35 protein-coding genes are annotated in these 41,486 nt (G+C 48.0%); 10 read left to right on the top strand and 25 right to left on the bottom strand.

Annotated elements, in window-relative coordinates:
- Positions 1–60: 60 nt before the first annotated feature.
- From sctV to KDK14_RS02180, 3 genes are read right to left on the bottom strand one after another with little or no spacing between them, the layout of a single operon-like run.
- Positions 61–2,142 (bottom strand): type III secretion system export apparatus subunit SctV, encoded by a 2,082-nt coding sequence (gene sctV / locus KDK14_RS02190; RefSeq protein ID WP_257263383.1) that lies wholly within the window; start codon positions 2,140–2,142, stop codon positions 61–63.
- Positions 2,143–2,185: 43 nt separating this feature from the next.
- A complete protein-coding gene (locus KDK14_RS02185) occupies positions 2,186–2,479 on the bottom strand; it encodes a hypothetical protein (protein ID WP_257263382.1) in 294 nt (97 codons plus the stop codon).
- 12 nt (positions 2,480–2,491) lie between these two features.
- The gene (locus KDK14_RS02180; protein ID WP_257263381.1) at positions 2,492–2,887 is read right to left on the bottom strand and encodes a hypothetical protein; all 396 of its coding nucleotides are present in this window, start codon (positions 2,885–2,887) and stop codon (positions 2,492–2,494) included.
- Positions 2,888–3,124: 237 nt separating this feature from the next.
- Here KDK14_RS02180 and sctC point away from each other — a divergent pair, with 237 nt between their 5' ends.
- Together sctC and yvcK are read left to right on the top strand one after the other, a co-directional pair.
- The gene (gene sctC / locus KDK14_RS02175) at positions 3,125–5,329 is read left to right on the top strand and encodes a type III secretion system outer membrane ring subunit SctC (RefSeq protein WP_257263380.1); all 2,205 of its coding nucleotides are present in this window, start codon (positions 3,125–3,127) and stop codon (positions 5,327–5,329) included.
- A gap of 25 nt (positions 5,330–5,354) precedes the next feature.
- Positions 5,355–6,323 carry a uridine diphosphate-N-acetylglucosamine-binding protein YvcK gene (gene yvcK / locus KDK14_RS02170; protein ID WP_257263379.1) on the top strand — a complete coding sequence of 323 codons (969 nt, stop codon included), beginning with the start codon at positions 5,355–5,357 and terminating at the stop codon, positions 6,321–6,323.
- A 25-nt stretch (positions 6,324–6,348) separates the two neighbouring features.
- Here yvcK and KDK14_RS02165 read toward each other — a convergent pair whose 3' ends face one another.
- From KDK14_RS02165 to KDK14_RS02110, 12 genes are all read right to left on the bottom strand, one after another.
- On the bottom strand, positions 6,349–6,990 hold the full coding sequence (locus KDK14_RS02165; RefSeq protein ID WP_257263378.1) for a sugar transferase: 642 nt from the start codon (positions 6,988–6,990) through the stop codon (positions 6,349–6,351).
- 31 nt (positions 6,991–7,021) lie between these two features.
- Positions 7,022–8,218, bottom strand: coding sequence for a glycosyltransferase family 2 protein (locus KDK14_RS02160; protein WP_257263377.1), 1,197 nt, complete (start codon positions 8,216–8,218; stop codon positions 7,022–7,024).
- Entirely contained in the window at positions 8,215–9,309 is a 1,095-nt protein-coding gene (locus tag KDK14_RS02155; protein WP_257263376.1) for a glycosyltransferase, read from the bottom strand. Before KDK14_RS02155 ends, KDK14_RS02160 begins: the two co-directional genes overlap by 4 nt.
- The gene (locus tag KDK14_RS02150) at positions 9,306–10,799 is read right to left on the bottom strand and encodes a Wzz/FepE/Etk N-terminal domain-containing protein (RefSeq protein WP_257263375.1); all 1,494 of its coding nucleotides are present in this window, start codon (positions 10,797–10,799) and stop codon (positions 9,306–9,308) included. The genes KDK14_RS02155 and KDK14_RS02150 overlap by 4 nt, the downstream gene beginning before the upstream one ends.
- Position 10,800: 1 nt before the next feature.
- On the bottom strand, positions 10,801–11,313 hold the full coding sequence (locus tag KDK14_RS02145; protein WP_257263374.1) for a hypothetical protein: 513 nt from the start codon (positions 11,311–11,313) through the stop codon (positions 10,801–10,803).
- A 167-nt stretch (positions 11,314–11,480) separates the two neighbouring features.
- Positions 11,481–12,605, bottom strand: coding sequence for a glycosyltransferase (locus tag KDK14_RS02140; RefSeq protein WP_257263373.1), 1,125 nt, complete (start codon positions 12,603–12,605; stop codon positions 11,481–11,483).
- Between the two features lie 32 nt (positions 12,606–12,637).
- Complete coding sequence (locus tag KDK14_RS02135; protein ID WP_257263372.1) at positions 12,638–13,360, bottom strand: hypothetical protein; 723 nt, start codon at positions 13,358–13,360, stop codon at positions 12,638–12,640.
- Between the two features lie 17 nt (positions 13,361–13,377).
- On the bottom strand, positions 13,378–13,884 hold the full coding sequence (locus tag KDK14_RS02130; protein ID WP_257263371.1) for a GNAT family N-acetyltransferase: 507 nt from the start codon (positions 13,882–13,884) through the stop codon (positions 13,378–13,380).
- Between the two features lie 67 nt (positions 13,885–13,951).
- Positions 13,952–15,346 (bottom strand): O-antigen ligase family protein, encoded by a 1,395-nt coding sequence (locus KDK14_RS02125; protein WP_257263370.1) that lies wholly within the window; start codon positions 15,344–15,346, stop codon positions 13,952–13,954.
- Between the two features lie 11 nt (positions 15,347–15,357).
- A complete protein-coding gene (locus tag KDK14_RS02120; RefSeq protein ID WP_257263369.1) occupies positions 15,358–16,788 on the bottom strand; it encodes a lipopolysaccharide biosynthesis protein in 1,431 nt (476 codons plus the stop codon).
- A gap of 5 nt (positions 16,789–16,793) precedes the next feature.
- Complete coding sequence (locus KDK14_RS02115; RefSeq protein ID WP_257263368.1) at positions 16,794–17,894, bottom strand: glycosyltransferase family 4 protein; 1,101 nt, start codon at positions 17,892–17,894, stop codon at positions 16,794–16,796.
- On the bottom strand, positions 17,887–19,974 hold the full coding sequence (locus KDK14_RS02110) for a bifunctional diguanylate cyclase/phosphodiesterase (protein ID WP_257263367.1): 2,088 nt from the start codon (positions 19,972–19,974) through the stop codon (positions 17,887–17,889). The genes KDK14_RS02115 and KDK14_RS02110 overlap by 8 nt, the downstream gene beginning before the upstream one ends.
- 324 nt (positions 19,975–20,298) lie before the next feature.
- Between KDK14_RS02110 and KDK14_RS02105 the strand changes: the two genes are divergently transcribed.
- The 4 genes from KDK14_RS02105 (at position 20,299) to KDK14_RS02090 (ending at position 24,737) form a co-directional block, all read left to right on the top strand.
- Positions 20,299–20,631, top strand: a complete 333-nt coding sequence (locus tag KDK14_RS02105) for an STAS domain-containing protein (protein ID WP_257263366.1) — start codon at positions 20,299–20,301, stop codon at positions 20,629–20,631.
- Between the two features lie 97 nt (positions 20,632–20,728).
- A complete protein-coding gene (locus KDK14_RS02100; RefSeq protein WP_257263365.1) occupies positions 20,729–21,169 on the top strand; it encodes a hypothetical protein in 441 nt (146 codons plus the stop codon).
- Positions 21,166–24,033 carry an SLBB domain-containing protein gene (locus tag KDK14_RS02095; RefSeq protein ID WP_257263364.1) on the top strand — a complete coding sequence of 956 codons (2,868 nt, stop codon included), beginning with the start codon at positions 21,166–21,168 and terminating at the stop codon, positions 24,031–24,033. Before KDK14_RS02100 ends, KDK14_RS02095 begins: the two co-directional genes overlap by 4 nt.
- Complete coding sequence (locus KDK14_RS02090) at positions 24,030–24,737, top strand: CpsD/CapB family tyrosine-protein kinase (protein ID WP_257263363.1); 708 nt, start codon at positions 24,030–24,032, stop codon at positions 24,735–24,737. The genes KDK14_RS02095 and KDK14_RS02090 overlap by 4 nt, the downstream gene beginning before the upstream one ends.
- A gap of 46 nt (positions 24,738–24,783) precedes the next feature.
- Here the strand turns inward: KDK14_RS02090 and KDK14_RS02085 are convergent, their stop codons facing one another.
- From KDK14_RS02085 to KDK14_RS02065, 5 genes are all read right to left on the bottom strand, one after another.
- Positions 24,784–25,452, bottom strand: coding sequence for a vancomycin high temperature exclusion protein (locus tag KDK14_RS02085; RefSeq protein WP_257263361.1), 669 nt, complete (start codon positions 25,450–25,452; stop codon positions 24,784–24,786).
- A gap of 81 nt (positions 25,453–25,533) precedes the next feature.
- On the bottom strand, positions 25,534–26,715 hold the full coding sequence (locus KDK14_RS02080; RefSeq protein WP_257263360.1) for a hypothetical protein: 1,182 nt from the start codon (positions 26,713–26,715) through the stop codon (positions 25,534–25,536).
- Between the two features lie 83 nt (positions 26,716–26,798).
- On the bottom strand, positions 26,799–27,896 hold the full coding sequence (gene trmA / locus KDK14_RS02075; RefSeq protein WP_257263359.1) for a tRNA (uridine(54)-C5)-methyltransferase TrmA: 1,098 nt from the start codon (positions 27,894–27,896) through the stop codon (positions 26,799–26,801).
- 487 nt (positions 27,897–28,383) lie between these two features.
- On the bottom strand, positions 28,384–29,337 hold the full coding sequence (locus KDK14_RS02070; RefSeq protein WP_257263358.1) for a GIY-YIG nuclease family protein: 954 nt from the start codon (positions 29,335–29,337) through the stop codon (positions 28,384–28,386).
- A gap of 125 nt (positions 29,338–29,462) precedes the next feature.
- On the bottom strand, positions 29,463–30,911 hold the full coding sequence (locus KDK14_RS02065; protein ID WP_257263356.1) for an SDR family NAD(P)-dependent oxidoreductase: 1,449 nt from the start codon (positions 30,909–30,911) through the stop codon (positions 29,463–29,465).
- Positions 30,912–31,123: 212 nt separating this feature from the next.
- Here KDK14_RS02065 and KDK14_RS02060 point away from each other — a divergent pair, with 212 nt between their 5' ends.
- From KDK14_RS02060 to KDK14_RS02045, 4 genes are read left to right on the top strand one after another with little or no spacing between them, the layout of a single operon-like run.
- Positions 31,124–32,134, top strand: a complete 1,011-nt coding sequence (locus tag KDK14_RS02060) for a polysaccharide deacetylase family protein (RefSeq protein ID WP_257263355.1) — start codon at positions 31,124–31,126, stop codon at positions 32,132–32,134.
- Positions 32,135–32,154: 20 nt separating this feature from the next.
- Positions 32,155–33,960, top strand: coding sequence for an HAD-IIIC family phosphatase (locus KDK14_RS02055; RefSeq protein ID WP_257263354.1), 1,806 nt, complete (start codon positions 32,155–32,157; stop codon positions 33,958–33,960).
- A 20-nt stretch (positions 33,961–33,980) separates the two neighbouring features.
- The gene (locus tag KDK14_RS02050) at positions 33,981–34,226 is read left to right on the top strand and encodes an acyl carrier protein (RefSeq protein ID WP_257263353.1); all 246 of its coding nucleotides are present in this window, start codon (positions 33,981–33,983) and stop codon (positions 34,224–34,226) included.
- Between the two features lie 35 nt (positions 34,227–34,261).
- Positions 34,262–35,179 (top strand): hypothetical protein, encoded by a 918-nt coding sequence (locus tag KDK14_RS02045; RefSeq protein WP_257263352.1) that lies wholly within the window; start codon positions 34,262–34,264, stop codon positions 35,177–35,179.
- A 15-nt stretch (positions 35,180–35,194) separates the two neighbouring features.
- Here KDK14_RS02045 and rimI read toward each other — a convergent pair whose 3' ends face one another.
- The 5 genes from rimI to nhaA all read right to left on the bottom strand — a co-directional run bounded on the left by rimI (position 35,195) and on the right by nhaA (position 41,273).
- Positions 35,195–35,656 (bottom strand): ribosomal protein S18-alanine N-acetyltransferase, encoded by a 462-nt coding sequence (gene rimI / locus KDK14_RS02040; RefSeq protein ID WP_257263351.1) that lies wholly within the window; start codon positions 35,654–35,656, stop codon positions 35,195–35,197.
- A gap of 58 nt (positions 35,657–35,714) precedes the next feature.
- On the bottom strand, positions 35,715–36,638 hold the full coding sequence (locus KDK14_RS02035) for a hypothetical protein (RefSeq protein WP_257263350.1): 924 nt from the start codon (positions 36,636–36,638) through the stop codon (positions 35,715–35,717).
- A 111-nt stretch (positions 36,639–36,749) separates the two neighbouring features.
- Positions 36,750–38,399 (bottom strand): 2-isopropylmalate synthase, encoded by a 1,650-nt coding sequence (locus tag KDK14_RS02030; protein ID WP_257263349.1) that lies wholly within the window; start codon positions 38,397–38,399, stop codon positions 36,750–36,752.
- Positions 38,400–38,849: 450 nt separating this feature from the next.
- Complete coding sequence (gene hemH, locus KDK14_RS02025; protein ID WP_257263348.1) at positions 38,850–39,872, bottom strand: ferrochelatase; 1,023 nt, start codon at positions 39,870–39,872, stop codon at positions 38,850–38,852.
- A gap of 198 nt (positions 39,873–40,070) precedes the next feature.
- Positions 40,071–41,273 carry a Na+/H+ antiporter NhaA gene (gene nhaA / locus KDK14_RS02020; protein WP_257263347.1) on the bottom strand — a complete coding sequence of 401 codons (1,203 nt, stop codon included), beginning with the start codon at positions 41,271–41,273 and terminating at the stop codon, positions 40,071–40,073.
- Positions 41,274–41,486 lie beyond the last annotated feature (213 nt).

Below are 41,486 nucleotides of genomic sequence, written 5' to 3'. Positions count from 1 at the left end.
TCGGGAAGCGGGCGGCGGGTAGCGTCTGTAGAAATGTCAAAGTTATTTCAGGACAGCTCCTTAAAGGGAAATACGGCCCAGTGGTTGAACGGTAATCTCTTCAGTTAACTCCTGGTGTGAAAGCACTGCCAGGTCATAGACTTCGAGTTCCAGAAGTTTTCGGACATAGCGGCGTATATCCATTGAAGTGATCAAAACTGGCTTATGCTCAAGATGACCTATTTTGCCGACAGAGTGTTTAACGTTTTCCACAAACTGGGCAGAGGTCGATGGATCAAGGGCCAGGTAGCTGCCTGCTGAAGTCTGGCGGATACCGGAGCGGATGGTGTCTTCGACATCCTGGTCAAGCAGGTATACTGGCAGCATGTTTCTGCCGTTGGAGTACTTGTAGCTGATGTAGCGCTTCAATGATGAGCGAACATACTCAGTTAATTGAACAACTTCTTTCTCCTTGTGCCCCCAGACAACCAGGGATTGCAGAATGGAGCGGAGGTTCCTGATCGAAATATCTTCAGATACCAGGCGCTGGAATATTTCGGTGATCTTGTTGACGGGTAACAGTCTTTGGACTTCCTTGATCAGTTCACCAAAACTGCTTTCCATTTTTTCCAGAAGGTAGCGTGTTTCCTGAATGCCTACAAAATCTTCTGCATATTTCTTCAAAACATGCGCCAGGTGATAGGTCAGGATTTTTGAGGAATCCATAAAGTTGACATTATTGCGATCAAGCTTGTCCTGCAGGCTTTCGGCGACCCACAAAGAGTCGAGGCTAGGCAGAAATGCATCGCCAACTTCATAAGGAATCTTCAGCATGTCCAGATGTTCATTACTTTCTCGCACGAACAGCGAGCCTGGTTTGAAATAGCCCGATGCAACGGGGACTTCCTGCAGAAGTATGTTGTAGGTATTTTCGTCCATGGCGTCATTAAACCGCAGGTGGATACCGGGAAAAGGAACCCCGAGATCCATATAAAGTGATTTGCGGACCTTAAGCAACTCTTCATTCAAGGAGGCGGCGTTCAGGGTTTTCTGTACAGAGTTAGGGACATCAATAATCAAGGGCAGGGTTTGGGTGAACTCTTCCTGCTGGTCCAATCTGGATTTGGCCTCACTGGGTGATTCTGTTGCTGCAGCCATGGCAGGAATTCCGCCATCTTCCTCAGCAGACCGGGCTCTTTCCACTTTCTTCATCAGAAAGTAGCCTCCACCACCAATGGCTCCAGCGAGAGCCATGAAAGTGAGTGTCGGGAAGCCGGGGATCAGGGCAAAGCCGAGTAACAGTGCTCCACCAACCATAAGGGCCTTTGGTTTATCGGTAAGCTGGGTGCCTATCTCATTACCAAGGTCCTTGGCATCTTCATTGGATACACGGGTTACTATAATACCGGCGGTAATGGATATCAGCAGAGCCGGTATCTGGGAGATAAGTCCATCCCCTACGGTCAAGATAGCGTAGAGCTGCAGAGCCTCGCCGCCGCTCATACCATTACTGGTACCAATAGCGACACCAGCGGTAATGTTGACGAAGATGATGATCAAGCCGGCAATGGCATCACCTTTTACGAACTTCATGGCTCCATCCATCGAACCGAACAGCTGGCTTTCTTTGGTGACCAGCTCACGGCGGCGCTGGGCTTCTTCCATTTCGATGGCGCCAGCACGAAGGTCAGCATCTATACTCATCTGCTTGCCAGGCATACCATCCAGAGAGAAGCGGGCGCTGACTTCTGCTACACGCTCAGAACCCTTGGTGATCACCAGGAATTGCACAATGGTGATGATAAGGAAGATAACGACACCAACGACCAGATTACCCCCTACCACAAAGTTACCGAAGGTATATACAATCTCACCGGCATCTGCCTGAAGCAGGATCAGACGGGTTGTGGTAATGGACAGAGCCAGACGGAAGAGGGTCGTTATGAGCAGTACCCCCGGAAAAGAGGAGAATTCCAGGGGTGATTTGAGGTAGATGGATGTCATCAGAAGTATGGTGGAAATCCCCATGTTCAATGCAATAAGGAAGTCCACCAGAGGGGTTGGCATGGGCAGAATAATAAGCCCGATGATGGATACCAGCAGGCCTGCCAGTACCAGATCATTTCTGCCGCCAAAATTCAGCCCGGGTAACAGTTGTGCCATGAGAAGTGCGCCGCTGCTGTGGGGCTGGCTATGGTCTTGAAGATCAGCGGCTCATTGCAGCTTTTCTCTTCTTGAGCAGGGCTCGCCCCTTGATCCATTTAATAGCCCGAGTATCACTGCCAGGCCTTGCGTATTTCAGGTAATTATCGGCTGCGCGAATGGATTCTTCAGGTCGCTCTGCCTGTAGGTAGGCATAGCTGAGCATGCGATAAATATCCGGGTTTTTTCGGTCTATTGACATCAGTGCTTCTAACAAGGCAATGGATTTTCGGGGCTGAAGGTACTCAAGATAGTAGGAAGCCTGTGATAGCATCCAGGTTTTTAATGACTTATCCATTTCACTGATCCTTTAGCTGGCAATCAATACATTTCGACACATCATTAAATATTCACTGTCTGCTTTGGCCTTTTCCAGCACCTGCAAGGCTTCTTTCATTATTTGGGCACTGCTGCTGTTTTTAGACCTTTTTGCCAAGGCAGAAATAGAGTTGATTGCATTCTTGTTGTTGCGATAATGCTCCTCCGGGCTTGCATTGATGTGATCACCGGAAAATTTGGTGCCAAATGCACGTTCCCGCTCATCATAACTATTGCCCATTTCCAGGGTCAGCCAAGTGTAATCAATAACGTTACTGCCGGAGGGTTTGAAATTTGATTTTGATTTGGGAAAGTCGGAGTGAACTGAAGAGCTGTCAATCCTTGAAATACCTGAAATACCGTTACCAAAAGAAATGGGTGCTGTCATAATATAGTCCGCCTGATAATTTGGTCCTTTCGTTCTATCGGCTTGCATATAGAGTGATTAACGGGTTTTCTCATGTTAATTATTTTTTTGACCAAATACTGGTGAAGCCAGTTTGTTTTCCGATAAACTGGTTTGCAAAGAACGTTTATTGACAGTTGTAATATTGTACCAAGGCATCTATTCATTAAGGGCTGTTGAATAAGCTGGAGCAGACATGAGCATGGAGGCACGCGTCTGATGGGCTTTATAAGAAATACCCTGATAATCCTGTCCTTTTTACTGGCGATTACCTTTCAGGCGCTGGCGAACTGGTCATCCGAAGAGCCGCAAACCAGAAAACATGTGGTACGTCCTAATGAGACTCTGGAAGTTATTGCCGGTAGCTACGGGTTTGAGGTAAACGAGCTTGCCCGCTATAACAAGCTGTTTAATGCTCAGGAATTACGGGTAGGTCAGGTTATCTATTTTCCATCCGACATTGTGCCGGAACATCCTGATTTTCCTTCCGTTGCGCAGGGGAACCCTCTGGACGCCAGAGTATTCCCCAATTCGGCTGTGGACTCCTTTTACCAGGGGAGATCACTGGATGCCAGAGCGTTTGCCAACCCAGATAGCTCATCAGTTGATGAACAAAGAACACAGTCTTTTATAAATGATGGGCGACGGTATGTGAACGAGCCCGATATATCCCGGTATGGCAGTCAAACGCATGTAGCAACATCTGATTTTGATTATAACTTTGCCAGGGAAGATGACCGCGAACTGGTAAATCAAAGTCCTCCCCACGCTTCAAAAAACCACTATATGATGCAACCGGATACACCATCCGGAAATAGAATGGTTATTTCTGCAGAGGAGGCTATCCAGGATGCGATTGACGACTTTGAAGGTACCATTGGTGATGATGAATCACCTGCCCTGGCCGCGTTTGGTGTTCGTCCATATGCGTATTTCGGCAATGGTGACAGCTTGAGGGAAGTATTGCAGAATTTCGCGGCGAGCTATTATATGCCATTCATCATAGCGGATACGGTAGTCGGGGAAATTAATGGCAAGATTGGTCCTATGACCCCTGTTGATTTTCTGGATCATCTGGCCAATATTTATGGTTTTATCTGGTATTTTGATGGGCATACCCTGTTTGTTTATGATGGCAGTGCCAACAGCCAACAGATCATTAGTTTAAACTATTTACCAATAACTCAGCTGAAGAAAACCCTGAAAAAGATTGGTATCTGGGATGGTCGCTTTTTCTGGAAGGAACAGCATAAAGAAGGTCTCGTCTTTATTTCCGGACCTCCTCGTTATATCGAGCTGGTGGCCCAGACAGCACTGTTGCTTGATGCCAAGGAAGGGGAGCGTCAAAAGAGCAAACTGACGGTTCGCACCTTTCCGCTCAGATATGCCTGGGCAACCGATAAGTCATTTTCTTTCAGAGGTCAGCAGCTGACAGTCCCGGGAGTGGCCACTATTCTGACCAGAATTATTAAAGGTGGCGGTGTAGCCCAGGTTACCAGACAGGGACTGCCCAACCCGACAATGACTCCGGCAGAGAGTGTCAGTAAATCCGGTGAACTCAGCCCAATGGATCGCTCTGAGTCATCTGCAGGAGACCCGCTGAATGCCGGTGCAGTCGCCGATGAAGTCTACATCAATGCTGATCCACGACTGAATGCGATCATTGTGCATGATCTTGAATCCAAGATGCCAATGTACGAAGAGCTGGTGGCTTCTCTTGATAAACCGACATCTCAGATAGAAATCAGTGTTTCGATTATTGATATCAATACACAGGATTTGAGAGCGCTTGGTGTCGACTGGAGTAATGCCGGTAGTTCAGATAATACCACAGTGTCCTTTAATCCCTATCCAAACGCCCCGACGCCAAATTATACAACGATTGTCTCCAGTGCGCTTGGATCCTTTAACGCGAATTTACAGCTACTGGCTGATGAAGGGAGGGTCAAAATTGTTTCCAGGCCATCTATCCTGACACTTGATAATATAGAGGCCATTCTCGATAACAGCAGTACTTTCTATGTTTCTGTGGCCAGCAATGAAGACTCTGAACTATTCCCGGTCACATCAGGAACAGTTGTCCAGGTCACTCCAAGAATTGTTCGTGAAGAGCAGGGTCGACGTATCCATATGACCGTCAATATTCAGGATGGTACAGGAAGCCAGGGCACCGAAGACGTCGGGAGTAAACTACCGGAAGTGACTAACAGCTCAATTAACACTCAGGCTATCATCAGTGAGCAGGAGAGCCTGTTAATTGGTGGTTTCTATAAAGAGCAGGATGAAGAAAAACTTACCAAAGTCCCATTGTTGGGTGATATTCCGGTTCTTGGCCAATTGTTCCGTGCAGAGTCAAAGTCGAAGATCAAGCAGGTGCGTTTATTTCTGATAACGCCACGCATCATAGGTTCAACACAAACCTGATATCATTCAAGAGAGATCATTTTAAGTGGCTGAGCAGGCAGCAGACGATGATCTTCTACTCATAAAAGAACTTGCCATGTATTCTGTACAAACCCTTTATCAGTGTCGCCGGATTGTTGCTATCGGTGGTGGGCATGGCCTCGGTCGGGTCATGGCAAGTCTGGGGTTCCTCGGTGGGCGCCTGTCAGGCGTAGTTGCCACTACGGATGATGGCGGGTCAACGGGCCGACTCAGGGATGGTAGTGGCTGTATTGCCTGGGGAGATCTCAGGAATTGCCTTAACCAGTTGTGTTCAGATACCCCAAACCTTGCGCGGATTCTGTTTGAGTATCGCTTTAAAAATAGCGGTGACATCAGTGGGCATAACCTGGGTAACCTGATTTTACTGGCAATGGATCAAATGTGTGTTCGCCCATTGGATGCCATTAACCTGATTCGCCAGATGTTACAGGTTGGTGCAGAGTTGATTCCAATGTCGGAAGAGCCTGCCCGCCTTGGTGCTATGGTGGATGGCCGGGAAGTGGTTGGTGAAACGACCATTGATGCCCTGGAGAAGTGCCCGGAGAAGTTGATGATTCTGCCCGCTATACAACCGACGGATGAAGCATTAGCCAGGATAAAAGAGTCCGATATGATTATTTTAGGGCCGGGGAGTTTCATGACCAGTATTTTACCGGCGATCTTGATGCCAGAGGTTGCAGAAAGTATTGGTAACAGCAGGGCCTTGAAAGTATTTGTGGGTAATATTAATCAGGAAATATCAGCTGTCGGAAAAATGTCCATCAGCGATAAATTGTCTTGGATGAGTGAAATGACGGGTGTATATCCAGACGTGCTACTGTGGCCTGCTGAGAACGAGCAACCTGAAAACCTTCATTGTGATATACACACTATGCCATTGGTGGATACTTTGCAGCCTGGCGTGCATAGCCGAGAGGCCTTGCGGCAAGGTCTGGATGAAATTGCCGCTGTTTTGTTTCAACATGAGAACTGATTTTTCCTCTGAGTTGGTTAACTACTCACTGCCCCCTGCCTGTTACCATGACGACAATGGTTTTGAATATTACGTAAATATCCATTTTCAGCCATTCCCATGGGCTGCTTAGAGCCAGGGCGTAAGCATGGTCATAGGCAACTTTATTTCTTACATCATTTACTGTCTCATCATAACCCATGTTGACCTGGGCAAGACCAGTAATGCCGGGAAGAACATCAAATGTTCGTTCACTGTAAAACGGAATGTTGGTTTCCAGTTTATTGTACATTCCCGGCCGTTCAGGCCTTGGACCCACAATGGTCATATCACCAACCAGTACATTCCAGAGTTGCGGCAGTTCATCAAGACGGGTTTTTCTCAGAAAGTTGCCAACTTTGGTAATTCTTGGGTCATTTTTCTGAGCCCAAACGGGGCCTGTTCCGGACTCTGCATCATTTCGCATGGTTCTGAATTTTTTCATCATGAATAAGCGAATATAGTTTTCCTTTTGATAGCCAATGCGCATCTGCTGATAAATAACGGGTCCGTGGCTATCAAGACGAATAGCCAGTGCGATAAAGGGAAACAGTGGCAGGGTGATGACCAGCCCGGCCAAGGCGATAACAATATCCATTAATCGTTTGCACACAAAGGCGAGAGGATGGACATAGGTTGACTCTTTCATGGGTACACTCCTTAAGTACATGTTTAAATTCTTATGTTTCAGTTGTTACTCTTTTCCATTGGCCTTTGGTTTGGCCTGATAGATAGTTAATTAAGCCGATAGCCATAGCCATGTGCCCGGATACCAGGTAAAAAAGTACTCTCAATTTTTTATGATCTGGTTGTGATCGATGGCAAATATAAAAGACAGTAGTTATGTAAATGCCCAGTTGAATGAAAAGAATAATCTGAAAAGTACTGTACGACAGTGACAGAAAAACTGAAGATGCCAGTACCATAAACAGGAACAGTGGCATGAATGGACGTAAAAATTTACCGGAAAAAAAATTGAAGGCTATCTTTCCAAACTTTGGATGTAATAAGCCAGCGTGACGAACGGCCTGCTGAATGTTTCCGGCAGCAATTCGCTTTCTTCGTTGGAAGTCCATTTCATTGCATGCCTGCTCAAGCTCCATGGCAATTATTCTGGGATCATAAAGACACCGGTAGCCCTTCATGGTTATTTGTATAGGCAGGGTGAAATCATCATTGATCGTATCTGCGGGGATCAAGTCAAACAGCTCACGGCGAAAGGCATAAAATGCACCATGTACTCCCAGTGTTGCACCCAGAGTACTTTCTCTTGTTTTGATGCTTCGCTGGTACTGCCAGTAGGCTTGCTCGCCAACACTGAGTGATTGTAAAAAGTGGTAGCTACCGCAAATTACCCCGGTGTTTTCATTGCTTAGGTGAGCTGCAACGATTAACAGGCTATCGTTCGATAACAGTGAAGACACATCGGAGAGGGCAACCACGCTACAACGGGAGAGGTTGATGGCCTCATTCAAAACGGCGACTTTACCGACGTTTTCAGGCTTTTCTACCACTGTCAGGTTCAGATGGTTGCATTCAGGCTCGGTCAGTGCTTCCTTTGCCAGCTGGGCAGTACCATCTGTACAGCCATCGCATACCAGTATCACTTTCAGTTTATAGTCCGGGTAATCAAGGGTAGCGATGTTTCTGATTTTTTCCTGGATAGTGCCAGCCTCATTATAGGCGGGTATGATCAGACTGATACTTGGCAGCATATGATCAAGAGGCGTGATTTGATAGTGCCGATGATAAAAGTTGGGTAGTGTGTTTTCCAGTCCCTGTGTCAGCAATTTCAAAGCAAGGGGATAACCAATATGGTGATAAACAATCACCATGCCTGCCATGAAGAAGATAATCAAGGCCAGCCACTCGATCATATTGGCCTCCCGCAATACAGGTCATCGTATTGCCTGATCATTCTCTCCAGGTTGCAATGGTTCACCACGAAATTGCGTGCCGACTCCTGTTTTTCTTTATTGATGCCTGAACAGAGCTGGGTTTTGAGGGCGGCTGCCAATGCCCGGATACTTTCAGCCTTGATCAGGATACCGCTTTGTGGGTCAACTGCTTCACGACAGCCGCCCACATCGGTCAAGACAACCACTCTCTGACAAGCCTGAGCTTCCAGTGGCGAGAGTGGGAGACCTTCTTTTTTTGAGGCGAGACAGAAAATATCAATAGCGTGGTAGAAGTCGGGCATATCATCAATGACTCCCAGAAAGTGTACCCGTTGCGCTATGTCAAGCCGTCTGGTCAGATTTCTGAGTTCATGCTCAAGTTCTCCCCCACCGGCAAGAGCAAGGTGTACACTGTCGGGTAACCGGGAAAAAGCATGAATCAAGAGATCATGGCTTTTAACCTCGGTAAAGCGTGCTGCACAACCAATAATGGCTGCATCCGGGGGCAGATTCAGTTTGTTTCTGGCTGTGGTTTGGTCTGATGGCTGGAATTTATCCGTGTCAACGCCATTAAGAATTACTGATGGTGTAAAGCACGGAATATGCTGTCGAATGCTGGCTGCAACCAGCTCTGCATCTGCGGCAACGGCAGGTTTGAGCAGGTGGAAGCAGGCAGCTACCAGCCAGCGTCGTTTTTGGTTGCCAAGATGCCAGGCGTCGTGCTCAGTGTGTATATGCCCGCATTTGGCCAGTTTGGCGGCGATTCCACCATAGATAAGTGGACCTGCATGGTGGGTATGAACCACATCAACATTCAGTTGTCGTAAAAGTCTTGCGAGCTTGGTCATCGTAGAGAGACTCAATCCGGGAGGCTTGGTCAGAAAGTGAAGCCTGTCCTTGTCCTGAAGCCGTGGCCAATGCTCAATGGCCTCCGAATGTGTTCCCTCAAGGCTGATAATATGTACATTCTCCGGGTTTTGGGCTTTTCGCTGTATGTCCAAAGCCATTGTCTCGATACCGCCCGGAGCGAGGTGCTGGACTATCTGTGCTACAACGGGAGAAGCTGTCACGATGATTTCTCCCCTTCACTGAACCAGTCTTTTTCCGGATCGTAAACCAGGGCTGGTGCTGTGGGCATTGACGGTATCCTTGCCAGAACGGGGACGCCCGCAATTCGTTCAATACTATTTTGAAGTCGTAAGGTGCTATCAGATATTTCTGAAATTGCTGCCAGACCAGTACCGATGCCCAGACCGGCAAAGACACCTGCAACAATAAATAATGAAGCGGGAAGGGCATTAGGACTGCTGGGTGTGAAAGGTTCGTCGATGATTTTAACCTGTTCTGACTCTTGGTAACCACTCAGGTCTTCCGCCACTTTTGCCATGACATAACGATTAAGAAAATCATCATACAGTTTTTGTTTAATAGTAAAATCCCGTTGCAGTTCAACCAGAGTCCGCTCGACCTCAGCAAACTGCTGCACTTTATTCTGGAGCTTGTCGGTTTGATCTTTAATATTTTTCACTTCATTTTGCAGGCTGTTCACTTTGGCTTTCGCTTCCTGAACCGCCTGAAGCTGAGAGGCCAGTATGGTGGTCTGTCCACCCTGGGAGTTATCCATTGAAACAGAGGGCGTGGATGACGCCAGGTTCCAGAGGCGTTGAACATCTTCCGTTTTTAACTGACTGCTTTCAGCAATCATTCGCTGGCGTTCAGCTTGCAGTCTGTCGAGTTCTCGAACCAGTGTCTGAACCTTGCTGTGCTTCTCTGTATAGCGGGAGCGAAGCATGCTCAGTGTGGTGCGGGTGTTAATAATTCGTTCTTCAAGTTTACCGATAACGGGGTTGGTTTGCGCCAGGTTACCATTGAACTCTTCCATTGCCGCTTTGGCGCCAACCAGTTCTGTCTCTTTTTCCATTAACAGCTGGCGCAGTTCTGCCAGTCTGGTTACGTTCGCTTTATGGAGTTCAGGAAGTTCCAATGCGAACCTTGCCTTGTAATCAGATAGTTTCAGTTCAGCGTCAGAAAGCTCCTTATGTCGACTATCTACCTGATCCTTGAGAAACTGGGTTGAGGCAACTTGCCAGGATTTTTGTGGTGCCTGGACCAGAGTAAGGAAGTGCTGGGTAACTTTGGTCAGCAGCTCTTTAATATCCGTTTTGTTCTGACTTCGATAATAGATTTTAACCAGTTCACCGCCGAAGACGATCGATAATGCACTTGATAGCTCATCAATGGCTTCATCTATTTGCTCCTCGGATGATTTATAGTCGATAAACCCAACGGCTTTGGCTACGCCCTTTAATACCTTGCGGCTCTTGAGAAGTATTTGCAGTGCTAATTGCCGTTCTTCCAGATTTGTGGATATGGTGAAGTCTTCCAGAATCGGGTTTAGCTCAGTGGTATTCTGAAGCAGTATGGTGGTGTGTGCTTCATAATATTTCGGGGCCATAAAACTGGCCAGAAAACCAATCACCGGCATGATGAGAACAGGCACACAGATGGTGTAGCGACGGCGCCAGGCTGCGCTGAGAAGTCGAAAGAGGTTCCTCAGCATTTCATTGGACACCTTCACCTCCAGAAATATCGTTTCCTACTGCTTGAATGGTGGCTGAATCAAGGGCCAGTTCAGGTTGATAGACCAGCTCTATTTTTTCACTGTATTGCTCCAGTATATTTTTCAGACTCTGCAGCCTTGCCCATGAGTCATTCAGTGTTTTGAAGGGTTGTCCGGCGGAAGAAGGCGCTACAGAAATAGTGATGTTGAGTTGCTGGCTCTTGGGTAATGAATTAAAAAACAGACCGATGACCTGTTTATGCTGATTGTTAGCCTCTAATTCCTGATCGCTGAAATTGATCGATAATTGACGACGATATACATTTTTTGAAATAGGTAATGGGTTTTCTGCTTCCTTTAGTTGAGCGATAGCATCGGCAATTTGCTGAGTTGATCTTGCTTGCTCCTGTTCCATCAGGGCCTGAAAGTTGAGTTTTGAGTTGCATCCATAAAGGAGTGACATACTGAAAATGATCAGTATGGCAAAGGTGTGGGATCCATATCGCTTAATCACGGTGACTTCCCTGTTATCAGTTTTAAATTATCATTCAGTCAACTGGTTCAGTGGAAAATTATCATTGATCGATCATTTTTGTCCTTCGGTGAACGGTTGCTTTCCTTTATTACTATTAATTGTAGCTTTTGTTGAAAGAAGAAATTAATTAAATGAGCCATGTTTTTTTAACGTAATAAATGGTTGATCAGTGCTTCTAACTGAGCGGCTCTGTGCTGCCATGATTCAGACGAGACCCTGTTCTGCCTCCTGGCTTTTTCTTCTCTGAGTTCATTGGCTCGCAAAATTACTCTGGAAAATGGCTCTCTGGGTGACTGAATTGCCAGGAGATCCTCATATTCTCTTGCTGCAGGAAAAGAAGTGGCAGCGATGGGCGTACCCGATGCAAGATATTCTCTCAGCTTCAGGGGGTTACACGCCGCTATCTGTTTGTTGTTGCGAAAGGGCAGCAGAGCCACATTCCAGTGCTGAATATACGAGGGCAGTTGATGATGGGGCCTGGCTCCCAGAAAGTGTACATTTGGCAAGGCCGCAAGGGATGAGACATCGGTTTTGATATCACCAATAAAAACAAATTGCCAGCTGGGCAGGGCAGTGGCGGATTGGGCCAGCAGGTCCGTCTCTAGCCAGCCAGAAATACTGCCGTAGAAACCGGCAATCGGGCCATTTTCCGGAAGATCATGGGGTCTGGCTGCTGGTGATGAAAATAGCGGATAATCAACACCGTGAGGCAGAATTATAGTGTCAGGATGAGCAAACTTCCTGGCCAGTGTTTTGCTGACAACAAGGATCAGGTCAACCTTTTCAGCCAGCTCCTGTTCCAATGGCTTGACCATTTTATGATCAACACCATCAAGGCCTTCAAAGTCATCACCACAATAGTAGATGGACGCTTGCTCATTGAGACTACCAACCATATCGACGGCAGTGGGTAGTGATAGCCAGAGAATAACCTTGTCAAATCTTTCCTGTGCTATTGCCCGGTTAATGTCTTTAAGCAACAGTCGTTTGTTCAGTTGACGAACCCATTTGAATCTGTGAAAAGGGAGAACTTTGGGATTGATGATAACAGGGGGCATCTGCTCTTGGGGCATTTGCGCAGACTTACCCTTAAACATCGCCATCATCTTTTGCCAGACTCGTTTTAAATCCCTTAACGAAAGCTGCGGCGATCTCATGCCAATGGAGTTTACCCAGATTACCCGATGCCTTGTCATTAAATGACTGATCAGGTGCTGGGTGCTGGAAGGTAAGCCTCCCCAGTCTTCTCCAAATACAATGAGATCAGCCACTGTCACTCTCCGATAGCAAATTTGATGCAGACTCAGTCAAGCAACCAGCTCACCTTGTATGGGGTGAAGCCAAATTTCTTTTTGAATCGTCGTAAACTGGGGCTACCACCGAAATATGCATCGTAGACATAGTATTTTGCCGACGGATAGTGTTCATAGGTGTACCTGGCAATTTCGGAAATTAACATGGGCACAATGCCATCAGATTTGTAATCATCGTGGCCAAAAAAGGTCGAAAGCAGAATCATTTCACCAGCCATCAGGCAACCGGCATAGGCGACCAGGGTGTCTTCTTTGAATATGCCAAAATAAGGGTAGTCATGGGTACTGGTTAACGTCTTGGGGTTATTAATGGGTGTAGGGTCCTGCTCAAGTAGTTCACTGGGCATGGCGCCCTGTCTTACAGGTGCCGAACGGTGGATATTGCCAATGGCATTCAGGTGGTTGTTGTAATCAATTCGAGAGAATGTATAGCCTTTTCGCTGGGCCTTTTTTATATTTCTGCGGGCTGAGCTTTCAATGTTTTTCAGGTAATGGTCGTGGTTTTCTGGCAGTGGCATCAGAGCTACACCATATTGCAAATTACGAATCAATGGGAAGCGGGGATGACGATGGGTTGCCATTTGATAAAAATCCCGCACGACATCCGCATAAAATTCATGATTTTCTGAGGTTTTTTTCAGGTCAAGGAGAATTTTCAGTTTTGGTAGCGATAGCGCGAGCCTGACATCAGCCAGAAGATTTTTAATATCCATATTTATCACTTAAGCCTTTAGCTGATGAAACTGCCACAAGCAGAACCGAATCCCAGTTTTTTAATGGATTTAAGCATGGCCTGATTGTTTTCCTGAGTATCAATATAAAAAGTATTAAATCCCCTGGATATCATATGGTTCATGGCTGCCAGAATACCGATGGTTGCCAGACCTTGCCCTCTGAATTCAGGCTGTGTCCAGATAGAACCAATAACGACGTCAGAAGCATTTACCTGATAATAACGGCAAAAACCAACATTAAGACAGCCGCAGGCTGAAAGTTGGCCAGAATTCGAAAGAAAATAAAAAATGCGATTTGGCATGATGGCCTTGATCAGTTGTTTCATGAAGCCTGTGACGCCAAAATATTGAAGCAACGGTGAGAAGTGGTATAAAGCCTTAAAAAAACTATCAATTATTATAAATTGATAGTGATGGTTTGGGTTAATTGATTGTTGTCTGGATTGTTGTCTGGATTGTTGTCTGGATGGCTGCCTGACCTGTTTGAATATGTAGTTCTTCAACTGATAAATCCTTTTTAGTCAGCAAATAATAAGTAATGATAGCAGCTCTCTATCGGAGAAATAATGGTTATTGATCCTGCTCACGGGGAAAATGGTTATCTGTGTAATTGGCAATGGCAATACTGATGGCAGTGATGATATAAACCGGCCATAAAAATCCCTGACTCAAGAAGGTCCCGGATACACAGAAGCCGACCAGCCCGGCGTAGGTTCCTGCTGCAATGGCTGAGATATGGGGATCATACTCTGGTGTCCCTTTATTGTTGTCCAGCCTTTTCAATGAGCCCATTATGGACATGAAAATGGTGAAAATCATAAAACCGAACAGGCCAAAACCGACAAAACCCGCCTCTGACATCACCTGAAACCAGGTGCTGTGAGTAACATGAGCCTTACCCTCCGCCCGGCTGTGGGTTGCATAATCCCAGTAATTATCCAGAAAGAGATCGAGGCCAACGCCCGTCATCGGGTTTCTCAGAGCCATGTTAAAAGCTGCCTCCCAGGCATGGATGCGTCCCATGGCTGACTCATCGATGCCATCCTCTGCGGCGCCCCCGGATTTACGGTCGCTAATGCCGGCTGCGGCCACCAGAATCATCAAGGCAAAACTGCCAATACTAATGAGCAGCAGCTTTGATTTGATGATCCTGAGACCAAAGATGCCAAATACGGCAACAGTCGCCAGTAAGCCTCCGCGGCTCTGTGTAGCAATGATTGATGAAACAAAGACGACAATACCGGTCAGGCCAAGGAGCGTTCTGAATTTGCCGGTGCCTTTGGTGGAGGCGTAGGCAACGGCATAGCTCATCGGAAAGCTGAGAACCAGCGACAGGTCATTAGGATCACCCAGGCTGGTACCCGGAATGGTGACACGGGTTTCCTCAACCATACCGATACCGTTGGCATTGTTATAAAGAGTGACAGCGCCCACTGCCAGCCCGGAACAGATGATCATGAAGTGAGCCAGTTTGAAGTGCCAGTGCTCGGTCATCATCCATGAGATGGCCAAAACCATGATGCCTATTTTCATATAGACACTGGTAAAGGCACCAAAAGCGACAGGAGGGTAGCTGGAAAATACGATACCAACCACAACCCAGCCGAAAAAACGGGCAAAAATGGTATGTTCATGTCGCCAGTAGACCTCAACCTTCTCGGTCAGAAAAATATGCCAGGCGAGCACAAAGTATGAGGCCAGCGCTGTCAACAGTGGAATCTTTATTGGGTCCAGTTGTGGAAATACCTCATGAAGCCTGAAAAAAGAGAAGAGAATGAATATCAGGCAAACCACAAAGGGTTTGCGCAGGATAAACAACAATACCAACGGGATCACTGCCAGAGGTAGCAGGGCGATCGGATGGGGGAATATCAGACAAGGCAGTGCTGCCAATGCACAGTAGGCGGTGACGGTAACGGTCTGGTAGCGATTAATAAACAGCCGTTCAAGGTTGGGTAGCTGCATTTTTAACCACCCTAGTGCCTCAAGTACTTGAGGGTTGTATATAGCTGACGACGAAAAAGGAGCAGCTGAGTGGCACCAAACAGTAGTGCTCCAGCCAGGATCATCAGGAACAGTTGCACTGGCGCAGGTACTTGACCGGTCAATTGATCTCGCAGTAGCAGTAAACCCGACAGCATAATCATGGCGCTGCAGAAACCGGGAAAAAGAGCACTCAGAAACGCTGATGGTTTCAGCTCAAATGCCGGGAGTATGAGTCTCAGGTGGAAAGCAAAACTGATCAGGTTAATACCGAGCCAGGCCCAGCATGCCCCGGCAACACCATATTGGATACCATAGAAAAAAGCAGGCAAGGTCAAGATGGTTAACAGCAGTGTTCTGCTGTTTTTACCGGGTTCACCAATGGCGGTTATGCTGGTAGCCATCATTTCTGACAGCATTCGCAATGGGCTGGTCAGGCAGAGGATTTGAAACGGGACAATAGCGGCAGCCCATTTGTCAGAGAGTACCAGCGTGATCAGCTCGGGGGATACGGCACACATACCAAGATACATGGGAAAAAGTACCAGGCTGGCAAGCTGAACAGATTTATGCAGATACTGACCTGCAACAGCTCGTTCGTTCTGAAGTTTGGCAAAGGATGCAAGTCCCAGATGGTTAAGAAGTTCGCCGATCTTGTCACTGGGAAGATTGGCCAGGTTTGTGGTTACCGAGAACACGCCCAGATCGGCTTTGCTGAGCAGACGGCCAATGCTGATGCTGCCAAAGACATTGACAAAATAACGCAACATATCATTGACCGTCGCTATGCCACTAAAACCTGCCATTTTGGCGAACCCGTGGAAACTCAATGTCGGCCAGACCCGGCAGGGGGCAATAAGGTTATAGCCAATGGCCAGCGCCAGGCGCATGAACAGATGCCCGAGAATCAGTGACCATACGCCGAGACCAGACGCAGCCATGGCAATGGTAACAAGACTGGTCAACATGGCGGTATAAAACTGCACTTTTTCCCGCGCTTTGAACAGCATCTTGCGGCTTGCCATGGCATAAGGCAGGGTATGGAACATCATAATAAGATGCTGGAAGGCGACCGCCCGGACCAGCGTTGTCACTCTTGGCTCATCAAAGAAATTGGCAATAACCGGAGCGATGGAAAAGAAAAAGCTGAAAAACACCAGGCAGGAAACAATGTTAATGGTGAATGCCTGCCTGAGCCGAAGTGCTGTGAGTTCTTCTGCCTGAATGATCGCCTTGCCGATGCCAAAGTCTCCCATCAGGGCAAATATACCGATAAAAGCCATGGTCATGGCCATAAGGCCATAATCTTCCGGGGTCAGGAGGCGGATCAGAATCAGTGTATTGAGCCAGGTGAAAATCTGTGCCGCAAGGCGCAGCATGGCACCCACTTTCAATCCTTTGATAACATTCTGGCCGAGTTCCATTGAGTTCATCCAACCGTTTGAGAGCGATCCTGGTTCTTTTTAGCCAGGGGATGAGCGGGTGACGCTTTGGGCAAATTGGGCCAATCGTAACCTTTTGCCTGCACGGCTTGCTGGTAAACATCAAGAATCCCGGGCAGGATCGCCTGACTTGAATATTTATTGATAACCGTAGCAATGCACGCTTCCCCGAGTTGCCACTTCACGGCCTCTGGAAGCGAGTACCAGAACTGCAGCAAATTGCTCATTCCATCAAGGTCTCCAACCGGCGATGTCCAGCCATTGAAGCCCTGCACAATGAGGTCGGGTAGCCCTCCCACAGGAAAGCTCAGGACCGGCACGCCATGAGCCATGGCTTCAAGTGCCACCATGGGTAAGCCTTCAAAACGGGATGTCATACACAACAGGCCAATGTCTCGCCAATGGGCTTCCATGGACTGAACCTGCCCCATGAACATCACGTTATTGACCTGCTGCTTTTGCAGTATTTTTTCCATTGGGCCGCTGCCGTATAGCCTGAAGGGAAGATGTGGCAGGTGTTTGGCCAGCTGCAGAAACAGATCAGGACCTTTCTCGTGACTTAACCGGCCAACAAAGGCGATGGCCTTGCCTGGAGGTGGATAATGTTCCGGAACAGTCACAAAGTTATCAATCCGATGGGGAGCACTGATCCACCGTTTGGCAATCTCCTCACTGATGGCAATATTTTCAGACATGAGGCTGGTTAGCTGATCAAGCAGTGAATATAAACGGACCATACCTTCACCCGGATCACCATTATGAAAGGTGGAAACAACAGGCGTTCTGCTGATGACTGCAGCCAGGCGGCCAAAAATACCGGCTTTGTACCCATGGCTGTGAAGTAACAGGGGTTGGGTGTCTTTCAGTGCTGAAATCAGCCCGGCCAAGTTGCCACTGAGATAGCGAAAGTGGATTGCCGAGTCTGTCAAGGCCGGTTCAAGAGGATGTTCATTCTGGTATTTTTGGAAAAACCAGACCTCGGCAGGCCAGCCACTGTTTTTCAGTGCTTTGCCAAGTTGGTAAACATGGCTCTCAATACCGCCTGCCTGTCGGGAGTCCAGAAGTATGGCAATGGGGTGGTCAGACATTATTGTCTCCCTGACGATCCTGCGTATTACCCGACAAAACACCCTGACTTGATATGAGGCTGATGAAGTCATGGGCGGACAGCGTCTTCCCGTAGAAATAGCCCTGTCCTTCCTGACAACCTTTTTTAGCCAGATAGGTTTCCTGTTCAACAGTCTCGACACCCTCCGCCAGAACTTTCAGGTCGAAGCTCTTGCCAATCTGGACAATCGCTTCAACGATGCCACAGTTTTCCCTGTTATAAGGAAGGTCTTCGACAAAGGACTTGTCAATTTTGATTTTATCGAATGGAAACTGTTTAAGGTAACCCAGAGAGGAATAACCCGTGCCAAAGTCATCAAGAGCCAGGCCCACCCCGATGCTTTTAATGTTCTGAAGCTGGATTTTGGATGCTTCCAGATCTTTGATAATGGAGGTTTCTGTCACCTCAAGTTCCAGGGCATCAGGAGGAACCTGGTATTTATTCAGGAGAAAAGCGATACGTTCAGCAATCTTGTCATCCTGCAGTTGAATGGCCGAGAGATTGACTGACATACGCAGGTTTTGAAAACCGTCAAGATGCCACTGATGTAACTGTTGGCAGGCATTTTCCAGAACCCAGTCCCCAATGGGAATAATATCAAGACTGTGTTCTGCCATGGGGATGAACATATCTGGCGAGATCAACCCTTTCTCCGGGTGATTCCAGCGCAGCAAGGCCTCTGCCCCCACCATCTGCCTTTTTTGATAGTTAAATTGTGGCTGAAAGACCAGGCTGAGTTCGCGGTTTTCAAGGGCCCGGTGGAGATCCATCTCCAGCCGTTTGCGCTGACGGATTTCGGTATCGATAGTGGCTACATAAAACTGGTAACGATTGTGGCTTCTGGATTTTGCCATGATCATGGCAAATTCAGCCTGTTGCAGTAACGTGTCGACATCTTCGCCATCATCAGGAAAGAGTGTTATTCCCACGGTAGCACTGATGGTCAGCTGCTCACTATTAATCTCAAACGGTCGGTCAAGCTGCTTGATTAAAGACTGGGCCAGTTCAGCAGCCTCATAAGGTTGCTCTATCTTTGATTGAATAATGGCAAACTGATCTTCACCTAATCGGCCAATATAGGCTTTGTTGCCGATACAGTTTCTCAGGCGATCCGAGACTTTTACCAGAATATGTTCGGCAACATTGAAGTTTACCTGGGCATTTAATGATTTAAAGTCATCCAATCCGAGGCAGAGAATAGCAATATTTTCATGCTTTTTTTTGGCCTTATGGATAAATGTATTGATTTTATTCTGTATGGTTCGGCGATTTGGTAGTCTGGTCAGGTAATCATACTGGGAAAGCCGCATAATATGGGCTTCTGCTTTTTGACGTAGACTTTGATGGTAGTTAATGGAAGTTAACAATTTATTGGCTGTTCTGACCCAAAGGCCCAATTCATTATTTTCATTACCTTCAGGCACGGGCAGTTGCTGCAGTCCCGGTTCTTCAGGATCAATACTGGATAAATGGTGTATCAAACGATTCAAGGGGCGAGTCAGTAACGTTGAGTAGATCATGTACATTAACAGTGCCATGGCTATGGCCCTGATTATCCCGGTAAATACGACAACGACCGATCTTTGAATAAACGCCTTACCTTTGTGGGCAGTATCAATTGAGAGAATCAGTTCCCCAAACTGAATTTTCCCTGGTTCGTTGCTATATAATGGCTGGCGGTATATTCGGATGGGGTCAAAAATATAGTCTGATAAAAGGCGGTACCGGGAAGCAAAAAAGGGTCTTTTCACCACGGCCAGCATTGACGAATCGTTCATTCGTATTGAGGCCACCTGCACAGATTTCATTTCCAGCAGACCATTGAGCACTTCCTGTCCCATGTCGGAATCATGGCGATAGGCTGCCCTGCTGGCGGGGTCATGGATCATTGCCAACATTTCCCTGGCTTTGCGGTCAATATCAGCGTTGGACAGGTGAGCATCCAGAAAGACCTGCACAAGGCTCAATAAGACACCTAATATACAGGCACAGAGGAGAACCGCCTTAAGCAGTTTAATGGACAGTTTTTCTGCGCAATGCATGTCTTTCTGTGTATCCATAAAAATAACTTCAAAAGTTTGCCATGTATTCAGGGTTATTTGGATACAGCATCATTTCTGAATGTATTCAGGCATATTTTCTGATTGGTGATTTTTTACTGCCTTATGGATTAACTATAGAGTTTGATCAGGTTTGTGTGCTATAAAAAAGTAGAATTTCAAATTTTTTAATTACTGAATCTATTTTATGATTTCATTTGTTTAAGTACTTAACTACTCATGTCTGTTCTTTTGTCTAATCTAATTAAATGTGTGTTGTTTAAAATTCTGTTTTACTTTTAATAGATAAACAATAAGAAGTGTTGAAGTTGGGAGTAACAGGTAATGGATTACGCGACTTATCAAGCCAGTAGCTGTGATATTATTGAATTGCAAAGCAAATTCAATGCAGAGACAGTGAATGAGGTTAGAGGTCACTTTGATCATTTAATTAAAGAGTGTGCAGGAGACGTACTTGTTGATATGAGTTCTGTTAATGAACTTGATTCTTCAGGTATCGGCGCCCTGGTTTTTCTTTATAAGCGACTAAAAACCGAGAGTAGAAATCTTGGATTGCTTGGTGTTAATGGAAAGCCTGACGAGTTATTGACAATGCTCAGGATTAACCAGACGATCAAGCAATATGAGAGTATTGAAGAGTATCTGTCGAAAAAATAAATTATTTTTATTTTTTTCTTTGTCAGGACCGGGCGGGAAATCTCCCGGGTATCTGCTTGTTTATCTTTTTTTCCCGTTACTCTCCTCATGTGTAATCTTGTGGCCACTTCATGCTGATCGCGATTATAGCCTTACAGTTGATGAAAAAAGCAATATCCGGGATATTGACCGATCGTATGTCATCAAATGGTTAGATATAAGCCAATCCAGATACCTTGAACTCAAAAAAGCCGGTGGTGAGTATTGTCTACCCGGACAGATGCGCATCATTAATGATCAGCACCAGCTGGTGATTCGTGAGATTGATGGTGATCTTCTGGGCGACGCCAGTCATCGATTAAGCAAATCATTCTCTGCCCTTGAACAGCTTCGTTTGATGATGGAAACGATGGCTCAGGATGATGGATGCCTTGCACAGTATGCTGCAGGGCTGATTCAAAAGGGCCATAAACCCTTACGGGCTGAAGACTCTGCGCTGGGACTTTCAGACTGGCCAAGACCGGTAAATTTAAGGCAGTTTATGCGGGAGCCTCAATGAAGAGTCTCAAAGGTATATGGGCCGGGTTGCACATATTGATAGTTCTCCTGTTACTGGCTGTTTCTTCTGCCGTCATGTCTGAAAATAAACCCATCGAAAAGGGCGGGGTGTTCTTGATAAGGCTGAGTGATGGTGATGGGACTCTTCCTCTGCTACAGGTTGATGAGTCCATGGCAGTTACGTTTTCTGATGAACTTGTGCTCAATTTTATGGGGATGGATGAAGAAGCTGCATTTGCTGAAATACTCAGGGAGACTGACGACTCATACAATGTAGAGGATATTAGCTATATTGCCCCGAATCGTTTGATCAACATTGCCATCCTTGGTGAGATCCAGAACCCCGGGAAGTACCCTTTTCCCGTTGACTCCTCATTAACCAGCCTTAATTCATACTACTCGTTTTTTGATGATACTGACGTGGAGGCAGACTTTACCCTGATCAGAAACAGCCAGCGTATTAAAGTGCCTGCTGGACAATCAGCACAATGGCAGCTGGAAGTCGATGATGCGGTACTGATTTCTCTTCGGGAGAAACTGCCTGAAAAAACAGTTGATCCCCCGAAGCAGGAGGCCAGTGATAAAAGAAATCTACATCAATCTGATTTAGCCAATAATCAAAGTGCTGGCCTGGAAGATCAGCCTGCGCTTGCACCAGAAAAACAGGAAGCAGCTCCAGAAGCATTACCTCCGGAAGCAGTAGCTCCAGAAGTAATACCTACAGAAGTAATACCTCCAGAAGTAGTAGCTCCAAAAGTCGCTGACTCACCAGAAGTTAAGGTTGATATGTCATCCGTCCGGATGAGAGACCCCAAGCATTATCAATTGCAGTCAGGGGATATTCTGGTCATTGGGCTGCCAGGAGAAGAGGGATTCAATACGAACTTTCTTATTGGCAGAGATGGGACAATTCACCTTCCTGAAGTGGGGCAGTTGAAAGTGGCCGGCCTTACCTTAAGGGCAGCGGATAAAGCTATTTATACCGCGCTGTCCGAGGTTTTTCTCGGGCTTGATAAGCTGACCATTCATTTGAAGGAAAAACGGTTATTGATCACTGTACTTGGCTTTGTCAAGGAGCCCGGGGAAGTAGAACTGCCCAGTACCGGTAATATCCAAATGGCGATCACCGAGGCCGGTGGCTTTGTTGATGGTGCCCAGCTGGATAAGCTGCAGCTGAGAAGAGATGGTAAAAAGATTGTGTTTAACTTTAAACGTTATCTTGATACCGGTGATCCCACGGTGCTGCCAGAAATAAAGTCTCTGGATGAAATTTTTGTGCCTACCTCGCCTGGCCTGAGCAGCGTCCACGGAGAGCCAAGGGCCGTTGATAACAAAGCGGTGGATTCTGTTTCTGACCGAACCGTGATCAAAGTCTTTGGTGAAGTCATCAAGCCCGTCAGCTTTCCTTTTCAGGAAGGCATTAATGTAGTGGATGCCCTGTTAAAAGCGGGTGGGGTTACCCGTTATGCCAATGTTGAGCAGATTAGGGTGCTGTCTGGCACAGAGCCCAAGATGTTTAACCTGAAGCAGTTCCTGGAAAGTGGCAAAGATGAAGATCTGCCACTGTTAGATTCAGGGTCAACCATCTTTGTGGCTCAGCAGGTTGATTCCGTTTCTGGTGGGGCGCGTAAAGTGTATGTGATGGGGCAGGTTCAGAAGCCGGGCGCCTTCGAAACGTCGGACAATGTTGGTTTTCTGGATGTTATTGCCAATTCAGGGGGGCCTACCCAGTATGCCGATATTCGGGCCGTCAGGGTTCTTAAAAGTGATGGTACTGTAGTTCCTTTCAACTTTCAGGATTTTACCGAGGGTCGAATCACGGGTTTACCTTCCATTGATTCCGGAGACGCGGTCTTTTTCCCTGAAAAAGGTCCTGAGGATAATAAGTCCTGGCTTAAGCTTGGCACGGATGACTCACTGAAAATACTGGGTGCCATCAAAAAGCCGGGGCGCTATGAGTGGGCACCTTCGGTAGATTTTATGGATTATCTCAGTAACGCCGGTGGCCCTACCGATAAAGCAGACCTTGCCCATGTAAAAATTATTAAGCCAGGCCCCAATGACCAGCGGAATATCATTGAGTTCAATATGCAGGAGTTTATTGAGGTGGGTGGGGCATGGTCAGATATGCCTGAACTGAGCGGTGGTACAACCATTGTGATTCCCGAGTTGCCGGAGAACCCATCCGCCAATACTTCCAGCTGGGTCAAGTTACCAAAGGAAAATGCCATCTATGTTATGGGTGCGGTCAAGTCACCGGGGCGCTACGCATTTAATAATGAAATGGGCTTTCTGGATATCGTTGGTGCTACTGCGGGACCTTCAGAAGAAGCAGACCTTAGCCAGATTCGGATCATCCATCGTAATGAGGGGGCTCCCAGAGTCACCAAACTTGACCTTGTGAAATATTTTGAAACCGGAGACGAGACGTTACTGCCAAAAGTGAAGCCCGGCGACACGATCTTTTTCCCATCCAGAAAACGCAAGTGGGTTGAGAAAAGTCCAGAGGATACGGTCAGGATTATGGGGTCCGTTTATGTGTCGGGCCGCTATGAGTTTACCAATAACATGACCATTCTGGATCTGCTGGCAGAGGCGCAGGGGCCAAAAGAGACGGCTTATATTGAGAAAATACTCATTGTCAATAGCTCCTGTTGTGAAAACAGGGCCACAACGTTTGACCTGGTGGATTTTATGAAAGATCCGGATGCTTCGCGGTTGCCGGTGTTGAGGGCTGGCGATACGGTTTTTGTGCCAGAGCTATCACAGTCGTACTGGAATGTTCTCATGCATCGGGTTGCGGATGCGGGCAGCATTTTAACGGTCATTCAATTGCTCTGGAATTTGGGCTGGATTACGCCATGATCAAGCTACCCATCAACTATCTGGAGATTGAAGAGATCTATGGCTGCAGTATTGGCAAGGGGTTGCGTTCGGTGGCTATTACGTCGGCTAACCCGGAAGAAGGTTGCAGTACCCTGGCTTATGCTTTAAGTCAGCGAAGTGAAGTCGATGGCAAGCGAACGTTGCTGGTAGAAGTGAACCTGCTGCACCCTGAACTGGGGGATATTTCCGGGCATATTCATACGGACTGGTTGCCAAATCCCCAGTCTGCTGATGGATGTATTATGCGTTCGGATGATGTGAATCTGGATATCCTGCCAGCCCCTTGTGATACCGATGTACTCAGATTCCGCAGTGCCACCAATATGGGCAAGCTGATGGAGCATTGGCTGGAAAACTATGACGCGGTGATTTTTGATACGTCCCCGGTCAATGCCAGAAATCGCAATAATATTCCCGCAGAGTCGATTTGTGCCATGGTGGATGGAACAATAATGATCGTAATGGCTGGAGTAACTCGGCAAACACAATTCAAAACTGCACTGGACAGGCTAACCCAACATGATGTCTCATTGATTGGTGTTGTATTTAATGACTATCTAAATCCCCGGCTGGCTGATGAAATTTGTCGGGAAACCCGTCGACTTGACAACTGGTTCCCGAATACCATGCAGAAAATCAGGAATTACGTTAAAAAATCTTCATTCTTTAATATTGATCTTTAGCCCGAATAGTTCATATACGTGCCGCCGTTGGTTATTTTCCTATTGATCAGGTTGGTGGCGTCACACCAATCTCAATGGTTGGGCCAAGGAATTTAGGGCCAGTATTGAGAAAATGTACCTCCAGCACAGCCAGCACTCTGGCCAGTATCTCTCTGGCTCTGTTACTGAAATCAATGTCATAGCCCTCGCCAGCATTAAAGGCGATGGCATCAATGTCGTGATTTATGGCGATGTATAGGGCGCGCTTATTGTGTGGGGCCTGGGAAATAATGGTAAAGCTATCCAAATCGAAAACATGATGTGCCCTGAGAACGGAATCAAGCGTTCTGAAACCGGCATAATCCCGATATATTCGTTCTGCAGGGACGCCTTTTTTGAGCAGGTCTCGCCTTATGGTGCTTGGTTCATCGTAAAATCGAGTGCTGTTATCGCCGCTGATGAGAATGTAATCAATTTTACCAGCCTTGTAGAGTTGGAAGGCTGCTTCCAGGCGGAGCCGGTAGTGGTCATTAAACCCGCCCAGACGAGAGTATTTACTGGTACCCAGCAACACGCCTACCTGATTATAGGGGAGCTTGCTCAGGTTAGAGTACAGGGCGTCATTGGTGGCTCTTGCCACCATGAAATTGCAAAGCGCAGTCAATGCCAGCAAGGCAATGGTAGAGAGAATGGCAAACCTGACAAAAATCAGTGAATGGGGTATTCGGACACCCATCGTAAACCTTCAACGCGAGTCACATCATTTCTGAGTAGACCACATCGTGCAGTTTCCATAAAGCCGATGAACCAAAAAAACTCACCATTTTTTATCAGAGATCCGTCTTATTTCATCAATTAGCAGCTTTACTATGGTCTTGCCAGGAGCATCCGGTATGCCCAGGCTTGCGGCAAGCGCCGGTGGTTGGTAGCCCACGATGGCAGCGTTAATCATAACGGCCAGAGGTTCCGGATTTGATGCGCGAATGGCAAGCTTTTCGGTCAGCATCAGGTTCTGATAGTTTTCATCAGCAACGTAGATAACCTGCTTGCCCCGGTAGATGGCCTGCTGGGCTACGGATGATTTATGCACAATAACAGCAGAGGCAATGGTGCTCAGTGATGCGGTGGAATAAGTGCCGTGCTCTAGCAGGTGGACATTGCCGTCCGATTGAGCCTCAATGATCCTGCGCTCAAGGCTACCATCAAACTTGGGGTGGTATGAAACCAGAAAAAGCACGTTTGGCAGCATCCTTGTGGCTGCAATAAAAGTTTGAAAAGCCTGGGAATAGCTGCTGGTGTAATCACCGGCAAATAACACGACGGGCTGCTGTGGTTCTATATTCAGGGTGTCCCGTAATAGGAAAACATCGGTCTGTTCATAGACTTTGTCCCAATCTTCCAGTGCGGGTTGTCCCGTAACGATCACTTTTGCCTTCAGGGATGCGGCGATGCTCTCAAAGCTGCGGGCCGTTGTTTTACTGGGGACATGGAACTCATCCAGGTATTTCAGCTCTTCTAAAAAAGGCTGTACATAATTGATGGAATTAACTGCCTCAAAATTGTCATAAAATGCGATGACTCTGGCACCTCTTCTCTCCCAGATATTGGCAATCTGGGCCTGTGCCCGGCTTGCCATACCGGTATAGACAATCTTGGCCGAGATGTTTTCAGCAAGGTTGTAAACCAGCTTCTGACTCAACAGATGGTCGCGATTTTCATACAGCGCCTCGTTGTGGGTCAATTTATCCATTGGAATCAGGGCAGGGTCATTTTTGAAGACTTCAGCAGCACGCCCCATAGCCAAAATCCGGTAGGGGATATTTGAGTTTTTTAGCCTTTCCTGAATACGCAAGAAAGCGTTGCTTTCGCCCTGGTCATAGGCCACGAACAGAACCGCAGTTTTTATATAGTCTGCATCGCTGCTGTAAGAAGCCGGTGCAAACAAAAGCCAGAAAACAGAAAAAATGATCGACAGGTATTTCAGTTTGTTGTTTTTCACGTGAGATTACTCCGGAGAACTTCCCTAAAACGTTTGTTTCCTAAGAATCAAAGTAGGAGTCCAGCCGGGGAGTGTAAATCTGACTATTTCCGAATCAGATGAACGCCCATTTCAGCGTGATGAGTGTATGGAAATTGGTCAAAAAGAGCGATTTTTTCAATTCTATGGGTCTGACAAATGGTTGACAGATTCTTCTTGAGCGTTTCAGGATTGCAGGATATGTACAGAACATTGTCGAAATTCTGCACCAGCTTTTCTGTTCCCTGATCAAGACCCGCCCGGGGTGGGTCAACCAGAATGGTTGAGAAATCGTAGCTATCCAGGTCAATCTCGCTCAGGCGGCGAAATGTTCGTTCCCTGTTCATGGCCCGGGTAAACTCCTCGCTGGATAGACGGGCGATGGCTACGTTCTCTACATGGTTCAGCTGAAAGTTTTTTCTGGCCGAATGTACTGAGGTTTTGGCAATTTCAGTGGCCAGTACCCTGCCAAAATGTCTGGCCAGCACGCAGGTGAAATTTCCATTCCCACAATAGAGTTCTAACAGATCCCTGTTACTGTCGGTCGTAATCGCCTGTGCGGCACCACTGGCCCAGGCAAGCATATGCTCATTAACACTGGCATTAGGTTGGGTAAAGCTGTTTTCTGTCTGGGTGTAACGGAATGGTTTGCCATCCACGGTCAATGTTTCAGTGACGTAGTCTTTGTCCAGCACCAGTTTCTGCTTACGGGCGCGGCCAATAATGCCAATGCTAAACTGTTCCTGAAGTGCTTTTGCCTCCTGTTGCCACTGATCATCCAGCTGGCGGTGGTAGATCAGTGACACCAGTGCTTCCTTCGTCTGGGTGGTGAGAAATTCAACCTGAAAAAGCCGTTTCTTCAGATGGCTGCTGGCAATGATCGCTTCCATCAAGGGCATCATTAGCCGGTTAATGGTTTCGGAGCCACTGGGAAAGGAGGTGACAGCAAAGGGCTGTCTGGTTTGTGGATCGAACATCCGGTAGTAGCAGTGGTCTCCCTCATGCCAGACATGAAACTCTGCTCTCATCCGGTAGTGGTCCACTCTGGAGCGAAAAAGCGCCAGTTCAGGAATATCAAACCCGGCGAATTTGCTGCCAATGCAGCGGGCCTTTTCTGCCAGTTGCTCTTCATACCTTTCGGGCTGGACTGTTGGTAGGGACATGGTACTGGTGATCAACTAAAAATGGCCCATATTATGGGCCGTAATAGCCTGCGCGAGAAGCGTGGTTAATTCTTTTGAGAGATGTTTAATTTGCATGAAATACTGGTTAATAAATGATCAGTATATTGCTGTGATGGTGTTTTATAGTCTGTGGAGGGTTTTCCTACAGGGATCAACAGAGTTATCCACAGATGCTGTGGTTAACTGGATTCGGTGTACCAGGGTCTATTGAGAAGATGTGCGGCCATGCATTGAACTTTCGATGTTTTTACGGATCTGCTGCATTTTTAACGCGATTTGATCACTGCGATGGCTGATCAGGATCATTCTCTGCTCAAATCTCTGCAGAACATGGCAGGCTTCCCGGAGTCTCTGGGGAAGTGCTTTGTGTAGGTGTTCAAGTGAGAGGTCTTTGGGCTTATCCATAGCCCAATTATAGATGGATGTGAGACAGGTAGGCCGACACATTCACGAGCGCATGCTGATATCAGGCAAAGGCAGCCATGCTTTGGCTATTCATGTCGATGGCTCTTATGTTGAGTTCTGCCAGCAATTGTTCAACTTGCTGGCAATCGGATGCCTGGCTATCCGTGGTCTTCTGGGCTCTCGCTTTTCGGTGTCGCTCAATAGCTTCACGGATCCGTTTTTCCCTTGAGTCAATCTCGGTAATGATCACGGGTTCAGTCTCTTCCACTGGCTCAACCACTTCGATCTCAACCGGTGCGGGAGCAGCTGGTTTGCCGTTGAGGAGTTCAACCCCATTGCTGTCTCCTGACAAGACGGCATTGGCTGCTGCCTGAATGGCTTCAAGCTGGGCCGAAATATCGTCACTGAGACAGATGCTGTTCATTGGCACCACGGCATTCACCTGAGAACCGTTTTCCGGTTTTGCCGCCAGCTCTTCGTGGCGGGCTTCTGTGTTTTCCGGCGTAGTGGCAACATCCGGTTTGGTTTGCGCTGATCTGAAGCTTTCAACAGGATGAGCCGTCAGCTGCCCGGGGCCGGGCTGTTGTGGATAGGAGGTTTTCTCCCCAGTCTGTTTTTCCGACTCTGGAGAGATCTCATCAAAGTCATCCACGTCTGCGTCGGACTCGTCAAAGATGCTGGCAAGCTCTTTTTCCAGATTGGACTTGCGAGTTCGTGTTTTGTTTTTAGGTGTAATCTTTACGGTACTGGTTTTGTAGCCCCGGAGGCTGCGAGCGCCGAGTGCTTCAATGGCTTCCTGTTCAAGCGCGTTCAGCTCATTGCGGTCTTCTATGAAATCCCACTCTTCGACGACGAAGCCATCCCTGCCGTGTACCCGGATATCCCGGTATAGGGGGTAGTCAAGATTCAGTTCGGCTGCGGCCACCATTTTTTCCCATTGGTCAACCAGATCATTGCGGGTTGACCCAACATAGACTTGAGCGGTGGTTTTGTTGGTGACGGTAAAGATAATCAACGCCAAAGACCTTGCTATGACTGAAACAGGAGCGTGATTATACCTGTCAATCTCTTGGTGTGAAGGGGGGGGATCTCGTATTTTTCTGCTTTTTCTATCAGTATCGCTGGTGGTTTTGGAACTGGTCAGTCCTGAAAAAACGTTTTGTCCTTATTTTGCTGCATGTGGTGCGCACGAAGTTCCTTCAACATAACAGGAACAGGGTCAAGTTGATCTTTTTTCATAAGGCTTGCTGTCTGGTCTGTGGTCATTTTTGGCAGCCTTGGCATAGAGATTTGCAAGCTCTTGTTATTTTTTGACATAAAGTGACATACCGTTTCCCCGGCAGCTTTGGCTACTGAATACTCGGCCAGATCTAATGGCATATCATCAATCATTACAGTGGAAGGATAAAAAATGTGAGTTAGTCCCTTTGATAGCAGCGGGGTTACTGTCTCGACAAAACCCTTTACGTAGTAATCAGAAAAACATTGATATTGTTCAACAGAAAACTGCCCTGGTGAGGCCGCGATAAAGGGGGTTGCAAAATAATAAAAGTGGCTGGGATGCAGATTCTCTTGGTGTTCCAGTACGGCTTCCCAGTCCGGGGACAGTACGTTGAAACGGAAAGTGCTTGCCTTGCCGCCATCGCTGCGAATCTCGTTAACCAGTTGTTCTGCTTCATCGCTGCCACGGTAAAAACTGATGAAGACTTCTGCTCCGCCGGCAGTCAGTAACTTTGCGGCAATTTCCCCTAATCCCCTTGAGCCGCCGATGATGATGGCTGTCTGGCCGACAAATTCGTCCGGTTTTACCCTGGCTTTGATCTGTGCACAGGAAGCCTGAGCCACAGGAGGAGGGCGTAAAAATGCCCTGATATTGCCGGTGAATCCGGCTGCTGTCAGATCAATAGAGGCCATTGAGAAGCGTTCATCATACTCCGCAGTCTGGTAAGCAAAGGTTGTTGTGCCTTTACTTTTATCAGCAGCATATAAAGAGAAAAAAGAGTAGAGAGAATTCAGTCCGGGGCAATGTCCGCCCACCAACCGGGTGCTGGCAAGCATGGCAGCGGTACAGACCGGGTCAAGATAATCGGCAACATTTGGCATTAATTGGTGCAATAGTGCATTGTCGTAAAACAGTTCCAGCTGGCCTTTCGCCTTTGCTACCTCTGCTGCCGTGAGTTCCCTGGGCGCGGCTTCAGGGGCTGAGCCGGACAAACACTTTTTTTGCTGTTGGTCCCAATGTTCCCCGGAAATAGACCTGCATTGCAGTTTGACTTTTGACAGCAGGCTGGATCGGGAGCTGATTTCGATCAGCTGCTGGCCGGATTTTTCACTGAATTTAACCAGCACATCCTCACTCAGGATAACTGGCTTTTTGAAATCAGCCTCCAGAGAAAGGATCGTTGTTGGCTTTGGGTTGGCGGCAAGAAAGCAGTCAAGGGCCCAGAGCAGTGTATGAATGCCATGCACTAAAGGTTCGCCAAACATATATCTTCGCGAGGCGACTTCATCAATATGAAGAGGATTAAAATCACCGGACAATTTGGCAAATGCCAGTTGATCACTCAGGGTAAACAGGCGAGTTATCATAAAATGATTCCAGGGCATCATCGGATTAACTGGTGTGTGCCCGATCAAAAAGTGCTGGTCAATAAAAGGTTCTGCCGTTCTTTCGCCTATATCGCCTTATAGCATTGATTCTTTAAATATTAGTCAGTTAAGTTTTTAGCAACTCTGGCGATCATTACACGTATATTTTTTCAAGCTTTTTTTAAAGCAATAGCCCTTGAAGGAAGTGGTTTATGCCGGGATGGAAAAACAACCTCTATAAATTGCTGGTTAAATCCGGTTTGACCCATCTCAGCGCTTACCTTAACCGCCATAAGCTGGTGATCCTCTGCCTGCATTCCCTGTCACTGAAAGATGAACACTTATTCTGGCCGGGCGTCTTTATTTCAAGGGATAAGCTGATCCCAATCCTGGAGTTTCTGAAACACTCTCGATACAACGTCATAAGCCTTGCAGAGGCCCAGCGACATCTGCAGGGAGAAGTGACTTATGACTATCCGGTGGTCATTACCATTGATGATGGCTGGTGGGCAAGTGTCGCTGATTTACTGCCCATTCTTGAGGACTACCAATTCCCTTCAACCACCTACGTCACCACCTATTACTGTGATCATCAAATAGCGGTAGTCAATGTACTGTTGCAATACTGGCTCTGGAAACAGCCGGTGGATACCATCAGCCTGTCTTTTAATGGCAAGGATTATCAGTTTACTGGCAGTAACAGCGAACTGGTCAAGAGTATTGAATCCTCGATCCGTGAATTTGATGACCAGACAAAAATGGCGTTTCTGGCAGAAATTGCTGACTTTCTGGGGCAGGACAGGGCCGATCTCACCGACCGGCGTTTCCATAACGCCAGCTATGATGAGCTGGCCCGGGTTGTGCAAAATCCACTGCACTCAATCCAGTTACACACGCATACCCACCGACTTCCGGAAGATACAGCAGGTATTCAGCGGGAAATAGGGATTAACCGGGAAAAACTGACGGCATCGCTGCAGCCGCCCTATGGCGTGGACCATCTTTGCTACCCCAGTGGTATCTGGCAGCCAGGACACATTCCTGAACTGGAGGCGCTGGGGGTGCGCACGGCGACAACTCTGGATGAGGGACTGAACAATCGCGGCGAGCATTTGCTGAAACTGAAAAGAAACCTGGTGATGGATAACCGCAGCCTTGACCAGCTTAAAGTCACCATGTCCGGTATTATGGATATGGCCCAACGACTTAAACAAAAAATATGATCCGCACACAGGAAGGCAACATGGATGACAATACCGATCACCGACTGTCGTATCCACTGGACTATCCATTTATTCAGCGTCACCAGAAGAAATTGCGTCGGAAGCTTAAGGCCGGGTTATCCCAGCCGGCGCTGCGGGTAGCGGTACTCGGCGGTTCCACCACGCAGGAGGTCAGCAACTATATCGAGCTGTTTCTTTTGCAGGCTGGCGTCAATGTTGAAATTTTTGAGTCGGATTACAACCGGTTTTATGAAAGTGCTTTATTTGACGATGGCACGCTAAAAGCGTTTGATCCCCAGATTATTTACCTCCACACCAGCAGTGTGAATATTACCGAATGGCCAGCTATTGCCAGTACACAGGCGTCAATCGATGCCTTTATCGAACAGTTTGTGCATCGTTTTCACAGTGTCTGGAGTGCACTGACAGAGAAATTTAATGCCTCGATCATTCAAAATAACTTTGAACTGCCTAATGTCCGACCATTGGGTAATCAGGATGCCACACAGGCAGCAGGTCGCAGTTATATTACCCGGCAGATCAACCAGAGATTTGCCGAACATGCACAAAATACGTCGGGGTTTATCCTTCATGACCTGAATTACCTGTCCGCCAGGTTTGGCCTTGACCGGTGGTACGATCCGGCCCAATGGTACGCCTATAAATTTGCCATGAGCACAGAGGCATTTATCGAGGTAGGTTACAGTGTTGCTGCCCAGATCAAGGCTGCCGTCGGTCTGGTTAAAAAAGTGGTTGTCTGTGATTTGGACAACACCCTCTGGGGAGGGGTTATCGGTGATGACGGCCTTGATGGCATACAGGTCGGTGCAGGCAATGCGACAGCGGAAGGGTTCAGTGATCTGCAGACTTACCTGAAGGCGCTCAGGGAGCGCGGCATACTGCTGGCGGTCTGCAGTAAGAATGAGCGACAAAATGCCAAGGATGGTTTTACCCATCCGGACAGTGTGTTGAAACTTGATGATTTCAGTGCCTTTCAGGCCAACTGGAATCACAAACCCGGGAATATTGAGCAAATCGCCAAAGACCTGAACCTTGGCCTGGCTGCGATGGTATTTCTTGATGACAACCCGGCTGAACGGGCGATCGTGGCGCAAAACCTGCCCGCCGTATCGGTACCGGATATTGGCGCTGACAGCACTCGCTATATCCATTTCCTGGACAGGAGCGGGCTGTTTGAGCAGCCGTCGTTGAGCCAGGACGATTTCCAGCGAGCCAGCATGTATGCCCAGAACCGCCAGCGCATTGAACTGGAGAATGCCAGTCAAAGCTATGATGAGTACCTGAAATCGTTGCAAATGACCGCGACCATTGAGCCGGTCAATCCAATGGCCTTGCCAAGGTCCGCCCAGCTGATCAACAAAACCAATCAGTTTAATCTCACCGGTTTGCGCTTTACCGAACAGGAAGTGGCCGGTTTTATGGACTCTCCCGATTACCTGACACTTTATGGCCGACTCACCGATCGCTTTGGTGACAATGGCATTGTTTCCGTCATTATTGGCGAACGTCAGGGTAGTGAACTGCATATCCGCTGTTGGGTAATGAGTTGTCGTGTGTTCAAGCGGGATATGGAGGCAGCGATGCTGTCACAGCTGTTATTACTGGCTAAAGAAAATGGGATAGACGATGTCATCGGTTACTATGTACCCAGAGAAAAAAATGGCCTGGTAAAGGATCTTTACCAGGACTCGGGTTTTCAACTTTTGCATTGCTCCGACGATAACAGTAGTCAATGGCAGTACAGCATTGGCAGCGAAGTGCCTGAACGTGATATTCCCATCACGATCAACCCCACGACAGAATAAGATCGTAAAAGGAGCTTATTGTGGCTATTTTGGCAACGATCAGTGAAATCATCCGTGATATCCTGGACGAAGAGAGCCTGGAAATAACTGAGCAAACGCAGCGCAGCGCCCTTGAAGGTTGGGATTCCATGGCCCAGATACAGATCGTCTGCGCCATTGAAAAAGACTTCACGATAAAATTTACCATGGATGAACTGGAGCAGCTGAACCAAATGGACTGTGTGGGTGATATTGTTGTTCTGGTCTCCGGAAAAGCATCTCCATAATCATTAATCAGCAATAACAATCTCCTATGGCGCTTGTGGAACTCCTTCAATCAATTAAAACGGATCTTTACGGGCAATATGCCCAAGCTGCTGATCTTGAGTATGTCGTGCAGGATTATGTGAAATTTGTCCGGCACGAGATGAAAGGACGTTCTTATAACGCCTATTCAGCGGAAATGACGTTGTGGCTGGAAGAGGTTGAGAGCCTTTACGATATTCCTACCCTGCAGTTGTTACGCAAGCTGACGCTTATAGAACTGATGAAAATGAGCGTTGAAGTTACGTTGCAACCTGGCTTGGATAAACACCTCCCGACATCTGCGATAGATGCCGTCCGTCACTGGTTTCAGGATTTGTGCCGCCGTATCCGGGAAGCTGGCGATCATGAATTTGATAATAATGACCTTTTTCATAAAGATCTGGCCATTGCTGCGCTGAATATGTGGCCTGGCAACTTCATTTGTCATTATGAACCTCGTCCGCTGCCGAGACGGTCCATTTTCTCCTGCGGCATCCGGCAGATAATCAGCGCTGCCCAAGTGCTGATCAGTCTGGGGAATCGCTCACAGAATATGTATGAAGTTCATGTGGAAGACCGGCGTCTGACTCCGCACTTTCTGCAGGATGGCTGGAGGGACTTTTATCTGGAAATATCGGAACGAATAGAGTCGGAGCCCGGGGTTGGTGGTATTTTCGGGAAAGCATGGTTCTGGGATGCCAGCATGAAAGAACATTCACCCCGAATGAGCTATCTGCGGGACCTGCCGGAGGCTGGAGGGGCTCTGTTTTTCCCGGCCCGGGGTGTCCTTGGGAGTGATCATATCGCCCTGGATAACCCCCGGCGTCGACGATTATACGAAGCAGGGCAATACACGCCCACTGAAAGCATCATGATCTGGACCAGAGAGAAACTTCTGGATTGGGCCCGTCTTGAACGGATGAAAAGTGAATGAATGCTCATACCCGGGTTAAGGCCTGTTGATTTCTGTGGCCATGATAATGGCATCTTCCCGATGATTTCCCATGGGGTAGTAGTTCTTCCTGATGCCGATCTCGCTAAAGCCTTCATCAAGATAGAGGTTGAAGGCTTTGATGTTGGAGCGACGGACTTCAAGCAGCAGGGTGTTGCAGTCAGACTGTCCTGCTTTTCGCAGCATATGTTGCAATAGCTGTCGACCGATACCTTGTCTTTGAAAAGGCTTATCCACTGTCAGGATGAGAATGCTGGCTTCACCGGCTGCCATCATCATGACGCTGTGTCCCACTACCTGGCCATCAAGCACTGCCAGCTCACAGGTATAGCCTGATTTCAGGCTGTCAGAAAAGTGTGCTCTTCGCCAGGGATGCTCTGCTGATCGTTGCTCTACGGCGTTGACCTGTTCGAGATCATTCTCCCCCATGGAGCGAAAAGTGAGTGAGGATTTTGTCATGTGTGTATCATGGTTGGTGATTTATCTGAATCGTTTGATCTTTGGGGGTGGATGTTTATCAGGCGTTATCCGTCATGTTTGGTGTTTTAGCGAGTAACGGAACCAGATCCTGCCAGGCTTCTCTTTTGAGTATGGGTTGTTTCATAAGTTCATTCAGCCCATGGGTGACGGCAAACCACTGGCTTGTATGTGTTCCCTGTTGGATGCCCCGGAGTTGCTCAAAATCTTTCTCTGGATCCATGACAAACCGGGCGGCTGACTGGCCAAATAAGAGAATAACCTTTCTCCGGGATAAGCCGTACTGGTTGCTCAGATAAGCGCAGACGGCATCAGCAGCTGCGTAGTCATCCTGGCTTAGTTGGCTCAGCAGGCCCCGATTTTCGGTCATCGGCCAGACAAATTCACGAACGGTCTGTGAGTCTGCCTGGTTGAGCTTGAGTGCCCTGAGAATGTCATCCAGTAAGCGTTGATGGTAACGGCTGAACTGGTTGAGCCCGGAGTGCGGCATTTCAGCAACCACAAGGCAGTCATCGCTGACGGGTTTGATCACCAGGCGGAATTTGCTGGCGGAGCCTGTCAGCTGTTTTACAGGCTCTGGAGAAGGTTGGGGTTCGACTTTCTCAACAGGTTTTGAAGGCGTGATAAATTGTCCAAGGATATCTGCAGGCTTTGCAGGCGAGTAGCCCGGTTGAGGCGGCTCACTTGCTTTCTGTTGATGAGATTCTGAGGTGTTTTTCGTACCGGACACAGGGTTTGCTGATTGTGCTTCAAGTGCCCGGGCATCTGCTTCAATCCAGTCAAAAGGCCTGGCTGGCTGGGCATTGGCCAGCTGATATCTGGGAAACCAGGTCTGTATGCCCATGGCTCCCAGATAACGTTGCCTGAGTTTCTCACGATGGGCAATCTGCATCGTTGCTGCAGAAGTGTCGACAGCCAGATCACTGTTGGGGGGTGAAGGGTGGTCAACGGTTTCGCCCTGCATGTTTGCTCCCGATGTTTGCCGGGTTGTTGCTCTCTCAAGAGCAGGAGGGTGATTAAAATACCAATCCTATCACTGAAAGATCCTGTTGGCATTTTAATCAGACCAAAGTGATCAAACGGTTCCTCCCGTTTGTGGGTTGGCTTTGATGATATCGGCCTCCAGCAAGTTGAGCGCGTGAATATAAGCCTTGGCAGAAGCAATAATGATATCGGTATCAGCCCCGGAGCCATTGACTATCTGCCCGTTTTTTTCAAGCCGGACAGAGACTTTACCCTGGGAATCAGTACCTGTTGTGATGGCACTGACGTTATACAGTGCCAGCCTGGCCCGGGAATTTGCCGACTTTTCGATGGCTTTGAATATGGCATCAACAGGGCCATCACCGTGGCTGGAAACCATCTGTTGTTCGCCGTTGATTTCCAGGGTGAGAGTTGCTTCCGGTGTCTGGCCCATTCTGGAGTCGGCACTCAGATCGATCAATTTGTATTTCTCAACCAGCTCGCTGCTGCTGCGGGCATCACTCACCAGTGCCTGAAGGTCGTCGTCGTAGATTTCCGATTTTTTGTCCGCCAGAACTTTAAAGCGCTGGAAGGCATCGTTCAGGTCATCCTGGCTGGTGAATGATATGCCCAGTTCTTCCATTCTTGTCTTGAAGGCATTGCGGCCAGACAGTTTGCCAAGTACCAGTCGGTTGGTATTCCAGCCGACATCTTCGGCAGACATAATTTCATAGGTTTCCCGGTGCTTCAGCACACCGTCCTGATGGATGCCGGACTCGTGGGCAAAGGCGTTGGCACCCACAATAGCCTTGTTGGGTTGAACCGGGAAGCCGGTAATGGAGGAAACCAGTCGTGAGGCCGGCACAATCTGGGAGGTGTTGATACCAGTGGTCACTCCCAGGCAATCCGAACGGGTTTTTATGGCCATGACAATCTCCTCAAGAGAGGCATTGCCCGCTCTTTCCCCTAATCCGTTGATAGTGCATTCAACCTGACGAGCCCCATTGACAACTGCCGACAGAGAGTTCGCCACTGCCAGCCCAAGGTCGTTGTGGCAGTGAACGGAGAAAATGGCTTTATCAGCGTTTGGAATGCGTCCAAGCAGGGTTTTGATGGTGTCTCCAAACTGGTGTGGCAGGGCATAGCCAACGGTATCCGGAATGTTGATGGTTCTGGCACCGGCATCAATGGCCGCTTCAATAATACGACACAAAAAGTCTATTTCTGAGCGGCCGGCGTCTTCACAGGAAAACTCAACATCATCAATCTGGTTTCTGGCTCGCTTTACGGCAAATACGGCCTGTTTAATCACATCGTCCGGGTTCATGCACAGCTTGTGCTGCATGTGGATGGGGGAGGTGGCAATAAAGGTGTGTATCCGGCCACGTCTGGCGGGCTTCAAAGCCTCGGCAGCCCGGTCAATATCTTTCTCCAGTGCCCTGGAGAGGCTGCACACAGTGCTTTCGGTGATATTGGTGGCAATGGCTTTGACCGCTGCAAAATCACCCGGGCTGGCCATGGCAAAACCGGCTTCAATAACATCGACCCGCAGTTTTTCCAGGGTTCTGGCTATGCGTAACTTTTCATCACCGGTCATGGCTGCGCCGGGGCTTTGCTCTCCGTCACGCAGGGTGGTGTCAAAAATGACAACTTGATTTTCAATTTGGTTCTCTACTTGGTTCTCTATTTGGTTCTCTATTTGGTTCTCTATTTGGTTCTCTATTTGGTTCTCTATTTGGTTCTCTATTTGATGGTTGCTCATGATGTATTCCTCGCCTTTGCTGTTTGAAAGGCTGACTGATTTCTTATTGGTAGCGCAGCTATGGTCAATCAGCCACGCGCAACATGCTTGTCAGGCAAGTCCGCTTTATCAGTGGTCTTGCTGTTTGCCATCAAGGCCGTGGGTGAGATAGTAATGAATATGCCCTAAGGCAGTAGCAGGTGAGCGGGAGTAAAGAGGATTTCAGGCAGGGAAAGCAGGCCAGCTTCGTGAGCAGTCCTGATATTACTTTTTATATCAATGTACTTTGATTGCCGGTTTATCGGTTGCCAGTTTATCACGTTACGACCTTCTCTTGGGGGGAGCGTTGTTTTTACGTAGTTCGGCCAAGTAGTTGTTCTATAAATGTGGATGTACTATAAATGCAGAGTTTGCAGGATACAAGACTGATGAAGGGTGGTGGGCGTATTTCATGCCCACTCATTGTCATCATCAGTAAGTCAGGGGGTGTTCTGACCATTGTGTTAACAGGTCTATCCAGGCTGGATGATCATTCAGGCAGGGGATCAGTTCCAGTGATTCGCCACCGGCTTTAATAAACTCCTCTTTGGCACCAATACCGATTTCTTCCAGGGTCTCCAGGCAATCCGAAACAAATGAGGGGCAAATGACCAGTACTCTTTTTGCTCCCTGGTAGGCCAGCTGTTTCAGTACATCCAACGTGTTGGGTTCCAGCCACTTGGCTTTTCCCAGCCGGGACTGGAAGCCCACGCTGTATTTGTCAATCGGGATGCCTGCTTTTTCCACAAAGGCTTCTGTTGTCTGATATACCTGGTGGCGGTAGCAGGTTTTGTGGGCAATGGAGGTTTTCTGGCAGCAGCTCTTGTCTTTCAGACAGTGATTGCCGGTGGGATCATCTTTTAGAACATGGCGCTCTGGCACGCCATGGTAGCTGAACACCAGGTGGTCGAAATCTTTTTCCAGCCAGGGTTTTGCGCTTTCGACCAGGGCCTCAATGTAGCCATCGTGATCATAGAAAACCGGGTGGACGCGCAGTGGAAGGGTGATGTTCATCGCCTGCATCAGGCTTTTGGTGCGCTCAATCACGGTTTTTACCGATGACATGGCGTAGTGTGGGTAGAGTGGAAACAGCAGGATTTCCTCAATGCCCGGTTGCTTTGCCAGATTGCCCAGGGCCTTTGCCATATCAGGCTTGCCATAACGCATGGCCAGCTCAATCGGGAGGCTGGTACGCTCTCTCAGTTTTGCTGCGCACTTTTCGCTGTTGACAATGAGTGGTGAGCCCTGCCCTGTCCAGATTGCGCTGTAGGCTTCAGCGGATTTTGCCGGGCGGGAAGGTAAGATAAAGAGGCTGAGGAGCAGTCGGCGAATCACCCATGGCAGGTCAATCACATGCTTGTCCATCAAAAACTCATTGAGATAGTTTCGAACATCTTCGACAGATGTGCTGTCCGGTGACCCCAGATTAACCAGCAAAACGCCTCTGTTTTCCATAGGCTAAAGGACTCTCTGTATGACGTGTGAGAAGTACTGCCAATTCCTTTTCGTTGTTCAGGCTGGACTGTATGGGTGGCGTACTTCAGGGTTGGTAAATTGAAAGCGAGTTTAACAGCTTTACAGCGACTTTGGTGAGAATGGTGTCATTTCCTGTTGGTTGAATTTTCCGGCCTCTGTCCAGAGGCCGGAAAAAACTCAGGCCTGTTTGCGTCCGGCCCAGTAAAGCGTGGCAAAGCCGAAGGTGGCAGAGAGTATGGAGCCGGCCAGTACACCGATGCGATCGGAGATCAGGTAGCTGCTACTAACGTCTTCAAAGGCCAGTGAGCCAATAAACAGGCTCATGGTAAACCCGATGCCGCAGAGTATAGAGAGCCCGTACATCTGCAGCCAGTTGGTCCCGGTGGGCAGTTTGGCCAGTCCGGATTTAACCGCCAGCCAGCAGAAGCTGAATACCCCAATCTGTTTGCCCAGGAAGAGGCCGGTCACAATTCCCAGGGGAATCGGGGTGAGCAGGCTTCTGATCTGTTCGGCATTCAGTTCAAGGCCAGCGTTGGCAAAGGCAAAAATAGGCAGAATGACATAGTGCACACCGCTGTGCAGGTTGTGTTGCAGGGCTTTCAGTGGTGACCGACCTCGGCGGTCAACCACTTTCAATGGAATGGTAAACGCCAGAAGTACGCCCGCCAGTGTCGCGTGAACGCCTGACTTTAATACGCAAATCCAGAGCAGCACGCCCACAACCATGTAGGGCCCGATCCTGGTGACACCCCGATAGTTGAAGAAAGCCAGGATGGCAAGCAGGACAGAGGCAATGCCTATTGATACCAGCGACAGGCCTTCAGTGTAGAAAATGGCAATGATAATAATGGCACCCAGATCATCAATGATGGCCAGAGCCAGAAGGAAGGTCATCAGTGCCGGGGGAGCACGTTTGCCCAGTAAGGCAAGAATGCCTACGGCAAAGGCAATGTCAGTGGCGGCGGGTATGGCCCAGCCCTTGATGGCAATAGGGTCTGAGTAGTTAAAAGCAACATAGAACAGTGCTGGTACCAGCATTCCGCCGATGGCACCAATGCCTGGCAGTATCACCTGGGCCGGAGTGCTGAGTTCCCCGGCGAGTACTTCCTGTTTGACTTCGAGACCAATCAAAAGGAAGAAAACCGCCATGAGGCCATCGTTAATCCACAGCAGCAGTGGTTTATGGAGGTCCAGGGGCCCTACGGTAAAACGGACAGGGGTTGATAGCAGTAAGTCATAATACTCTGCAAAGAACGTATTGGCAGCAACCATCGCCAGTGCCGAGGCGATAAAAAGCAGTACACCAATGGCGTAGTCTTGCTGCAAAAAGCTATGTAATCGTCTGGCAAACATGTTTTCTCCAAGTGCCTCCTGGCCCATCAATCAGGTCAATGTACCCATTAGATTTTTATGCCTGATTCTGGTTAAAAAATACACCCTGGCATAGTGGGTAAAAAAAATGGCCATTCAGTTTATCTGCACTGATTGTCCCTTGGTATTAAGGGCTATTACTTATGGCGGCAGTGTGGAGTATGCCTGTAGTACTTCGTTTTTTCCCACCTGCAAGCTTGCCATCCAGTCTATCCTGATACC

The sequence above is a fragment of the Endozoicomonas sp. ONNA2 genome, from assembly GCF_024606365.1.
GTDB lineage: Bacteria > Pseudomonadota > Gammaproteobacteria > Pseudomonadales > Endozoicomonadaceae > Endozoicomonas.
This window is presented reverse-complemented; position numbering and strand designations above follow the sequence as displayed.

Excerpts from the sequence above, each read along its gene's own strand:
- sctV (WP_257263383.1), bottom strand. The coding sequence starts at position 2,142 with ATGGCACAACTGTTACCCGGGCTGAATTTTGGCGGCAGAAATGATCTG.
- KDK14_RS02185 (WP_257263382.1), bottom strand. The coding sequence starts at position 2,479 with ATGGATAAGTCATTAAAAACCTGGATGCTATCACAGGCTTCCTACTAT.
- KDK14_RS02180 (WP_257263381.1), bottom strand. The coding sequence starts at position 2,887 with ATGACAGCACCCATTTCTTTTGGTAACGGTATTTCAGGTATTTCAAGG.
- sctC (WP_257263380.1), top strand. The coding sequence starts at position 3,125 with ATGGGCTTTATAAGAAATACCCTGATAATCCTGTCCTTTTTACTGGCG.
- KDK14_RS02165 (WP_257263378.1), bottom strand. The coding sequence starts at position 6,990 with ATGAAAGAGTCAACCTATGTCCATCCTCTCGCCTTTGTGTGCAAACGA.
- KDK14_RS02160 (WP_257263377.1), bottom strand. The coding sequence starts at position 8,218 with ATGATCGAGTGGCTGGCCTTGATTATCTTCTTCATGGCAGGCATGGTG.
- KDK14_RS02150 (WP_257263375.1), bottom strand. The coding sequence starts at position 10,799 with ATGCTGAGGAACCTCTTTCGACTTCTCAGCGCAGCCTGGCGCCGTCGC.
- KDK14_RS02135 (WP_257263372.1), bottom strand. The coding sequence starts at position 13,360 with ATGGATATTAAAAATCTTCTGGCTGATGTCAGGCTCGCGCTATCGCTA.
- KDK14_RS02125 (WP_257263370.1), bottom strand. The coding sequence starts at position 15,346 with ATGCAGCTACCCAACCTTGAACGGCTGTTTATTAATCGCTACCAGACC.
- KDK14_RS02120 (WP_257263369.1), bottom strand. The coding sequence starts at position 16,788 with ATGGAACTCGGCCAGAATGTTATCAAAGGATTGAAAGTGGGTGCCATG.
- KDK14_RS02115 (WP_257263368.1), bottom strand. The coding sequence starts at position 17,894 with ATGTCTGACCACCCCATTGCCATACTTCTGGACTCCCGACAGGCAGGC.
- KDK14_RS02110 (WP_257263367.1), bottom strand. The coding sequence starts at position 19,974 with ATGGATACACAGAAAGACATGCATTGCGCAGAAAAACTGTCCATTAAA.
- KDK14_RS02105 (WP_257263366.1), top strand. The coding sequence starts at position 20,299 with ATGGATTACGCGACTTATCAAGCCAGTAGCTGTGATATTATTGAATTG.
- KDK14_RS02095 (WP_257263364.1), top strand. The coding sequence starts at position 21,166 with ATGAAGAGTCTCAAAGGTATATGGGCCGGGTTGCACATATTGATAGTT.
- KDK14_RS02090 (WP_257263363.1), top strand. The coding sequence starts at position 24,030 with ATGATCAAGCTACCCATCAACTATCTGGAGATTGAAGAGATCTATGGC.
- KDK14_RS02085 (WP_257263361.1), bottom strand. The coding sequence starts at position 25,452 with ATGGGTGTCCGAATACCCCATTCACTGATTTTTGTCAGGTTTGCCATT.
- trmA (WP_257263359.1), bottom strand. The coding sequence starts at position 27,896 with ATGTCCCTACCAACAGTCCAGCCCGAAAGGTATGAAGAGCAACTGGCA.
- KDK14_RS02065 (WP_257263356.1), bottom strand. The coding sequence starts at position 30,911 with ATGATAACTCGCCTGTTTACCCTGAGTGATCAACTGGCATTTGCCAAA.
- KDK14_RS02060 (WP_257263355.1), top strand. The coding sequence starts at position 31,124 with ATGCCGGGATGGAAAAACAACCTCTATAAATTGCTGGTTAAATCCGGT.
- KDK14_RS02055 (WP_257263354.1), top strand. The coding sequence starts at position 32,155 with ATGGATGACAATACCGATCACCGACTGTCGTATCCACTGGACTATCCA.
- rimI (WP_257263351.1), bottom strand. The coding sequence starts at position 35,656 with ATGACAAAATCCTCACTCACTTTTCGCTCCATGGGGGAGAATGATCTC.
- KDK14_RS02035 (WP_257263350.1), bottom strand. The coding sequence starts at position 36,638 with ATGCAGGGCGAAACCGTTGACCACCCTTCACCCCCCAACAGTGATCTG.
- KDK14_RS02030 (WP_257263349.1), bottom strand. The coding sequence starts at position 38,399 with ATGAGCAACCATCAAATAGAGAACCAAATAGAGAACCAAATAGAGAAC.
- hemH (WP_257263348.1), bottom strand. The coding sequence starts at position 39,872 with ATGGAAAACAGAGGCGTTTTGCTGGTTAATCTGGGGTCACCGGACAGC.
- nhaA (WP_257263347.1), bottom strand. The coding sequence starts at position 41,273 with ATGGGCCAGGAGGCACTTGGAGAAAACATGTTTGCCAGACGATTACAT.